Source organism: Vreelandella janggokensis (genome assembly GCF_031451615.1).
In the GTDB taxonomy this organism is placed as follows: Bacteria; Pseudomonadota; Gammaproteobacteria; order Pseudomonadales; family Halomonadaceae; genus Vreelandella; species Vreelandella janggokensis.
Genome location: NZ_JARWAJ010000001.1, coordinates 1,091,898 through 1,149,568, shown reverse-complemented (window position 1 = coordinate 1,149,568; position 57,671 = coordinate 1,091,898). Strand labels below are relative to the sequence as shown.

Sequence of the window (57,671 nt, the reverse complement as noted above, 5' to 3'; positions counted from 1 at the left end):
TTAACGAGCTCAAGATCGACAAGTCCTTTGTGCTCAAGCTCGACTCCCAGGAAGACGACCTGACGATTGTACGTTCGACGATCGAGATGGGTCACAGCCTAGGGCTGAGCATTGTTGCCGAAGGCGTTGAAAATGCGGCTAGCGCCGCCTTGCTGAATGACTTGGGCTGCGATTATCTACAAGGCTACTGGATCGCCAAACCCATGCCGAGTGACCAGGTGATCCCCTGGCTGAAAAGCACCGAAATCTTCACCTTCACGCATTAACCGCGTGCTTACCGAGAGAGCCTTTCCATGTCCAACGTCATCCCTAAGGCAATAGCAAAAGGCAAGCCACTCCTTATTATCCTCTTTGGGCTTTCAATAAGCAGTGCGTCCCTTGCTGGCAGTCGTCTGATAGGTACCGGTGGTGTGGGCGCTATTGAGGGAGCCGCTGGCGGTGGACTCTCGCCCTGGGCCTTGCTTACAAGTACCGCCAGTGAGCAGGAATTCGGGGCAACGGCAACCGTCTCGCGCGCCTGGCTGGATGATTATCGCTTAACGGTCGAGGCCGCCAGCGCCAACATCTACGATCGCGTCGAGATCTCTGTGGCACGCCAAACCATGGACCTCGAAACCTTAGGCGGCGAACTGGAGCAAACCATTATCGGTGCCAAGGTACGGTTATTCGGCGATGTGTTGTACCGCCCCTGGGGGATCTGGAGCGCGGGCGTTCAACATAAAAACCTGGCCGATGACAGTATCCCCAACGCGTTAGGGGCGCAGCACGGCCAGGGGAATGATATTTATCTAAGTGCCAGCAAACTGGTGTTCAACGCCGTGGCTGGGCGCAACCTGTTGCTGAATGCCACCCTGCGTAATACCGACGCTAATCAAGGCGGATTGCTGGGGTTTGGCGGCAATAACGGCGGCCGCGAATGGGTTGCCGAAGGCAGCCTGGGACTCTTTGTAACACCCAAGTGGGTGGTGGGAATGGAATATCGACAAAAGCCTGATCGGCTTAGCGCAGCCCGGGAAGACGACTGGCAAAGCCTCTATAGCGCTTACTTCTTCAACAAGCACGTATCGCTGACCGCGGCCTGGTTAGCGTTGGGCGATATCGCCGGGTTACCGTCTCAGAATGGCGCCTATGCGTCGCTTCAGGCAGCCTTTTGACCCGTCAAGGAGACTCCATCATGCGTTTTCACCACTACGCCACCACGCTGCTGATGGCACTCTGGCTGACTGGCTGTGCGGCCCAGCATACGACCCAACCATCGCTTTACACACGACTTGGCGGCATGCAGGCCATTGATCGCGTGGTCGAGAACATGCTGTATCGGGTGGCAGACGACCCGGAGGTCGTGGTCTTTTTTGCCAACACCAACATCGACCATTTTGCAGAGGCTTTCGCCACCCAGCTATGCGATATCAGCGACGGTCCCTGCCAATACGAAGGGCCGCCCATGGATCGTGCCCACCAGCACATGGGCATCAACGATGCGCATTTCAATCGTGTGGTTGAGTATCTCGCCGACGCAATGGCGGAGGAAGGCGTTCCTCTGGCAGCTCAAAACGAGTTATTGGGGCGATTAGCGCCACTGTATGCCGATGTCATGCGACGGCAATGATTTGCCAATCATCCCGTCCCGCTGTCTTCACCTGATAAAGGGCGTTATCCGCGGCTTCATAGGCCCGGGGGAACCCCACTCTCGACGGCATAAAACAAGTCGCCCCGATACTGAGCGTCACCTGTTTTTTATCCGGATGGGCGGCGTGCGAGAACGCTGACCGTTGCACTTCTTGGTGAAGCTGTTGGCAGTAGCGACCCAGCGCATCAATATCCTCGCAAGGCAATAACGCCGCAAATTCATCGCCGCCCAGCCGATAGAGAGTCGCCTCTTCTGGCAAGGCATCGGCAATTAACAGTACAAGGTTGCGTAACAGAGCGTCACCCGCCGGATGCCCCATGGTATCGTTATACTGTTTGAAAAAATCGATATCCACTAACACCAGGCCTAGCAACTGCTGGGCTTGCTGCATGACGTCCTGGTGGAGTGCACTGCGATTGCCAATGCCCGTTAAAGGGTCACGCATGGCACGCCCCATCCACCGCAGTGTTTCCTGAGTCGCCTTTTCTGTACGCCTTAATTGCCGTTCATGCAGCCACCAGAACAGCAGGCCAAATACAAAGATCAGAAGGCTGGTATAGATAAGCACCTGGTTGTGCCAGCGGGTTCTCTCCGAAAAGGTGTTAATGGCTTCCGCGCGGCGATCCAACTGCCCCATTTCGATACGCGTCAGGCAGGCAATCGGGTCGAGCAGTTCTCGAGCGAGCACCACCGGTAACACGCTATCGCTTTCCAGCGACGTCACCGTCTCGTCCAGCACGCCTAAGCTGGGTGACGTGCAGTCATATTGCTGATGGTAAACATCCACGTCGAACAGGCCGTAGGCCAACTCGATGTCGGTTATCGCCGCTGCCCGTTCTTCGGGCCCAGGCATGTCCAACAGACGGGCCTGAGCATCCTGTAAATAGTGCCGGGAACGCGTAGCCAACTGTTGCCCCGTCAGGTTACCCGATTGGCTGAAGTAAGTCTGAATCTCGGGAAACACCCAGCGGGCTTCATAGATGATCAACACCATCAGCGCCATGAAACTCATCAGGCTGAGCGATAGCCATTTGATGTAGCGGCCCGGCCGCTTGCGATTGGCCCAGTCGCTTTTATCAACGTCACGGGATGAGTCAAGAATTGGCTTCATGGTTTACCCACGCGCTTCGATACTGCGAATCATCCAGATCCAGTCATTGAACTCGCGTAAGCTGTTAACGTCCCGGTCACCGTATTCCCGCTCCACCAGACGTACGGGGCCCCTTGAACGCAGACTCAATGGCTTGCCGTCTTCTATCGTCACCAGATACCAGTTGGGGTCATCCCAACCGCCTAGCGTGACCTCGTAACCGTCCCAGGCAGTAAAGCGCAACTTGGCAGGCACACGCCCAAAGTGGCGGGCAAGAAAGTCAGCAAACGGCATGCCTTGCATTGCCACAGTTTCTCCCTGATAAGGGTCAAACACTTGAAAGTGGCTGTCTGAAGACTGGCGAAGCTGCTCGACATCAACCTGCTTGACCCTATCACCATCAATCAGTCTTAGCGTTTGCGCCATGCTCGTTACCGGCACCAGAAAAGCGGCGATGCCCATCCCTAGCGCCCAGCGAGCTGCGGGGAAACGGCGCAAACAACGCTTGAAAACGGCAGCATCCATAGCGTGAACTTCTCAATAGTTGACGATAGGACCGACTGTACCATTTCCAAATTTACTTTGCCTTTCAACCGCGATGAACTCAGGTTGAATTCAATCGACTGAAAGGCAGAAGTGGGCGGCAGGTCAATCAGGGTCTGTGTCGCGGGGGTGCCGCTTGGCGTTCTCCTGCGTTTCAAGGCCGCTTTTCAGCTCATGGGTCAACGGATCGTAATTGGGTCTTAGCTCGTCCTTGACCGTGCCGCTCCACAGGCGCGCCCCCACAAAATAACCTGCCCGGCCAATCACATGGGCCGCCACTGGCGCGGTCATCATGATGAAGAGAATCACCCCGAAGGCCCGCGCGACTACCGCCACCTCGCCAAAGTGCAGAGCCACCGCCAGCATGATCAGGGTAGCCCCCAGGGTCGCTGCCTTGGTAGTGGCATGCATGCGCGTCAGCAGGTCGGGCATCCGCACCAGCCCCAGGGCGGCCAGGAACATGAAGATGGCGCCGACCAGAATCAGCCCGCTCTTGAGCAGTTCAATCATCGCGTGGCCCTCCTCGCTCAAGGAATCGCGCGAAGCCGATGGCCGCCATAAAGGCCATCAGCGCCATGACGATAGCCACGTCCAGCAAGCTGGCCACATCGGTGGCGATGGCGACGAGACCAATGGTGCCGACAAGAATCGACGAAAAGAGCTCCAGTGCCACCACCCGGTCGGGCAGGCTGGGGCCCTTGAAAAGGCGCACGAAGGCGAGGCACAAGGCCAGGCACATGAGCGCGAGGCTCAGCAGAATGACAGTCGACACGGCTCCCCTCCTCTCAATGGAACAGCTCCAGAGCGCGGCGCTCAAGCTCGGCTAGGCTCCGGCGCAGCTCGTCCTCGTTGTCGAGGAACATGGCGTGGATGTAAAGCACCCGGCGGTCGTCGGAGACGTCCAGACTCAAGGTGCCAGGCGTCAACGAGATGAGATTGGCGACGAAGGCAATCTCGAACTCGTTGCTCGCCTTGAGCGGCATCGCAATCACCCCCGGTTTCATGTACCAGGGCGGCGTAATGATGTCGAAGGCCACCTTGAGGTTGGCCAGCAACAGTTCCTTGAGGAAAAAGCCGATGAACATGATCAGCCGCGGCAGGCGCTGGGCGTGGCCCGCCAGCGCGGGCACCTGGGACTGGATCAACGCCAGCACCAGATAGCCGAACAGCAGACCGGCAAGCAGGTTGCGTCCGCTGAAGTCGCCGGTGAGCACTACCCAGGCAAACCCCAGCAACAGGTTCCAGGCCGCACCGATCATGGCATTACCTCCTCAGCCTCGCCCAGCACTGCTTCGATGTAACGAGACGGATCGAGCAGTTCGGTTGCGGAGGCTTCGGCCAGAGAATAGATCGGCTCGGCGTTGAGGCCGATGAACAAGGTGCACAGTGCCAGCCCCACCACTGGCGCGGTCATCAGCCACATCTCGCGCTGACCCAACGCTGGGTAAGGGTCGGCATCGCCATCCTCCGGAGTAGCCTTCCAGAATACCTCGTTCCAGATCTTGACCATCGAATAGAGCGTCAGCAGGCCGACCAGCAAAGCGATGAAAGTCACGCCCCAGGCTTCGGCCTCAACGCCCGCACGGATCACGATAAACTTGGCGAAGAAGCCGGACAATGGCGGCATGCCCGCCAGTGAAAGAGCCGGAATCAGGAACAACACGGCCAGCCAGGGATGGCTGCGATACAGCCCGCCCAGTTGCTTGAGCTGATAAGTCCCGCGCAAGCGGTGCACGATGCCGCTGACCAGGAAGAGATTCGTCTTCACGATGATATGGTGCATGATGTAGAAGACCCCGCCGATGATCGCCAGTGGCGTGAACAGCGCAAGCCCCAGGATCATGTAGCCGATCTGGCTGACGATGTGGAACGACAGGATGCGCCGGAACTCATATTGGGCCGCCGCGCCCAATACGCCGGAGAGCATGGTCAGCCCTGCCCCCCAGAGCAGGATCTCATGGGTATAGCCGGGGCTCTGGTTGAAGATCAGCGTGAAGACCCGATACAACGCGTAGACACCCACCTTGGTAAGCAGCCCGGCGAACAGCGCCGAGACCGCCACTGGGGGCGTGTGGTAGGAAGCTGGCAGCCAGAAGAACAGCGGAAAGGCCGCTGCCTTGATGCCGAAGGCGACCATGAACATCATCGCCAGCACATCGACCATGCCAGTGTCTTCCAGCGTGGCGAGACGCCGGGCGATGTCGGCCATGTTGAGGGTACCGACCATGCCGTAGAGCAAGCCGACGGCCACCAGGAAGATCACTGAGGACACAAGGTTCAGGGTCACGTACTTGATCGCGCCCTCCATCTGGGCCTTCTCGCTGCCGAGGATCAACAGCGCAAAGGACGCCACCAGCATTACTTCGAACCAGACGTAGAGATTGAAGATATCGCCGGTGAGGAAGGCCCCGGCTACCCCGGCCAGCAGCAGGTGCATCAGCGGGAAGTAGCCAAACTTCTCGTGGCCTCGACCAACAGTGGCCAGGGAGTAAAGCGCCACGGCAAAGCCGATGATACCGGTGAGCACCACCATGATGGCGCCCAGCAGGTCGGCCACCAGGCTGATACCGAAGGGCGCCTGCCAGTCACCCATGTGCATCACCAGGATGCCCTCGCGATTCACCGTGGCCAGCAACCAGATGGCGGTGGCCAGCAGGCCACCGGTGCCAGCCACGGCGACGAAACGTTGCATGCCGCGGGAGCGCCAGAATACCAGCGAGACGGCCCCGGCAAGTAGCGGGATCAGGATGGGCAGCGCAACTTGGGGCATCACGTGTCGGTATCCTTCATCTTGTCGAGGTCATCGGCGCGAACAATCTCCCAGGCACGCCGCACCAGTACCACCGCAAAGGACAACACGCCGAAAGCGATGACAATGGCGGTAAGCACCAGGGCTTGTGGCAGCGGGTCGGCGACCGCCCCCTCTGGCGCCGTCATGCCTGGGGGGACCAGCGGCGGCGCCCCGCGAGTCATTCCTGCGGTAACGAAGATCAACAGGTTGGCCGCATTGGAAAGCAACATGAGTCCGATCACCAGCTTGACGATGGAGCGGCGCAGCATCATGTAGATAGCGGTAGCGAACAGGATGCCGATGGATACAGCCATCAATGGTTCCATGTGGCCTCCTCAGGGTCGGGTTGATCCTCGTGGTCGGTCTTGATCAGGGCGCTGATGGCAGTGAGCACCGAGCCTAGCACCACCAGATAGACGCCAATATCGAATATAAGCGGCGTCGACGCCTTGAAGTCGATGATCGGGATGGTCCACCACTGGGCGGTAAAGAAAGGATCGCCGACCCACCAGGCAGGCAACGTCGAGAGCACTCCCAGCAGCAATCCCATACCAACCAGATCCCGCGGCGAGACCTTGAGGATGGCGTGCATGGCCCGTCGCCCGAAGGCGAAGAGGTAAAGGGCGAAGGCCCCCGCCGCTACCAGCCCGGCGATGAATCCCCCGCCCGGCTCATCATGGCCGCGCAACAAAAGAAACACGGAGAACAGCAACTGCAACGGCATCAGCAGCCGCGCGGCAACCGTAAGGATCAGCGTGCCCGGTTTAATCATCGTATCTCTCCGGCGGAGCCGAGGGCTTGGCGTCATACTCCTCGGCGTGGAAGCGCATCATGGCATAGACACCGATGGCCGCCAGGGCCAACACGAACATCTCCCCCAGGGTATCCAGCGCCCGGAAGTCGACCAGGATGACGTTGACGATATTGTGGCCATGGCCCAGCGGCTGACTGTTCTGGACCATGTAGTCGGAGATCCTGGGCAGCCGCTCGCCACCCAGTACTGAGAGCATCAGCAGCGTGACCATGGTGCCCATCAGGCAGGCGACCACCAGGTCGCGCAGGCGCTCTGTCGTGGTGGAAAGGGTGGCGAAGCGCGGCAGACGAAATAACACCAGGACCAGCAGGATGACCGTCAGGGTCTCCACCAGCAATTGAGTGATGGCCAGGTCCGGCGCACTGAACAGCACAAAAGTCAGGGCGATGGAGAAGCCCATGATACCCACCGCGGCCACCGCGGCCAGGCGGGAGCGCATCACGCAGGCTGCCACCGCCCCGGCCACCATCAGACCCGCCGTCACCACCTCGTGGAAATAGGCGTCCACCGAAAAGGGAAAGCTCGGCGAGTGCCGGAAGAATAGCGCATGGCCTACCAGACCCAACAGTACCAGTAGGGTCATCACCAGATAGTTACGGATGTAGCCGTTCTGCAGCATCCGCGTCTGCCATTCGGCGACCGCCACCAGGCCGCGCATCATGGCCTCATAGCCGGCCTCCGGGCCACGGGTCATGAGCGGTTCCAGCCGTGTCAGCGCGGCGCGCACACGATCCCAGTGGCGGAATACCAGAATACCTAGCGCAAGGCTGGCCAGCGACAGCATCAGCGGCAGGTTGACCCCGTACCAAAGCGTCAGGTGTGCTGCCACCTCAGCGGTACCGATCCCGGACGCGGTGGCCGACACCAGGCTATCCAGCAGACCCGGCACCAGACCAAAGACCAGTGACAACCCAGCCAGCAGCGCCGGCCCGACCAGCATGTCCATGGGCGGGTCGTGGGGCGAACTGGGCGTCGTACGACGCTCCCCGAAGAAGGGGCGCAGCACCACGACGGCCGCCACCGCCAGCGTCAGGAAGGCCGCCGTGAAGGCCAGCAGCAGAACCAACCAGCGCCAGGCCTCCGCCTCAAGCACCGCCTTGAACATCAGCTCCTTGCCCAAAAAACCCAGCAACGGCGGCAGGCCGGCCAGGGACACCCCGGCCACCGCAGCGACGACGGCAGTACGCGGCATCAGCGAGCGCAAGCCGCCCATGGCGGTGACGTCCTTGGTGCCGGTCTCATGATCGAGGATACCGGCGACCATGAACAACGCGCCCTTATAGAGAGAGTGAGCGAGCAGAAAAACCACGAAGGCAGTCAGGGCACCCTCGGTGCCAATACCCAGCAGCATGGTCAGGGTGCCCAGCGCCATCACCGTGGAATAGGCCAACTGCTTCTTGATATTGGTGTGCTGAATGGCCAAGAAAGCCCCAGTGGCCATGGTCAGGGCGCCCACCAGTGACAGGGTAATCACCCAGAGTTCGGTCCCGCCCAGCGAGGGATGCAGGCGAGCCAGCAGATAGACGCCCGCCTTGACCATGGTCGCCGAATGCAGATAAGCGGAGACAGGGGTGGGCGCTGCCATGGCGTTGGGCAACCAGAAATGGAAAGGGAATTGGGCCGATTTGGTGAAGGCGCCCAGCAGCACGCAGACCAAGAGTGGCGCATAGAGGGAATGCTCGCGCAGCGCCTCGCCCTGGCTATTGAGTTCGACGAGTGACCAGCTATCGCCGGCCACCCCCAGCATGGCGAAGCCCGCGAGCAATGCCAAACCACCACCCGCGGTGACGAATAGCCCCTGCAACGCCGACTTTCTAGCCTCCGGGTCGGTGTGGTTGAAACCGATCAACAGGTAAGACGTGATGCTGGTGAGCTCCCAGAAGACAAACAGCGTCACCAGGTTGTCGGCCAGCACCAGGCCCAGCATCGACATCATGAAGGCGGTGATTATCACCAGGAAACGAGCAAGATCGCGATGGCCGCGCAGGTACTCGCCCGCGAAGACCAGCACCAGGGTGCCGATCACCGTGATCAGCATCGCGAACAGCCAAGACAACCCGTCGATGAAAAAGGTCAGGCTAATGTCGAGCCCCGGCACCCAGGCCCACTCCAGCAACAGCGACTCGCCGGCCAGTATCTCCGGGGCCAGCCCCAGCAACCAGACAGCCATCAGCGCAGGATATGCCGCCATGACTCGCGCCGTGTGCCCACCGAACCAGCGATGCAGCAGCGGGGCTACCGCCGCCAGCAAAAATCCCATCAATAAGGCAAGTTGCATCTGGCGGTATCTCCTGTGTTCTCGCCCCCACGTTCAAGGAGCAAACTTTAGACTAGTCAGCGCTGGCTTGCCAATCAACGGTTTAAAGTACCTTTTAAAGTACCTTGCGGTCTTCTACCTTGCTGTAATCGGTATCCGGCGGTAACGGATGTCCTTTGGCCAGTTCCGCCCTTGTTGCCTCGCGGATAGTGAGCACGTTGACCTGGTAACGCAACGTATGGCCTGCCAGAGGGTGGTTGGTATCGATGCTCACGTTATCCCCATCAAGGCCGAGCACCGTAACGATCTGTGGCCCGGCCTCTCCCTCAGTTTGAAAACGGCTGCCTACCTCAAGCGGGGTATTCCCGAAGGAGGCACGGCTGACCGTTTGCACCAACGCCTCGTTATAAACCCCGTAGGCGTCTGCCGGGGCCAGCATTACGCTAAGCTCGGCACCTGCTGGCTGGCTTTCCAGGTCACGCTCAAGCCCCGGCAGGATATTGTCATGCCCATGCAAATACTCGAGCGGCTTATCCCGCGACTGGGAATCATCCAGCAGTTGTTCTCCGCCATCGTTCAACACGTCATACAAACGATAGTGCAAGGTAATCACCTGATGTGCTGAAATCGACATGCAAAACTCCTCTCCGGTAAGCTGTTGGCTGTGTGTCCAAGCGTGGGCATAGCGTATCATCAGGCCGCTGTCACCGTCTTACTCTGGAGTCGCATTTCATGCCCACCCCTACGCCCCAGCGCAGTTGGCGCGCCGCCCTGGCGATTTACCTGCGTGCCCCGGTCATTACCATGCTGTTTTTGGGGTTTTCCGCCGGACTGCCCTTCTTGCTGGTGTTCTCGACGCTTTCCGCCTGGCTGCGCAGCGACGGCGTAGAAGTCGCGGCGATTGGCTTTTTCGCCTGGATCGGCATGCTCTATTCAATCAAGTTTTTCTGGGCCCCGGTGGTCGACCGCCTGGCACTGCCGGTCTTGACCCGCCACTTCGGCCAGCGACGGGGTTGGATGTTGCTCGCCCAGGCAATGATCGCCGCCGGACTCGTCGGTCTCGCGGGGCTTGAGCCGGTGGGCAATCTGGGATGGGTCGCGGCCTTTGCGCTGCTGGTGGCTTTCGGTTCCGCCACCCAGGATATTGCCATCGATGCCTTTCGTATCGAATCCGCCGAGGACGATGTACAGGCGGCCATGGCGTCAACCTATATCATCGGTTATCGAGGCGGGTTGATAGCCGCCGGGGCGCTGGCGCTGTATGTCGCCTCGGCGGTGTCATGGCAGGTGGCGTACCTGACCATGGCGGCGCTGGTGGGTGTCGGCGTGGTGACCGTACTGGTGCGCCCGGAACCCAAGCGGGCCTCGTTGACGGTGCAGTTGATTCACGAACCCAGGGTGCGGGCGTTCATTCGAGCCAGTCGGGGCAAACCTAAGCTATTGCGACGCATCGGCGCCTGGGTGATAGGCGCCATCGTTTGCCCTTTCACCGACTTCTTCACCCGCTATGGGATCAAGGCGCTGTGGCTGTTGGTGTTTATTGGGGTGTTTCGCATCAGCGATCTGGCCATGGCCTCGATGGCCAACCCGCTCTACATCGATTTGGGGTTTTCATTGGAGACCATCGCCAACGTAACCAACGTGTTTGGCATCGTGATGAGCATTGCGGGCGGCATTCTTGGCGGCCTGCTGGTGGCCCGCTACGGCATCGGGCCGCTGCTGATCTTCGGCGCAGGGATTGTGATGGTCACCAACCTGTTATTTGCAGCGCTGGCGCTAATTGGCAACCAACTACCCATGCTGGTGCTCACGATTACTGGCGACAACCTGGCCAACGGACTTGCCAGCGCGGTATTCATCGCCTTTCTTTCCAGCCTGACCTCCCGCGCCTATACCGCCACCCAGTACGCGCTGTTTTCTTCGTTAATGACGCTACCCGGCAAGTTTCTCAGCGGTTTTGGCGGGCTGGTGGTGACTGGCCAGGGCTACGCCAGCTTTTTTGTGCTGGCCACCCTGCTGGGCCTGCCCGCCATTTTGCTGGCCATCTGGATCAATCGCGACAAGGAGCTCGTTCCCGCCCCCGTCGCGGCCACCCGCTAACGCTTAACGGCTCGCCGGGCGGTGGGCATCAAGCCAGTCCAACGCCCCCGGGGTCGTCCGCCACTGATCGCGCATCAGTGTGCGGTATTGCCAGGCCTCGGCTCTCGAGCCAGGATCAACCTGACCATCGGGATGGGGCATGACCGGACGTGGGTTTTCAGCGCAAATCATGTCCAGCGTATAGCGGTTATGGGTAACCACCTCCTTGAGCGAACGTTCTGCGGCTTCGTGATGGCCAAGGCGGTATAGCGCCAGCGTGCGGCCCATTAGCAGCCCCAGCTCCAGCGAACCATCGCCACTGGCTTGTTCGGTGAGCGCCAGCGCCTCTTCATTGCGGTCGTCGCGCAGCAGTTGGTCCAGTACCAGTTCACGGAGCCCCAGGCTGTCTTCCTGATCGATCGCCAAGAGCTCTTCGGCCAGTTCACGTGAATGCTGACGCGCGCCGCGCTCCATGCCCACCACCAGGGCCAGACCAATGCGCAGCAGGATGGCATTATTGGCATCGTCCCAGCGCAGGCTACCTTCGCCCTCGGCACGAGCCTGGGTCAGCCAGCGCGAGAGACGTTTGGCCAGCGGTGCCAACAGACTGGGGGCCATCCACGGCAAGCTGCCAAAACGGCTAGTCAGGGCCAGCGTCAGGTCCTGCACCACTTGAGGCGCATCCAGCCATTCGGGGTGGGCGCACAACGCCGACATCCACTCTACTGCGTTGCCCCATGGCTCGCCGCGGAAACCCAGCGCTACGTCGTCATCAACCATGACCTGAAACTGCTCGTGCCAGGCAGCGAACAGCGTCGCTTCGCGTGCGCTGACGTGGTACTCCAAATGCCCGGTATCAGGATTAGGGGTGATGTCGATCTTCGGCGCAGTGGGGAGCGCGGCGAGCAGCGCCTGCAATGAGATTAGAGGCGTTGCCAAGTCTTCTTCAGCACTGAGCAACTGATCCGCCAGGGTAGCACCGGGGTTGTCCGCCAGCGCCGCCAGGAAATCGAGCTGATCGTCGTCAAGGTCGCCCTGCCGGACCAAGCGGCGATACCAGAAATTGGCGCGCTCCTTGGCTTCACGCTCGTGCCCTTCATGCAGCAGCAGCATGGCTTCGATATACGCCAGCGTCGGCGAATCCGGCAATGCCTGCTGGGCTTTGACAAACGCTGCACGGGCGCTATCCAGGTCATCGTTGTCCAGGTGCGTCAGGCATAGCCGTTCAAGTGCCACCCCGCGCAGGAACAGCGGCCCGCGCTCAAGGACTTCGTCGAGCAGGTCGGCACGCTTGCGGGAAAAACCACGTTCCTGGTAAATATCCAGCAGAATTTCAAACGCGGGTTCAGCCTGTTCAGGCAGCCGCGACCAGTCGCTGCCATCGAACAGCGATTCAAGAATCTGCATGGCGCGGCCGCTTTGGCCACTTTCAGCGGCAATCAACCCGGCTTCAAGCAGTGCCTGGGGCAGCGCACGCTGGCTATCCAGCGCGGCTTTCAGGGTCGCGCCCTTCCACTCGCGCAGCGAGAGCATCCACATCATCTGCTCGGGGATTTCAGTGGGGAATTCGACCCGCGCGCAGCACTGCTTGAACTTGTGACCGGAATCGCACCAGCACGGCTCATTTCGACCGGGCGTGGCAAGGGATTCGCAGGCAAAATCCAGCCGTTCCAATGGCGTTTGCGACCATAGAATGGGGGCAAGCGCCTGAGCCGTCGCCAGATCATCATTGAAATATTCCGCCCCCTCGGCACGCACCCAGGTCATAAAATCGGGGTAGTGTTCATCCTGCCTGATAGCCGAGAGTGCCCCGGAGGCAAATCCCAGCAGCTGATCGACCCATACCGCCAGCATTGCCGTCTCCACTTATAAAAGACCCTATTGAAAAGCGACATAGTCTAGCATGACCATTGGGGGCACGCAGAGAGGATTGGCAAGATCGCCAAGGGCTGCCAGCGGGAAACGCTTCTACCCACCCGGCCAACGTTTATCTGGAGAGCAACCCAATGGACACATTGACACTAACCACCTGCCAAGGGGCCGAAATAACGCCTCATGTCCAGGCACTGGCACGCCTGCGCATTGAGGTATTTCGTGACTACCCCTACCTCTACGATGGTGACCTAAGCTACGAAGCGGATTACCTGGGTCGCTACGCGGATAATCCAGACAGCCTGTTCGTCCTGGTCTTCGACGGCGAATCATTGGTGGGCGCCGCCACCGGACAGCCGCTGGCCGATGAAGTCGACGAGTTCCGTCGCCCGTTCCAGGCCAACGGCATTGATCCCTCGAGCGTGTTTTATTATGGGGAATCGGTGCTGCTTCATGATTACCGTGGACGCGGCATCGGCAAACGCTTCATGGCCGAACGAGAGGCACATGCCAAGCTCAGAGGGTTTGATAGAGTCGCTTTCTGCGCTGTTGAGCGCCCCGCCGGCCATCCACTGGCGCCATCCAATTATCGTCCGCTGCATGACTTCTGGAATGCCCAGGGTTACCAACGCCACCCAGAACTCGCCACCACTTTCGCCTGGAAAGATATCGGCGAAAATGAAGAAAGCCACAAATCAATGGTGTTCTGGATGAAGCGTCTCGATTAAGCCACTCGGGCCCATTCAAGCAGGGGGGCCGTCCGCGAGTGCATATCAAGCCTTGCCTGTAAGCGCACCAGGTTCCAGTAATGGCCATTGAGGGCGCGTGAAAGTAGCAGCGTATCGGCGGGGGGCTGCAGACGGTCCATGGCCCCCCATACCTTGGGCGTCAGTTCGCGCAGGCGGCGATGGACGCGCACATCGCTGAAGTCCTGTTCACCGGGGCTAAACAGCGGCGCCACGCACTCGGCGGACTCGCGATAAAGCGATAAGGGGGCGCCCTGCCCCTGGCGGCCCCCCATTTGCATCAGCGCTTCATCCATTGCCATCGGATCATGGGCAAGGGTCGCGTTGAGGAGTTGCATCATCGCTTTCAAGCGGGTCTCGGGCACTGGAATCACCGCGCCAAAGTCGTATATCACCAACCGGCCTTGATCATCGGCCGCAAAATTACCCGCATGCGGGTCGGCGTGCAGCTCGCCGTAGGTAAACAATTCCTCGGTGATCCAGTCCGCCAACGCCACGGCGATTTTCTGGCGGGTGTCATCGTCAGCGCTTTCCAGATCGCGCAGCGGTGTACCACCCACAAAACGCATCGCCAGCACATGTTGGCCGGAAAGCTCAAAAAGCGGCTCGGGTATCACCAAGCGGCTATCGGCCTGGTAGCGTTCGCGGTAACGGGCCATGGCATCGGCCTCGGCGCGATAATCAAGCTCGTCGCGTAGCCCCGCTGCCAGCTCTTCAAACAGCGCATCCAGGCGCGCCTGGGGCACCTTGAACCAGCGGCCCAATCCCATGATACGCTTTACCTGCTTGAGATCGCTTTCCAGCACGTCGGCAAGCCCGGGGTACTGCACCTTTAGCACCACTGTTTCGCCGGCATGGGTGACCGCCTTGTGCACCTGCCCCATGGAAGCGCTGGCGAAGGGCCGCTCTTCGATGTCCCGAAAGTGCGAATCCAGCTCGCCGTACTGCATCACCAGCGCCTCGCGTATGCGCGGCCAGGGCATCGGCTCCGCCTGGCGTTGAAGGCGCGACAGCTCCTCGGCCAGGTCCGGCGGCAAGAGGTCATCCCACTGGGACATGATCTGCGCCAGCTTCATGGCCGGGCCTTTCAGCTCGGATAGTCCCTCAAATAGCGCCTCGCCCAGAGCCCGCCAGTCTGCCTGGCCACCCAGGCGTGTCTTGAGTAGCGCCCCGCCAGTGCGTGCCCCCAACCCCATCAAACGTCGTGTTCTGCCGCGATCTCGCATTTAAGTCGCCTCGTTGAGCATCTGACAAGCAGCTTACGCAATCCTATCAAATTATACAAAAGCTATACGCATAATTACTGAACATCATTTCCTCGACAACCCCTACTATGCGCTTCCGGGTGTGGTGTCTGTTACCATATTCCTACGTTACACAATTTAAGGCATCTCCCGCATGCGCTTGATTATCGCCGAAAAACCCAGCCTTGCCCGGGCAATTGCCGATGCACTTCCCGGGAGCGGAAAACGACAGGACGGCGCCATTCACTGCGGCGATACCACGGTTACCTGGTGCCTGGGACACCTCCTGGAACAGGCAGCCCCGGAGGCCTACGACCCTGCCGATAAACAATGGCGATTGGATCGGCTACCCATTGTGCCGCAGCAGTGGAAATTGATGCCGCGCTCAAAAGCGCGCGGGCAACTGGCGGTGATACGCAAGCTGATTAAACAGGCAAGCGAGGTCGTTCACGCCGGTGACCCGGATCGCGAAGGTCAATTGCTGGTACAGGAAGTGATCGACTACATGAAGTACCGCGGCCCGGTACAACGGCTGCTGATCAGCGACCTCAACAGGCCCGCCGTCAGCCGCGCCCTTGCCAGTCTGCGACCCAACGCCGAGTACCAGCCACTGTTCCAGGCGGCCCAGGCACGCGCCCGTGCTGACTGGCTCTACGGCATCAATCTGACCCGCGCCTGGACGCTCACCGGCCGCCAGGCAGGCCACGACGGCGTGCTTTCCGTAGGTCGCGTACAAACCCCGGTGCTGGGCTTGATCGTGCGCCGCGACAACGCTATTCGAGACTTTGTGCCCCACCCTTTTTACCCCCTTTGGGTCGACCTCAAGGTTGCTCAGGGCCAGCTGCGCGCCTGGTGGGCACCCAAGGAACACCAGCCATTAGATGACCAGGGGCGCTTGATCGACCGCCGACCCGCCGACGCATTGGCAGCGCAGCTACCCGGCGCCTCGGGTCAATTGACCCAACTCGACCAGCAGGAAAAACGCCAGGCACCGCCGCTGCCGTACTCGCTCTCAGCCCTTCAGGTCGACGCTGCCCGCCGTCACGGGCTTTCTGCACAGGTAGTACTGGATATTTGCCAGCGGCTATACGAGCAGCACAAGCTGATTACCTACCCGCGCTCCGACTGCCGCTACCTGCCCGAAGAGCACCTCCCGCTTGCCCAGCGCAGCCTGAGCGGCGCCTGCCAGAACGATGAAGCCCTTCAACAGTGGCTGAAAGGCGCGGACTTTTCGCTACGTTCCAAAGCCTGGAACGACAAGCAGGTAGGCGCCCACCACGCGATCGCCCCCAGCGGCAAGCCAGCAGATTTCAACCAGCTCTCCGCGACCGAAGGGCATGTCTTTCGATTGATCGTACGCAACGTTATGGCCCAGTTTTACCGTCCGCTGCGCACCTTTGAGGTAAAAGCCGAGTTTACGCTGCTTAATGAAGCCTTCCGCGCTCGCGGCCAAAGCATTCTTGACCCCGGCTGGAAACCGCTGTTTACCACCCGCGATGAAAGCCCGCCGCTGCCGCCGCTCACCCAAGGAGAAACCTGCCAGGCGATGGGTGCAGGCGTTGAGGAGAAGGAAACCCGCCCACCGGAACCCTTCACCGATGCCAGCCTGATCAAGGCAATGATGAACATCGGCCGCTACGTAGACGATCCTGCCGTGCGTCGCACCCTGCGCGACACCGATGGCCTGGGCACCGAAGCCACCCGCGCCGGCATCATCGAAACCCTGGTGCAGCGCGGCTACCTGGTCCGCAAGCAAAAAGCCCTGCGTGCCACCAAGCTCGGCAGCGCGCTCATCGCCGCCTTGCCCAGCGCCGTGAGCACGCCGGAACGCACCGCGCTTTGGGAACAGCGACTGCGCGCTATTTCCGAACAGCAGGATGACGCCAACACCTTTCAGCAGGCATTACTGGACGACTTGCGCGGCCTGCTCAGCCACAGCGACGCCGCCAGGCTACGCAACAGCCTGCAAACGGCACAGGGCGAAGCCGGTGGCCCGGTGAAGCGCGCTAGTAAGCCGAGAAAACGTTATAGCAAGAAGAAAGCCAACAGCAGGGGCAGTCGTAAAACAACAGTGCAGTAAAGCTAACGCCTTATCGACTTGGCAGCTAATGGGGCAATGGTCGTTTGGTGCCCTCAAACATCAGAATCATCTTCATCATCATCATCCCCTAAGTGTGACGTTTTTTTCTTGCTGATCGGGCGCGAAAAGAAAGGCACCACGTAAAGCACCATCCAGGCCAGCAGCGTACATAAAACGGCTGTTTGCTCACGCCCCAGACCAACGGCTACCCCAATGGCGGCCGTCAGCCAAATACCGGCCGCCGTGGTGAGTCCTGACGTGCCTTGTTCGTCTTTGCGGGTAATGATGGTGCCGGCACACAGAAAACCGATGCCTGCAATGACACCCTGAATGACGCGACTCATCTCTGCATCAGAAATACCCGTCTGTTCAGGAATAAAAATGAATAAAGCAGCACCCATGCAGACCAGCATGTGGGTCCGTATACCAGCCGCCTTGCCTCGCTGCTCTCGCTCGAGCCCCAACAGGCCACCGAGAACAGCTGCCAATAGTAGCCGGATCACCACAATGATGAGTTCGCCTAAGTCGTTGAATTCCGAAAACTCGGAGGCGATGATATTTCTAATTGCTTCCACCTTTTCACTCCTGTTGATCCAGTCTGGTAGCCCTTCATATCCACACGTCAGGGCGATGGCGCACAAAGCCCACCCGGCACCGATTTCACCCACTCCCGTATAGCCAGAATCGTCGGATCGTCCCGGCGGCTTTCCGGGTAAACTAGAAAAAACGGCTTGCCTTCAAATGCCGGGCCGAAAGGTTGCACCAGGCGCCCTTCCTCCAATTCATCCTTAATCAACTGGCGACTCATCAGCGCAACGCCCTGTTCACCCACGGCAGCTGAAATAGCATGGGTTTCGTCAGAAAACACCAGACCGGCACTAACGTCCAGTCCAGGCACCTTTGCCTCTTTTTGCCACGCTGCCCAATCAAGCGGCGAAGAAATAGCCCCCTGACTACTGAAGTGAATCAATGGGTGCAACGGTAAATGCGCCACCTCGTGCAGACCAAGGCGTGGACTGCAGGTCGGGATGAAGGTGTTATCAAATAATTTTTCCGCTACTAACCCCGGCCAGCGACCATCGCCATAACGAATGGCAATGTCTGCCGTTACCCCATCCAACGCTACCGGCTCGTGAGAAGCATGAATGCGCAGATCAATGTCTGGATGCGAGTCACGCAGTAGGCAAACCCATGGCAGCAACCAGCGCACCGCGACCGCAGGCGTCGTGGAAAGCGTAATGGTTTGGCGAACGGGCACAGCGCTTAGCCGCTCGACCGCGTGACTGATGCTGTCAAACGCGCCTTCCAACACCTGCAGCAGCTCCCGGCCCTGGGAAGTCAGTTCCAACTGGCGTGGTTTACGCACAAACAAGGCAATGCCGAGCGTTTCTTCAAGCCCACGGACCTGGTGACTAATGGCAGTGGCCGTCACCGAGAGCTCCTGTGCCGCCTGCTTGGCACTTTCATGACGGGCAGCAGCCTCAAAAGCGCGCAGTGCCGAAAGTGAGGGTAAACGTCGATAGCTCATGAATGAATTTTAATCACCTATGCCGACAAGAAAAGATCGTTTGTTCGCCTCTACAAGCAAGGCCTACGCTGATTCTGTTGTTAATCATAGATGAGTTCAGTTCAGATTAGGAGACCAATCATGCCACATATTCTGCAGATAGATGCCAGCGCCCGCCCCGGTATTGCGGGAACCGATAAGCACGGCTCCCATAGCCGCCACCTCACCCAACGGTTTGTCAGTCAATGGCAATCAGGTCGCCCCCATGACACGCTAACTTATCGCGATATTGGTCAAAATCCGCCGTCCTTTATCAGCCACGATTGGATCGCGTCAGCGTTTACGCCTGAAGACCAGCGAGAACCCTGGATGAAGGATGCGTTGGCAGAGAGCGACCTCTTGGTGGATGAATTAATTGCTGCTGATATTGTGGTGATTGGCGCGCCGCTTTATAACTTTGGCATGCCGGCCGCCCTCAAGGCGTGGATCGATCAAGTGATAAGGCTTGGCCGCACAATAGATTTCGATGACACCAATCCCATTGATCCTCCCATCCCGATGCTCACGGATAGATCAAGGCATGCTGTCATTCTTAGCGCCAGAGGCAGTATCGGCTTTGACCCTGGTAGAGAAATGGCGCATATGAACCACCTCGAGCCAAACCTCGCCACCGCGCTTGGCTTTATCGGCATTACCCGACTCCACTACATCGCCATTGAGGGGCAGGAAGCTGGCGGTGAGCTACTGGCAAACTCTGTGGCCGAGGCGATAGGCAAGGTTGAAGCGCTGGTCGATAAACTACAGATGTCGCTAGAGACCACTCCGATATCCGAACCGGCCTAGATCTCAAAGGGAGCTATTTTCAAGTAAACAGTCAACATTAATAGGTGCGGTGATCGCAAACCCAGGATATCCGCACCTTTTGAATCTATTTAATACTAGCGAATAGAAATTCCTCATTTAACACCAGAGTTACCTTCACTTAGTTTTGCATAGGCAGCTTTTTTCTGGCTGATTGAGTGTGAAAAGAAAGGCACCATATAAAGCACCAGCCAAGCCAGAAGTGTGCACAGTACCGCCGTTTGCTCACGCCCAAGGCCAACCGCTATGCCGATGGCCGCTGTGAACCAAATACCGGCTGCTGTGGTAAGCCCTGTAGCAGCCTGATCATTCTTGCCAGTGATGATACTTCCGGCGCAAAGAAAGCCGATCCCGGCGATCACGCCTTGAATAACTCGGCTCATCTCCGAATCAGAAATACCTGCTTGCTGGGGAATCAATATAAATAACGCAGCGCCCATGCAAACTAGCATATGGGTGCGTATTCCAGCCGCCTTGCCGCTCTGTTGACGCTCAAGGCCCAGCAGGCCACCTAGCAAGATAGCCATCAGTAGTCGAACTATCAAAACAATAAGCTCACTTATGTCATTGAAATCCGAGAACTCGGAAATAACGACACTGCGGATCAATTCCATCACTTCATTCCTGTTGGTCACTAAAAAGCTCAGGCCTGCAAAGGGTAAATGGAGGCGCCAGGCCTGCTCATGGCCACCACTTTGTCATCATCGGTTTGACGGTTAGTCCGTGGACGACGATCGAGAGCACGATGACCACTAGCGTGATGTGGATGAATTCCACGGCCAGCGCTTCCGGCAGACCAAAGACGATCGCGAACATCAAATAATAGATCGAGCCGATTCCACGTACGCCGAACCAGCCAACCAGCATCTGCAGCCGCATCGGTGTACCAGAACCAAGCAGACCCAAGAATACGCTGGCGGGGCGAACCACGAGAAAAAGGAATAGCGCCACCCCGACGGCCCTTAAACTCCATGAGTCAAGAAACAACATTCCACCCAGTAGCATGACCAGCACCAGCTCGGAGAGCCGCTCCAGTGACTCCTTGAACAACATGGAACCTTCAGATACTTGAGTGCTATTCGGTGGCGTCGGCTCTTCGGAATTAACCGGAATTTGCCGGTTAAAGCCCGTTTCTTGGTTAGGCCCGTGAATACTCGCCAGCTTAAGCTCCGACTGACGAAGTGAAATAGCCGCCGCGAAAACGGCCAGAAACCCCCAGGCATCGAGTAGCAGACAGACGCCATAGACCACGCCGATCAAGCCCATACCCAGAAAGTCATCCAGCAACGGGCCTTCGTTACTGAGAAAGCGCTGTTTCCATACAAGCTGTGCTAATAAGCGCCCCATTACGAGCCCGACAACCAGGGCAACGATTGTCGACCATAAAACATCCTTTAACACCCAAGCCCCAAGCAGTTCGTAACTAACCGGGGAACTGAGCATTGCCAGCCCCAGCATGACAAACGGAAAAGCACTGCCGTCATTCATGCCCGCTTCACTGGTCAGCGTGAAACGTAAAGGATCTTTATCCCCCATGTGCCGGACTTGAACATCGGTGGCTAAAACGGGATCAGTGGGTGCCAGAATAGCCCCCAGCAGAATCGCCGCCCCCAGTGGCAAGGCCAGCACGTAATAGCCAAACACAGCGGTCAGGACGACACTGATGGTCATGGAGATAATCGCGAGCCGAACGGGGGCATTCCACTCCCGCCATTTGAACGGCATCGGCATTTTCATTCCCGCGATAAACAACGATACGAGAACCGCAATTTCAGCGAGCACTTCCAGCAAATGCGCTTGTTCTAACGGATTAAAATGAAATGCTCCCAAGACCGACGGGCCAAGAGTCACCCCAATAGCCAAATAGACAATGGAAGGTGTCAGTCGCAGGCGATGTAGAACGGGCGAACGCAACCCCATCATGATCAGCAGGGTTCCGATCAATACAAACCAGGTAGCGTTGGTCACAGGGATTCATCCGAGGCGGGTTGAGTAGCAGTGTGGCGCATGAAAGCTGTCCGGTCACGTACACAATACGATGGCACCCACAAAACTGGCGATCACCTCAGCTAAATCGTCATTCCATGTTATGGAACAAAGCTGCCAAAATTGCCGGTCCCTGTAAGCTATGCCGCTAAAAGGCACACCGGGTGACCAGGAACTGTCCATTCCCGACGGGTACTGTGCAGGTAGTGACATCGGCATCTGCCGATACCAACGTCATAAAAGAATCCATTTCATCGGCGTGGGACGTGGCGTTGTCAACGACAAGAAGCCCGCCCCTGCGTAGTAAACGTTTGATGGTAGGCCACCAGGCCACATACGCCGAGCGTTTGGAATCTAGAAAAACAAGGTCGCAGCTTTCGTCATGCATTGCTTCCAGCAGGCCGCCCGCTTCCCCGCGAAGCTGGGTGATGACATCAGAAAGCCCCGAGCGCTCAAAGTTACTGGCCGCTAGCTCAAGCTTGAAGTCAGATTGCTCAATTGTCGTCACGTGCCCGGCAATCTTTTGTGCCGCCTGAGCCAGCCACAAGGTGGAATATCCGTTGGACGTGCCAATCTCAAGCACACGCTGCGCGTTGGTCGCCTGAACCAGCACTGACAGAAACTCCCCGGTATCACGGGTAATATTCAGCATTCGCCTTGGGCGCTCGGCGATTGCCGCGTCGTTTTCCTGCCCAAATTGCTCCAATTCGACTAGCAGCGCTTGTAATGACTCACTTGACCCGGAAGGCGAAATCCCGCTTCCTTGAGATTTTTTAGCCATCCCAGGACTCCTTTGCGTTTGACCGTATAGTGTTGAGGCTCAAGTGCTTGACCATGGAAAGCCATGTATCGCCATGCAGAACTGCACGGTTTCAACTTAACGCACCTGATGAGCTTCGCCAGATGGGTATCAACTAGCGGGCCAAAGGAGCCAATGCCAATACCTCATTGCGCAGTTCGTGCTTTCGCTTCTCCAACGAAGCGCCCCATGACGCGCACTCTTTCTTCTGTTCAGCGTCGTTATCAGCGCTTTCGATGAAGGCATTTAGCCAGGCTTGTCGAGTGCATAGATCCTGAAAGTCACCGAGCAGGCGCTGACGGTGCTTCAATTCTGCCAGAAACGACTTGGGGACCTTGGGATTCAGATCGGCCAGATAACGGATGCGCTTCACGCCCTTGCGAAGTTCGTGCAAAGCAGTGTCAGAGCTATCTGAAGACAGTGCTGCCAGATCCTCATCGTGACGCGCAATGCGCTTATTGAGCACCGCCTTGATACGCTTGGGCGTCAGCTTGGTGAGCGCCTTCTTGACGTCATCGGAAGCGATAAACCTCTGCCAGTTTTGCATTTCCTCAGCGTAGGCTGGCGCGCTTAACTGCTCGCAAAGGGCTTGATGGCCTGCCCGCTGGCAATCCTGAAGACATTGCTGCAAAGCTTGACGAGTCGCGGAAGAAAGCGGCGGTGACGTATTGCCAATATCCTCCAGAAACACGTCAAGGTCGCGGAGGTCGCTGGTGGCCCGGGCACGGTGCTTGAGCCGCTTAAGCATTTTTTTCAGGCCAGGCACTTTGGTAATGGAACGTACGGATTCGCCCACTGCCCGGCTGCGACGCAGGTTAACTCGGTACTGATGCAGAAATTCAGCATCAACACCTGCGATCACCCCCGGCTCCAGGGCCCTGACCATCCGGTACTGGTGCTCGAGCATGGCAAGGAGTCGGCTGGACGTGTTGCCTTTATGATCAGATGGTTTGGGGGCAAGGCGCTTGAAAAGTGAATAGCTGGCCTCTTCCGGGGTCAGTCGTCTCACCAGCTCCGCACAGTCAGGTTCCATGGATGACCAGGGTGTATCGGGCAACGTGAAATGCAGCACGCTGCCGGTAGGCAGCGACGTCGGCGTTGCCTTATTGAGCCAGCAGGCGAGATCCACAAGGGCCGGATTATGGCCAATAACAAGCATTTTTTCGGGTTCATCAGGCAGTGCTTTGAGCCATGCCAGTAGTTCTTCACCGTCGAAGGTGTAGAGAGCGTCGTCAAATTGAGGCTGATTGATGAGTGCTCGTTCTGGCAACTGCGCGGCGATGTCGTCGAGGGTTTCCCGCGTACGAGCCGCCGTGCTGACGTGAACCTGCCCCTCCAACGCTTTCCAGCGCTGCAGCACAGGGGCCATTGCCGTCGCCTGACGCTTTCCCCGTTTGCGCAACGGCCGTTGGTAGTCGGTCATATTGTCACTGGGTTGCTTGGCCTTGGCGTGGCGCATCACGAAAAGATGCCGCATGTATTCGCTCCTCATTGCGACATGATTAACCAAGTTTAGTACACCCACACATGCTAGCGAACCCGTTTACGTGGCCGCACCACCCACCAACTCGCCAGCACCAAGCCGCCAAATATGCTGTAAACCACACCAAACACCCAGTCCGGCGCGCTGTAGTAAAGAAGGCTGTGCAGCCAATACTGAATAAATGAACCGGCATAAGTGGCCGCCCCCGCCTCGGTTCTGAGCGCCATTTCCCAGGTCGTCAGCGGACAGACCATCCCCAACCAGGCTTGCCCCACGACGTAACCGATGGCGCATAAATGCACGATACGAAAACCGCGGTGACGCACCCACTGCCACGCCAGGAAGTACCCTGCGTAAATAGCCAACAGGCCTAATACCACGAAGGCTACAAATAGTACGTGGAGTATCAGGATGGCGTCTGCGAGCAACAGTAATAGCCACTGTTTAGTTATCACGATTCATTCCGTAGATGCTTCAAGCCCGCAACGGCAGCGCTGCGCCAATTACCATGAACAGACCTCTGCAAACGCGATTAAACCCTCGCCTAGCACGTTCTAGCCAGTGTCGAATGCGGCTAGCAACGCTTGCCAAACATGCAAAGAGCAATAACGATGACAAACCCTATCGCGCCACCCGAAATCGTAAACAGCGTCTTGCGGCTTCCGTGAAGCCCACTGGGACCAGGCGAGAGCGACAAGCCCACACAACTGGCGAAATAGATAAACCACATATCCAGCTGCATTGGCCAACTCGTGAATCCCCACCATTAAGCGCCTGAAAGATGCAAGCACAAGCTGCCTACGATACACGGCAATCCTGGCATACCTCGCCGATGGAATGCACTGTTTACAGCGCTTATGCGGCGCTCGCTGTATTCCTCCGCATCTCGGGAAGGCGTACACTCTCCAGATACAGCTTCTCGCCTGGGCGTTTTCTGGGTTGCCTAAGGGGTTCAGGCGCGGGATAACGAAGACAGCATATGCGCGGCCGTTAGCTCGACTGGGTTCGACGTCGGACCTGCCGCCTGGATTTTTACAAGTCGGCCTCAGAACCTTGAGCCTAACCACAGAGGATGGAATTATGGCTCAATCAAAGCTGTTCACCCTGGACAAGCTGCGCTTTGCTTTTAGTCGGATTAGCGAGCGTCTCTGGGTCAAGCCACTGCTCCTTTGCGTGCTTTCTATAGGCGGTACCTTCATCGCCATGCTCGCTGACACGATGGGGCTGTCGAGTGTGCTACCGGATATCACCCTGGCGTCTGTCGAATCGCTACTGACCATCATGGCGTCCAGCATGCTGGTGATTGCAACATTTGCAGTGGGCTCCATGGTGGCCGCTTATGCATCCGCCAGCACCGGGGCAACTCCCCGCTCCATACCGCTGGTGATTGCGGATGACGTTACCCAGAACGCATTGTCGGCATTTATAGGCGCCTTTATCTTCAGTATCGTTTCGCTGATAACCATCCAGAATGACATGTTTGACGCGGCAGGCCGGTTTGCGATCTTTGCACTGACGCTTTTGGTGTTTGCCATTGTCATCATCACATTCGTTCGTTGGGTGGACAGAATCGCACGGCTAGGCAAGGTGGTGAATACCATCGAGAAAGCGGAAAAGGCCGCAGGCGACGCACTGAACCGCCGTCGGCATGCGCCTTCACTCGGCGCGTTGACAGCCTCCCCGCATCAAGCGGCTGACAAGGGCATTCCTACCTGTTCTTCGAAAATTGGCTATGTCCAGCATATCGACCTGGAGACATTACAAGCCTGTGCTGAAGCGCACAATTGCCACGTAACAGTAGCGGTACTGCCGGGTACCTTTGTTCATACACACCTTCCATTGCTTCATATTGTTAAAGACGCCGAAGAATGCAAGGCGTTCGAGACAGAGGCTTTCTCCAGTGCCTTCACAATTGGCTCAAGCCGTACCTTTGAGGATGATCCTCGCTTCGGGCTGCTGGCGTTGTCCGAAATCGCCGACAAAGCGCTGTCGCCGGGCATCAATGACCCGGGAACCGCGATAAACGTGATTGGCACACTGGTGCGACTATTTACCCTTTGGCAATCCCCCGTAGAGATAGACCGGTTGCAAGCGATTACCTATAACCGTATCTCAGTGCCAGAACTGCTGATCGACGACCTGTTCGACGATGCTTTTACGGCAATTGCCCGGGACGGCGCGGGTATGGTGGAGGTGTCGATCCGATTGCAGAAAGCCCTGCTCGCTCTGGCCGGAACAGGTGACAGTGCGATGGTGGCGGCCGCCAGAAAACATTCAAGGATGGCACTGGCCCGTTCAGAAAGCGCAATGTCGCTTCAAGACGATATCGATGCTGTGCGCAAAACTGCTGAGTTTTCGGCATTGCCACCCATAACAGAACCAAGCTCACTATAACGGGTCTTCCACTCGGTCAGACTCTCAACACGGCGTTGACCAGCCAGCCGTTATAGGCCACTACCTCCAGCAGTAGCATGCTCGCCTCGATGCGATTGATCCGCCCCTTGCCGCGAACCTCTTAGCCCATGATAAACAGCCCCACTACCTTGGCCATCATCACCGGCCAGTCCCAACGCATAACGCCGAGTTAAAACTGACCCATCCTTGGCAGTTAGCTGACAATTCAGGACTGCTTCGAGCGTCATTGAGCTCAACACTGACCCAAGGGGCTCGACCTCAAGCGAACAAGCAGGCATGGTGAGTATTATCATCCATCATCCGTGAACCAACAGGAGATCAAGCTAATGCCGCGCTGTCTTGCTCAAAATCTATGCATCATGGGTCTATTATCGATCTTGGTGTTGTCTCCCAACGCCTTCAGCCAACAACAACCGAGTACGTCTACCGGTGATGATGTCACCACCGAGTCTTTCCAGGACTGGGAGGTGCGTTGCCGGCGTAATGCCGAGGGCCCGTCGCCTTGTGCGATGTCGCAATTGGTTACTCAACCTGGCAGCGACCAGCCCTTGATGCAGGTCATTCTCAACTACCCACCCCAGATCGATGATCCGGTAATGAGCTTCTTCGTTCCGCTGGGGGTGCGTCTGGCCGCAGGCTTGCAATTAAGTGTGGATAACGGTGAGCCAATCCAGTTCCCTTACCAAGTCTGCCAGGCGCAAGGGTGCCGTGCTGACGCCCCCATTGAGCCGTCGATGTTGCAGCAACTCCGCAGTGGCAATACGGCAACCCTCAGCATGATTGGTCCACGCGGCGACCGCATGGACCTGGATATTTCTCTGATCGGCTTTACCGACGCCAATAACCGCCTCAACCCCTGATCGTTGGGGCCTTGCCCGACAATGCCGGTCCATAAGGACCGGCACGTCGATACGATTGCCCCCTTGCCGCGACCCCCAAAGCCCATGATGAACAGGCCCGTTACCAACAGCTCGCCAGTCTCCGGGAGTTCAAGGAGCGCCTGGCGACCTATTCCGACATTAAGCAGGAGTGGTACCGCAACCCACAAGCGCTGACGCCCGCCCAGCGCACTCTGACACACGCTGAGCCTCGGCCAGTGCCTGACCGAAACCTGGCTAGAATGGATTGAGAAAGTGATGGAGGAGCAACAGGAGTAGCGAGTGGTGAGCCTAGGCTTTTCATGTAAGCCGAGAGACCGGCAAGCTTCATCAACTCAAGGTTTTGAGCTTCTGGAAGGCCCTGAACGATTCAGTTTTTCGCCGCCCTCAAACTCCGGAGAAGTATCCTCCAATCGCGCCCGAAGGCGAGGCAGTTGCGAGGGGTAATGCTGCTGTATAAATGTCACCAACCCTTCACGAATAGAGCATCGCAGGTCCCAATTTTGATTGGAGTTCGGTGCACTCATAAGGAAGCGGACCTGTATCGCCTGTTCATTGGCGTCGGTCACCTGAACCGTCGCTACCTTGCCATCCCACTGCTTCATCGTATCCAGCAAGCGCGAGAACTCCTGGCGCAGCGGCTCGATGGGCATGGTGTAATCAACCCAGATAAAGACTGCGCCCTGCAAATCCGCTGTATTCCGCGACCAGTTCTGGAAAGAGTTCTCGATAAACCACTGCAACGGAACGATAAGCCGACGCTGGTCCCACACCCGCAGGACGACATAGGTTGCAGTCACTTCCTCGACCCAACACCACTCGCCCTCCACAATCAGCACATCATCAATACGAAACGGCTGGGTGAGCGCAATCTGAATGCCCGATAACAGGTTGCTGAGTACCGGCCGTGCAGCAAAACCCAGGACAATACCGCCAACACCTGCAGACGCCAGCAGGCTGGCCCCCACTTTCTGTACCGGCTCGAAGGTCATCAGCGCGGCACCAAAGCCCACAATGACAACGAGGACATTCAGGCAACGGACCAGGAAGCGTGTCTGTGTCTCTACTTTGCGGGCCCGTTTCCACTGTCCTTCCAATACCGGGTTCAGAAACACGATAACGTCGCCAATGACAGAAGTAAGGCGAACGGCAGCCCACGTCAGTGACAGAATCAGTAGCAAAGTGACCATCTGCTTCAACGGACTCAAGAGCAGCAGGCCATCCGGAGCGCCATCAAGCATAGCCCTGAGTACCAGCAGGCTGATAACCAAGCCCAGCGCCTTGTCAACCGCATCCAGAAACAGTCGGGGGACGGTTCGCCGTTTCGAAAAGTGCCGGATCACCGCTAGTGTCAGCCGGTAGAGGACGTAACTGGCTATCACGGCAAGCAACGTCAAAATGCCCGGCAACATCCAGGCCTGTAAACCTGCTTCCAAAGTTTTCAGCATTGCCTTCCTTCATTGGTCGACTGTTGGCCCAGCCGTGTATGGCAGCGTTCTAGCCTGGACATTAACGGGGCGCCATTACGCGACTCGATCAGACAGTCATCACAGCGTTGACCAGCCAGCCGTTGTAGGCCACTAACCCCAGCAGTAGCAGACTCGCCTCGATTCGATTGATCCGCCCCTTGCCGCGAATCCCAAAGCCCATGATGAACAGGCCTACTACCATGGCCATCATCACCGGCCAGTCGCGGAGCATGACCTCCGCTGAAAGTGCCTCCATCGGTGCGATAACACCAGCGATACCGACCACTGCCAATAGATTGAACATGCAGGAACCCACGACATTGCCAATGGCAATATCGTGCTCCCCCTTGCGAACCGCGGCGATCGACGATGCCAACTCCGGCAGCGAGGTACCAAGCGCCACGATCGTTAGTCCGATGATGAGATCACTGACGCCCAGGGCACTCGCCACGGAGACAGCCCCCCACACCAGCATCCGCGAGCTCACCAACAGCAGCGCCAGACCAACCAGGAGCCACAGGATGGCTCGGCCAAGTGTCATGGCATGCGAGGAGAGTTCCTGTTCAGTCTCGACGGCTAATGGATCACCCTTGCCACGCAGGGCTGCCCAGGTCGTCCAGGCCATCAGGCCGAAGAACCCCATCAGTAGCAACACCGACTCCAATCGGCCAAGTTGATCATTCCAGAAGAATGCCCCTGCCACGGCTCCAAACAGCAATAGCAACGGCAACTCACGACGGATGATTGTCGAATGCACCGCAATCGGCACGATCAGCGCCGTTACTCCGATGATCAGGCCAACGTTGTAGATATTGGATCCCAGCGCATTGCCGAGGGCCAGTTCAGGATTCCCGTCCAGGGCCGCCATGATGGACACGACGATCTCGGGTGCCGACGTGCCGAACCCGACGATGACCATGCCGATCACCAAAGAAGGCAACCCGATGTGCCCGGCTACCGCCGAGGCACCATCGATGAAGCGGTCAGCGCTCCACAGGAGCAGGACAAACCCCAGGATGATGGCCAGAATCGGTAAGATCACTACGTCTCCTCAATCGTTGTAAAGGGCACTGTTTGTAACCAGCCCGTCAGATGTCGGTATCTTTATCGTCGTCATGGTCGGAATGTCGTATCAGATAGCTGAAGAGACAGGATGGCAGATTATCTGGATCCTCACGATGTGGAACAGTCTGCAGGCGAGGCATTCTCGTAGGTTGCCAACGCTTCATCCATGGACGTTTCGAGCACCTTGATACGAGATTCGTGAGCGGGATGAGTCGAAAGAAACTCTGGAGGCTGACCTCCACCGGTAGCGGCCATATTGCGCCACAGCGCCACGCTCTCTTGCGGGTCAAACCCCGAACGGGCCATGATCGCCAGCCCCATCAGGTCGGCTTCTTCCTCATGGGTCCGGCTGAACGGCAGACTGATGCCGATCTGGGCGCCGATGCCCAAAGCCTGCATCAACTGCTGATGCCCCAGCTCACCCTCACCCAGTAATCCCACGACCAAAAGCCCGGCCTTGATGCCGAGTTGCTGGGTCAATCGCTCATTACCATGGTCAGCCAGCACATGGCCTACCTCGTGTCCGATCACCGCCGCGAGTTGCGCGGGTGTCTCGGCCACTCGAAGTAAACCGGTATGCACACCGATGCGCCCCCCAGGGAGAGCAAAGGCGTTGGGAGAAGAGTCCTCAAAGACGACAACGTCCCAGCGCTCAGGGAAAGCGAGCCCTGGGTAGCTTGCCTCAGCGCCCGCCACGACTTTGTCAGCCACACACTGTACCAGTTCATTCACCTGCGTATCGCGTGATACTGGCTGGCGATTGAGTAACTGGTCGAGGGTGTCCTCCCCCATCTGTGCCATCAGGTTTTCGGGCACCAATGCCAGTTGGGAACGCCCTGTTGGCGTCTCATCGCAACCAGCCAGAAGTGCCAGCTGCAATATGAACAGCAGGTGTAACGGGAATCGCAGACGCATCAACGGCCTCGCCAAGGATCAGGTAACCTGCAGGAGAGTATAGGGCGCCTCGCAGGCATGTCGTTCATCACGCTCATCCACGCTGCCTAGACCGAGATGCCGATCGTTGTCGTAAGCAACAAACAGTCGATCATGATCCAGTACGGCAAGCCCCTCAGCCTTGTGCTCGAACTCCAAGGGCAGTCCCTCAGGCGTGGTCACTAGTGCCGGGCTGCTGCCCGCTCGAAAATCGCCCAGGCTAACCTCCCACAGGTAACCACCTATGCGTTCTTCCCCGGCTTCCTTCACCTCGAAGCTGTTAAGCAGGTAAAGGCGTGCATGGTAGGGATCATACTCCAGGCTCGATAAACCGCAGTCATAACGAACCGCCGGGTGATGGCCGGGATCAAAGGCGTAGTGCTCGCGCATTTTATCGATAAACACCAGGTTACCAGTGTCGCTAATCTCGTAATGAGCGCCCACGATACGGCTTACGTAACGGAAGTCATCATGCGCCCGCCCCTGTTCGCGAATGCCGAACAACAACAGGCCATCGCCGCGCTCTCCAGGTACCGCAGCAAGCCCCTCAACCTTGTAATAAGGGAAGCCAACGGCCTCATCGAGCTTGGTGCGCAGTTCCAGGGAGCCTTCGACGCCATCCCGTGGGTCGGGGTCTACTGCCTGAACTTTTTCAGGTTCGCCCAGCGGCCAAATCAACAAATGGTTATAGTCGTTCAGGACATGGCTTTCACTGTCGATTCGATCAAAGCCTGTGGTTGCCAGTACGTGACGGCCATCCGCCGTGAGGGATAAATCCTCGTACTTGACAGCCTGCTTGACCAGCGGCGCTGTGTAGTATTCCAGTTGGCTGTCATCCGGACCTTGTGCGGTCATCGGCATGGCAAAGACCGCCGAGCGTTCCTCGCCGGGGACCGGCTTGTCACTGGCCAGAATCAGCCTTTTGCCGTCATAGAGCACCGCGGAGACCTCGGCATTGACCAGTTTTCCTTGCTCATCGCGCAACCCAGCGGGAAAGCAGTGGATAGTTCCTTGCTGTAGAATGGTCGCGTGCGTCATGGTGTATGATCCTTACAACTGCCAAAAGTGGAGCGAAGCCTAGACCTTAGCGTCGGCGTCGCGTGTCCCAGAAGCTCTGGCAACGTTTCGTCGCTGCCGCGTTTGCCTTACGTCGCACATTACCAACTACGTATGGCCTGTTATGCTGGAAATCAAGCGACTTACCGATACGTACTGGCAATAACGACTGACCCGAGGAGCGTTAAATGAGCACTAAAGAAGAAAGGGATGTAGAAAAAGGCTACTCGAAAGCAGACTTTGTGGCCAAGCTGCGGCGGTTGGCGGATTCCATCGAGAACGGCGAACGTTTCGATATTCAGATTGCAGGCGAGCGTATTTACGTTCCCGTCCGAGCGGCGTTCACCATCGAGCACGAACGCTCAGATGATGAAGAAGAAATAGAGTTTCAGATCAAATGGCATCATGAATAGCGACCGGTAGTCACCTGACATGACGGCGAGGATTTGCTTGGCGTCGGCTGAAGCGGCGCTGGTTATTGCCGACTGAGTCACAGCAAGCCGCTAGCGCGTTCGCGATTTGCGCCGGGAGTATTGTCGCAGCGCAAATAGCAGCAGGATGCCAAGCCCCAGGCCGACCAGCGACAACATGACATCGCGGGAGTCACTGGCCGTCACAAGCGCACCAAGCTGGCTGCCCAACAAGGTGACGGCTGCGAGCCCTGGCACAATGCCCAGGGTTGAACCGACCATGTAATCGCGAAACTTGATGTGAAAGGCCCCCGCCATCATATTGGTAAGGGTAAAAGGTGCCAATGGGAGCAGGTTAATCAGCGTCATTGCTCGGATGCCGCGACGGGACAGGTAGTGCGAAAGCCCATTCATGTGTTTGCCGCCATGGTTCATCAACGCCTCGCGCCCCAGGCGATGCCCGACAGCATACGACACGACCGACGACGCCAGCGTCCCCATCGTTGCATAAACAAACCCCCATACCGGACCGAATATCAAACCGGTGACGGCCACTAGGATACTCAGCGGAAACATCACCAAAAGGGCGATCACATAGACGACCGTCACCAGCACAAACACCCAAGAAGAATCTCGCCACTGAGGTGATGCGGCTACCCACGCACGGAGGCTATTAACTGTCACAATGTCATTGACCGTCAGCCATTGCCATAACCCGCCGAGTGCAAGCAGCAATGCTAGAACACTTAGCGCTATTGTGACGGGACGCACCATCCGCTTTTTCTCCTCAAATCCAATTGCCAACAGGGTAAAATATTGGGTTGTCGACGCGCGGGCACGTTTGTGTCAGCTTATCGCCCCTGTTACCCACCCAGCCAGGAGACACAACGAGTGCCCCGCCAGCGACTCATTTCGTGGTTTTTCTATCTCAACCTTGCCCTTATTGCTGCACTGCTGGGTTACAAAGCTTACCTGAATTTTTTTGAGCAGGACTTTGCCAGCGCTCACGCTGCCCAGGTCAACGCCATTGAGTCGATGCTTACCGAACGTGATACCTACCGTTTTGCTGTGCTGGGCAACATTAACAACTCGGTGGGCATTTTTGAGCGCAAAATTATCCCTCGCCTGAATCGCGAGGGCTATGACTTTATCATCTCCGCTGGCAATGCTGTCGCCAGCGGTGGCGAGGACAAATACCGCGCACTGTTTGGCACCCTCAGTTATTTGGAAATGCCATACCTGCTAACCTTCGGCCCCCATGAGGAAAGTCGGCTCGGCGGCTTTCGCTTTTACGACCACTTCGGTCCCTATCACTTTAGTTTTGCCGCAGGGAAAAGCCGGTTCACCTTTCTTGACAGCACCGGCACCACCGACTTTGGCTGGCAAATACGATGGCTTGATGAAGTACTTGCCGCAAAGCGCGAACCCAATCAGTTTCTTTTCAGTGCCCACCCACTCTACCCGGTGGACCATGCAGGGCTGTTCGGCCTGGACGATGACCATGACTATCACCTTGAGAACCCCGCGCGCCAAGGGTTGACCCGCCAGATTGAGCAGGCCGACGTGGATGCAGTGTTCTCTTCCCAGGTGCCGCTGTTTGACCGTCAGCAACATGGTGGCACCACTTATATCACCACCGGCGGTGCCGGCGGATTAGTGCTCAATGATGACGAGAGCTACCATCACTTTGTCTCCGTCAGCGTTGACGGCGATGACATCCAGATTAGCGAACGGCGCCTGGATATTGGCCAGCACCCGATCTGGCGCACGCTGGAAAGTTTATGGTTTTTTATCTACTCACTGTTTTACGTTGGCTACCTGAACTTCATCTTGATCGTTTCCACGTTCATTGCCATCGCGCTATGGTTATACAAGCGGATCTTCACCGAGCAGGATTACTACCCTGACTTTGATATTGACCCGGACGCCGGTGGTGATATGCCACTTCAAGTGGCCATGTTTACCAATAACTACCTGCCATTTATCGGTGGCGTACCGATATCGGTTGAGCGCTTAAAACGCGGTTTAACAGAGCTTCGTAATAGCGTCTTGGTCGTTGCCCCGGGCTACCCCCATCAGCCTCCCGATGAGGAAGCCGATATACTGCGCCTGGCCTCGCTGTTGCCAATGGGCCGCCACAAAGAGTTTCGCCTGGCTAACATTTTCTCTTGGCGTTTGGTTAAGCGTGTGCGCGCCTTTGCTCCACAGGTGATTCACGTTCACCACCCGTTCTGGATCGGCCGCGCCGGTCAGCTGTTGGGTCGGTTATTGAGAGTGCCCGTGGTTTACACCTACCACACCCGCTTGGAGCACTACGCTCACTATGTGCCACTACCAGGGCCGTTGTTTCGCAACTTGATTTCCCACGCCCTGGTCAAGCGCTTTGCCAACGGCTGCGATGCGGTGATTGTTCCTACCAGCTCCGCCGAGGAGTACATGCGTATTATCGGCGTCAAGCAACCGATCTTTGTCCAGCCGACGGGGATCGAATACGCGCGTTTTGCCACCGCTGACAGCGCCGCGATCGACACGCTACGCCAACGCTACCGGCTTGAAGGCAAACGCGTGCTGGTATCAATTTCACGCCTGAGCAAAGAGAAGAACATCGACTTTATGCTCGATGGTTTAGCGCTTTTACGCGACAGCAGTGAGCACGACTTTCACCTGCTACTGCTTGGGGAGGGTCATGACCACGAGCGATTGCAGGCACGAATTGAAGCGTTAGGCCTTAGCAAGCACATTACGTTGGTTGGGGCCGTCCCTCCCGACGAAGTAGCATGCTACTGCCACCTGGCCGAGCTTTTCGTCTTCGCTTCCCGCTCGGAAACGCAAGGCATGGTGGTACTCGAAGCCATGGCCGCGGGACTGCCGGTAGTGGTGATCCGCTCCAGCGGCATCGAGGATATCGTTCAGCACGGGGTTAACGGCTACAAGACGGCCCCCGACCCTCAGGCTTGGTGCGAACGTATCGACACCCTGCTCAGCGACGATAAATTAAAAACACGCATGAGCGAACAAGCCTCGCGCTGTGCCGCCGAACACTGTATCGAGAAGTTTGCCACAGCCGTGCTCCGTGTTTACCGCTACGTGATCGAGGCGCGACGTAAGCGCCATGCTGATTAATCGTGCAAGTCCCGACACTAGTGTACGGAACTTTATAAAATGGCCGCTGTAACAAAAATGCCGTCATGTTCCATGCACTTGAAAGAAAGGAGCCAGTCGTGGCGCTCAAACCCCAATCCCCCTACTGGCTGATAGGCTTAGCGCTATTGCTGATGTTGGCAACGCCAGCCTTTGCCGACGAACCACAGCTTCCGGACTTTACGGAGTTGGTCGACGCAGCCGCGCCTGCCGTGGTCAACATCTCGACCACTCGCGATGTCGATAGGACGATGACCTCATCCCGGCAATTCGGCGGGCAAGAGGTCCCGGAGATCTTTCGCCACTTCTTTGGCGACCGTTTTCCGACGCCGCCAGGCGGCTCACCCGACCATGGAGACGAGCCGCGTCGATCGCTGGGGTCGGGCTTCATCTTCGATGAAGACGGCTACATCATGACCAACGCCCATGTCGTCAAGGATGCCGACAGGATTCTGGTACGCCTCAACGACCGCCGCCAGCTTGAGGCAGAGTTGGTCGGAGCCGATGAGAAGACCGACGTGGCGGTTCTCAAGGTCGAGGCAGACAACCTGCCCACCCTGAACCTAGGTGAGTCTACCGACCTCAAGGTCGGTCAGTGGGTCGCCGCTATCGGCTCGCCCTTTGGCTTCGACCACTCTGTGACCTCCGGCATCATCAGCGCCATCAACCGCACCTTGCCTCAGGACGTCTATGTTCCCTTCATCCAGACCGACGTGGCGATCAACCCCGGCAATTCAGGCGGACCTCTGTTCAACCTGGATGGCGAAGTCGTGGGTATCAATTCCCAGATCATCACCCGAAGTGGTGGTTACATGGGCCTTTCCTTCGCCATTCCCATCGATGTGGCAATGGATGTTGCCAAACAATTGCGTGAAGACGGCTATGTGAGTCGCGGTTGGCTCGGCGTCAGCATCCAGCCAGTGTCCAAGGACCTGGCAGAATCCTTCGGTATGGAACAGGCTAAGGGCGCCTTGATCGCCGAACTCGAACCCAGCGGCCCAGCGGCTGACAGTGGCCTTCAGGCAGGCGACGTCATACTGGAGGTCAACGGCCAGGAGGTGGACCACTCCACTACACTGCCGCGCTTGGTCGGTGAGACAGCACCCGGTGACGTCGTCGAACTCTCCGTATTGCGCGATGGCCAGAATGAGACCATCACCGTAGAGGTTGGCGAGTGGCCGAATGCCGGTCCTCATCAATCAGACGGCAATCCGCTTCGACTGGGTATCGCAGTCCAGCCGTTGAACGATATGGAGAAACGTCGGCTCGGCATCGATCATGGGGTACGCATTGCCAGGGTCGACCCGACCGGCCGCGCCGCAGCCGCTGGCATTCGCCCCGGAGACGTTCTGGTCAGCATCGGCCAGCAGCCGATTGAGAGCCCAGGCCAGCTGAAGACAATGCTGACAAATCTGCCTGACGATCAAACACTGCCTGTTCTGCTCAACCGCGAAGGCCGCGCCTACTTTGTGGCCATACGATTTGGCAACGATGACTGATCACGGCTGAGAGAAAATTCATCCAGGTTCGTTCTGCCTGGCGCACAACCAAGACGCCCCCGGAATTCCGGGGGCGTGGGTGTTGCTAGGTTCTCCATTTACCGAGGGTATCAGCAGCTCTCATTGAGGACCGCTTCCGGGAAGTGGCGACGCAGCATCCGGTTCTGGAAGTCGTCCACGAAGCGGCTGTTGATGATGATGATAAACCGCTCGAAGGGTGCCTCGCTGTCGAGCTGTTCGATCCCGTCGACACTGTGGAATACCTGGTCATCGTTCAGATGCAGGATATCCCCCGGATTCAGGGTGATATCGGCCAAGGGTTGCGTGCCAGCCTTGTCGGCGTAGAGGTGGTTTTCGGCACCCGCCACGTTTTCCCGATTGATGACCAGAATGCTAAGGGCCTTGCAGCCATCGGCATGAATTCCCTGTCCCTGGAGGGGGTCGATGCTGCCTTCGCCGCGAACCCCGGTGATCTGCATCAGAATGGGTTCGTGCGCACCGATACTCCACAGCCTTGCCCAGGCGCGAACAAAGGCCTTCACATCGGGGCGTCCCATGAATTCCCGAGTCAGCGGATCATAGTACCGCAGGCGATCCGCCATGCTTTCCGCGTCGTTGAAGGCTCCCCCCTGGGCCATGGGGCATTGGCCCATATCTTCGACATCGCCCTGATCATTCAGGGCGAGCCATGACATCCGCTTCCATCGCTGGTTAACGTAGGGATCGCGCGGCAGGTCAGCGGTAAACCCCTGCCAGGCGGTCAGATCGATTCGCTCCCGAATATCAGTTTTCGCCCAATCCTGATGCCTCAGCGCCTCGGTCACTCCCGGATTCCAATAATCGGCGAGTGAATCGGCAGGCATGGAGGTGGGGTCGAAACCGTGCTTCAGAGTATCGAGTTTCATGTGAGTTTCTCCTGTTAACTGGGCGGAATTGCCCGGTGTTGCCGGTGTAAACACTGCGGTCAACAGGAAGAAAATGAAAAGATTTGCAACGATATGTCAAAAAAACGTACTAAAAAAGAGTGATTATTTTTGAAAACAGGATCAGACCGTTGATGACGTATGTGTAGGTTATCTCCTACAAGGTGTAGGATGACTACAACAAAGTGCCTATTTTGGCCATCATGATGGCTCTTAACAGTGTTTGTTCTTTAAGTGGACCCCATGGCTGCCAGCGATTCCCGACATTACCGAGATCTGGAACGCCTGAAGAAAAAACGCAGGGGGTTTTCCGGTGCGCTCGTGTTGAAGGCGTCAAAGACACCTTCAACTGCTGGCATCGATTCGCACGATGCCAACAGAGAAGAAGTTGAGTTAGTACGTCGCCAGTATCTGGAGAGTGAGCAGCGATTCCGCGCGCTGCTGGAGAGTCTGCCTAAGGTGGCGGTCCAGGGTTATGATCGCGATCGGCGAGTGATTTACTGGAATGAGAGTAGCACTCGTCTTTATGGCTATACCGCTGAGGAAGCCCAGGGACAGTTACTGGAAGATCTGATCATTCCTGCCTTCATGCGTGACGAGGTGATCCAGGCGCATTGTGCCTGGATCAAAGAAGGGGTCGAAATACCCGCCGATGAACTTGAGCTCAAGCACAAAACCGGCGAACTGGTATCGGTCTTTTCGCAGCATCTGATGCTCAATGAGCATACCGACTCCCCCCTGATGTTCTGCGTGGATGTCGATCTTTCCGACCAAAAGCGCGCCCACCGTGATCTGGAATTCGCCACCCGTTTCGACAGGCTCACCCATCTCCCTAATCGCCAGACCTTCGAGGTCGATCTGGACAGTCAGTTGGATTCCTGTCGACGCCAGGGCAATGGCCTGGCAACCATCTATCTGGACATCGATCACTTCGTCGAGATCAATGATGCCCTTGGCTATGATCAGGGCGATCGCCTGCTCATTGAGCTGACTCGGCGACTGAGAGAGTGCCAGCAAGTCACTGACCTGGTGTCCCGTGTCTCTAGCGATGAATTCGTGCTGGCCTTTCCCGGCGTCCACTTGGCCCCCGATGTCAGACGGATCGTTCGTCATGTCCAGAATGTCTTCCGCGAACCTTTCGTCCTGGATGGTCGGGAGTCTCAGGTCACGGCCTGCCTGGGTGTGGCGCTATTTCCCGAGAATGGTGAATCGTCACGCGAATTGATCCGCAATGCCGATGTTGCCAAGAATCGTGCCAAACTGGATGGTCGGGGTGTTGTGCGTTTCTTCCAACAGAAGCTCCATGATGAGCTGGTTCGCCAGCACTATCTCTCGGCGCAACTCGAGGAAGCCCTGGATAACGGTGAATTCTCCCTCCACTACCAGCCCCAGGTCTCGGCGGCCAGTGGGCGAATAGAGAATCTCGAGGCCTTGCTACGCTGGGAGCCTGCCGAGGGCCCGCCGATCTCGCCTGCCGAGTTTATCCCGCTGGCCGAGCGTTCCGGTGTGATCCATCGTCTGGGCGACTGGGTTATCGAAGAGGCTTGCCGCCAGCAGGTGGAATGGCGTGCCAAGGGCTTTCATGAGCACCGCGTCGACATCAATGTCTCGGGGCGTCAACTGGTGCGTCCCGATGCCCTCAAGAGCTTCGAGGACGCGCTGCAGCGTCACGGCTTGGGTCCGCGGGATATCGGCATCGAATTGACCGAGAATGTCCTGATCGAAGCCGACGAGACCGTCCTCGAGGACCTGTGGCGCCTCTATCATCGGGGTATTCACATTGCTATCGACGACTTCGGGACCGGTTATTCGTCCCTGAGCTATCTCAAGCACTTCCCAGTCACCGCCCTGAAGATTGATCGCTCCTTCATCCACGATGCTCCCACACAGCCGAAGGATAGAGCCATCATGGAGGGTGCCATCTTCATCGGTCATCGGTTGGGATTGGAAGTGGTGGCCGAGGGCGTCGAGAACGCCGAACAGTTGTCACTGCTTCGCGAAATGCATTGCGACCTCATCCAGGGGTTCTTCTTCTACCGGCCGATGCCTGCCAAGGACATCGACCGCCTGCTGGGCGGTTTCGAGCCTGGTCCCGAAGGGCTGTCGAGCTGAGTCTTGTCGTGATTTGGCTTGCAATGCAAAGGGTTGCCGGATCTTGTGGGCGTACCCGATGCCACCTGATCGCTTGGATTCAACTCATGCTCATTCAGACATTCATCTCGAAAGCACCCATTGAACCGTCGATGTTGCAGCAACTGCGCAGTGGCAGTAGCGCAACGCTCAGCATGATCGCCGGCCCACGCGGTGACCGCATGAATCTGGATATTTCGCTGATCAGCTTTACCGACGCCAATACCCGCATCGCGGCCTGATCTTGGCGTCCTTTCCCGCAAAAAGCCGGCCCATCGGGGCCGGCATTTCTATCCAGGAACTGCCAGCAGGCTAAAGGTTACCCCGTCGCCGATGTCAACCTTGTCAACCGGTTGGTGCCTTACTCGATAATCGTGATGACTGAATGCGTGCGTCGATGCCACGAATCAAGGCATCTTTCGATAGCCTGGATTTGAGCAGAACGGCTTCGACCTTGTCGTGATGCTGCTGTGCCATATCGGCTCCGGACAAGATGACCACCTTCGCATCAGGCTGACGAGCACGAACATCTTCCACCAGTTCCCAGCCCGACCCGTCCGGCAGCCCTATGTCCAGAAGCACGACGTCAAAAGTCGCCTGTTGCAGGCGTTTGCGAGCTTCTTGGAGGGTGCGCGCGGCTTCAAAGGTATAGTGATCGCCGGCCATGGCACAGATCACTTCATGTAAATCGGCGTCGTCTTCGACATGCAATATCCGTGGATACTGTATCGACGTGTCTGATAACTGCCGTCGAACCATGTCGATTAGCCGCGATTGATCGATCGGCTTGGCCAGCCAGTCGATGCCGGTTGCTTGCCCGCTGAGTGCCAGCCGATTCTCCTCCACCTGAGCGGACACCACGACAACCGGCAGGTTCGCAGTAGCGGGGTGTTCACGCAGCGTATAAATGATATCCAACCCACTCATGTCGGGCAGCATCAGATCGAGACTCATCAGGTCGTAATGTGTTTCCTGGAGCCTTTTTTGCGCCTCTTGACCGGTCAGGGCGATATCGACGCGATAGCCAGCATCGCTCAGCATATGACCGAGAAGTTTGGCGATATCACTGTCGTCTTCAACGACAAGGATTCGGGGAGCGTCGTTATCCAGACCATCGTCGGGTAGCGTTGGCAGAGACGTTGCCGCCGCCGTTGGAACCAATGGCAATTCAAAGAAGAAACGCGAGCCCTTACCTTCGCTGGACTCGAAATCAACGCGCCCTCCCATGTGCTCTACCAGTTCCCGCGTGATGGCCAATCCCAATCCCGTCCCCTCCTGGGCGCGCGTGTCAGACGAATCGGCCTGGGCGAAACGCTGAAAAATTTTCTCGCGAAACGCAGCGGGTATGCCGGGGCCATTATCGATAACGCTGACGATTACCTTACTGTCGGATGCTTCAACCGAGAGGGTGACGATATCGCCGTCCGGCGAAAACTTGATCGCATTGGAGAGCAGGTTGGCAAGCACTTGCAGCATCCGGTGGGCATCCACATTGACGAGCACATCGGGCGTATCCCCGGCCAGTGAGAGCGTCACGCCTCGGTGACTGCCATAGCTGCGGTTTGCCTCCATGGCTTGTTCAATCAGCGGCATCAGCGCGTGCACCTGCATATCAAAATGCAGCTTGCCCGCAGCGATCTTCTCAATATCCAGCAAGTCGTTGATCAAGTGCGCCAAACGCTTGCTGTTACGGTGCGCGGTCGTCAGCAGTTTCTGGGCCTTGTCAGGAAGCTCGCCGGCGCCGCCCCCCATCATCAACCCCAATGCACCCGAAATAGAGGTCAAGGGCGTGCGCAGTTCGTGGCTGACGGTTGAGATAAACTCGTTTTTCATCTGGTCAGCTCGTTTACGCTCGGTGATGTCTTCAGCAATACCCAGATAACCGCTGATGTCACCGTCATCACCACGCATGGGCGTCACCACCAGGGATACCGGCACATGGCGGCCATCCTTGTGCACGTACGTCCACTCCCGTACCTCGGAGCCATACAGCTCGGCTTTTTCCACAAACACCCGGAAGCCCTCGACGGGTTTGCCGAACGCAGTCGTTAACTGCGCTGACCGTACGTTTACCTCCGTCTGGAGGTGAAAGATGGCCGGGGTCTGCTTGCCTACGATTTCTGACTTGCTGTAGCCCAGCATATGCTCGGCGCCTTTATTGAAGGCGGTAACGACGCCGACGGTATCGGTGGCGATGATGGCCACTTCAGAAGCCGCTTCAAGGATATTGGATAAAAAACGTTCGGCGTTGCGTATCGCGTCGTCAGCCACTTTTCGCTCGTTCGCCAAACGGTTCATGGAATGCGCGAGGGCGCGAACTTCAGGGCCGCCTTGCTCCAGAAATTCACTATCAAAACGCGCATCGTCGGCCATGTGATCAATGCGATGCGTGATGCGCTCTATTGGGCGCGTCAGGCTTCGGGCGATCCACGCCCCCGCCAGCCCCACCAGTGTCATGGCAATCAGGGCGATCAACAGAAACTGCCGAAAGGAGGCTTTTGCGGGGGCGATGGCGTCGCTGTAGGGTAACGCTCGCAGCACAATCCATCCCAGCGACTCCAGCCGCTGGGTCGTCACCAGGTAAGGACGTTGCTGGTAGGCAACAACGGTACCGGCAGGGCTGAGCGACAGGGCGGCGTCGACCAGCGCGTCCTCGCCGTCATCGGGGAGCGGCTCGGGCGTGTCGAACCGCTCCCGCATGGACACAAAGAGACGATGCTGCGGATCCACAATCAAGGTGATGATGTTGGACTGCTCTTCGTTCCATTTTTCGGCGTCGATGAGCGGCGTATTGGACAGATCCACCAATCCGCCGGTGTATCCGATGATGCGTTGATCGGGCGACAGGATGGGCTGCAGGTAGGAAATCAACGGCAAGCCGGTGGTACGCCCCAAGATCGGCTCCGATATGATCGCTTCCCGGGTTTGTCTGGCACGCTGAAAGTGGGGACGATCCGCATAGTTAGTGCCTACTCGGCCTGGCACGTAGCGATTTTCCGCGATAGCCGTGCCCTCTGCATCAAAGATCAGCAACCCGTCGGGGAACAGCTGGCTGGCCACGGAAGGTTGCTGAAGCAGCGCTTTCAGCACCTGGCGGTCGCGAAGCCGGCCTTCATCCGTCAGCAAGCGTGTGGCAAAGGCTTCCAGCGCAAGCATCCGCTGCTGCTGTGATAACTCAAGCTCAGATGCCAGCCCATCGATTTCAGCCGCTTCTCGCTCCGCGATGATGGCCTCATAGTTGTTCACTAACAGCGGATAAACGGTCACCAGAATGCCGCCCACCAAAATACCGCTCATGATGACGACGAGTAGCACGATGCGGACGCTCAGCGGGGCTTTCACAATGTGTGTTCCCTGGGCAAGACAATAAAAAAGTCAGCGCCGCCACCCACCGCATCGCGGTAGCCAACCTCGCCCCCCATCTGCTGGCAGATTTCCTGGCTGATTGCCAGACCAAGGCCAGTGCCCGGCAGCTTACGAGTGTCGCTACTGTCTGCCTGGGCAAACCGCTGAAAGAGACGATCGCGGAACGCCGGTGCGACGCCGGGGCCATGATCGCGCACTGAGATCTCGACAGTGTGCTCGGTGGCTGTCACGACTAGCGCAACCGTTTGTCCTGGCGGCGAGAACTTGATCGCGTTGGATAACAGGTTGGTGAGGGCCTGTATCAGGCGTGGGCCATCCACCTGGCAGCATACGGACGGCCAGGCATCGGCACCTTGTATCGCTACCTGGTGCTGATCGCTATAGCCCTGCAGGCTGTCAACCACATCCTTTAGCAACGGGGCCAGGGGTTGCACCGTCAAGTTCATGGGCATTTTGCCGGCCACCAGCTTTTCCATGTCCAGCAAATCATTGATCAACGCGGCCAACCGCTGGGCATTGCGTTCTGCGGTGTTGATGAGTGACTGAGCTTGATCGGGCAGATCTCCGGCGGCACCGCCCTTCACAAGGCCAAGCGACCCCTTGATCGAGGTCAGGGGCGTACGCAGTTCGTGGCTGACCGTCGAGATGAACTGGTCTTTCATCTTGTCCAGCTTACGACGTTCGGTGATGTCCTCAACCAGTGACCAGATCACTTGGCGACCATCCTGCTCCTGGCTGAGCATGCCCTGTAAACGCACCGGATAACGGCTGCCATCTTTACGAATATACTCTTTCTCGAAGGGGCCGTAGCGTCCTGTCGCCTTCAAGGTGGCAAGCGCCTGATCCTCTGCGGGTTCGTACTCCTTTGGCGTAACATCCCAATAGCTCAGTGACACAAACTCATCCCGGGTATACCCGGTTGGCGCAATTAAAGCGTCGTTCAAATCGATGAAACGCCCGGTTGCAAAATCATTCAGCGCGATGCCGATGGGGGAAAAATCGAACAGCCCACGCAGGCGAGCTTCGTTGTTTTCCAGGGCTTGACGCGCCTGCTCCCACTCGTGAATGTCATGCAGATAGCCGTGCCAAAGGGTACTTCCGTCCACGAGACGTTCCGGTTTGGCATGCCCCATGATCCAGCGATACCCAACTCCCTCGAATTGCACACGATACATTGCCGTCCAGTATTCCAACGTATCTGACGAGTGCTCGATGGAGGCCTGAATGGCGCTCAGGTCGTCAGGATGAATCCGCGCAAAAGCGGGGGTGGCATCTTCGGCCGCCTGTGCCGGAGTGAGGCCGTAGAAATCCTCAATCTGGGGCGAGCTGAAGGGAAAGATAATGCGACCGTCAGCGAAACGTCGGAACTGGTAGGTCACGCCAGGCAGTTGCGCCGTTAACTTGCTGAGACGTTCGTTATGAAGGTTATTGGCCAGCAGGTCGGACAGCCAGCGCGCCAACAAGCGAATAAACAGCTTCTCGCTATCATCGTAATCACACGCTCGGGGGTTGCTGGCCGAAAAGTTCAGCGTACCGAAAGGTTGGCCTTCTATGTCGATGGCGATGCCGATATAGGCACCCAACGGGTTTTCCCGATAGCAGGGATGGCGCTTGAACTCACTTTGCTCGACATTCGCGACAAACAGCTCACGCTCCTCGTCCGCGCGACCCGAAAAGATGAACTGGCACCATGTCTGCCCCAGCATGAACTGCTGGCCTGGCGACAATGACGCGCCCGGTGCTGCCTCCATCCAGCGCACCGTATAGATATTACCCTCGATCTGACTAAGGATGGCCAGATCCACTTGCAGGTATTGCCTGGCTGTCGCCAGAGCGTGGTTGATCTTGCCATCCAGCGTTTCCTGAGAGGAAAATACGATATCGTTGAGCAGCACCAGGGCGTCGTGATGCTTTTTGAGCTGGCTGAGCGTGTTCTGTTCGCGCGTGATATCGACGATGAAGCCTTCCAGAACTACCGGATGTGCAACGTCGCCTGGAACGCTTTGACCCCGTTCTTCCACCCAGCGCCAGCTGCCATCGCGATGCCGGATACGATACTCGAGATGCCAGCCGACGTTGTTGGTAATGGCAGCCTGTACCGCTTTTTCCAGCGCTGGGGCATCGTCCGGGTGGATCAGGTCTGCGTAACAGACGTTCTGGTTACCGATCAAATCGGCTGCCTGGTAGCCGCTGACCCGATCCACCTGCCCGCTGATGTACAACATAGTCCATTGCTCATCGTGTAGACAGCGGTAGGTAACGCCCGGCATGTTATTGATCAGCGAGGCCATGTGGTCGCGGCTGGCCATCAATTCAGACTCCAGCGCCGAATAGGACGTCTGGCTGATTTCATCGGCCTGTATCAGCGCCTCGACGGTGGCCGCCAGGTCGACAAGCATGCCCACCTGATCCGCCGACAGGGTTCTTGGCCGGGTATCAATCAGGCATAGCGTCCCGATCCGGTAGCCGTCGGCAGTGTGCAACGGCGCACCGGCATAGAAGCGAATATTCGGCTCGTCAAGAACAAGCGGATTATCGGCGAAGCGTGCATCGTCCAGGGCATTTTCAATAATCAATGGCGACTGGCTCAGAATGGCATGCGCGCAGAATGAGAACTCGCGCGGTGTTTCGTCGACACCCAGCCCCTGGCAAGACTTGAACCACTGCCGATCCCCATCCACCAGTGACACCAGCGCAATAGGCACGGAAAATACGTGACGGGCGAGGCGCGTAATACGATCAAAGCGCGCTTCTGATACACCATCGAGCAGGCCGGTTTTGTTCAGCGCAGACTGGCGATCGCTTTCGTTGTCGGGGATCGGTGGTACCTTCATGGTCAACCTCAGCTGTCAGATCACTCGCGCTGCGTTTCTGATGCCAAACAAGTACGGTTACGGCCGCTGTTTTTGGCCTGGTAAAGCGCTTGATCAGCCCGGTTAAGCAAGGATTCGGCGGTATCGTCAGGAAAATCCTGGTTGTCGACCACGCCTGCCGACAGGGTACAGGCAAACGGCTCTCCCCCTCCCGTAAACTGAATGGCGGAAAAATCTTCACGCAGGCTATTGACCATGTTCACGGCGTGGTCAGCGGTGCAATCAATCAGCACCAGCGTAAACTCTTCTCCCCCGTATCGGCCTAGTTTATCGGTGCTTCTGAAACGCTGGCGAAGCAAGGTTCCCACAGCAGCGATGACCAAATCACCGACCGCATGCCCATACGTGTCGTTGACGGCCTTGAAATGGTCGATGTCGAGCATCACCACACAAAACGCCTGAGGTTTGCGTTGCGCCAGTTGCCACTGATCCTGCAGGGCTCCCTTGATACTGGCGTGCTTGAGAAGCCCGGTTAACGCATCTCGGGTCTTGGTTTGCTCAAGTCTGCGTAGCCGCACGACACGAGATCGGCAGAGATTGACGAGAAGATCCGTGTCGATGGGCTTTTCGAGAAAGGCATCGCCTCCCTTCAATAGCGCCTGCCCACGCAGCTCTGCATCGGGTTCGGCTGAAAGATAGACGATCGGCAGCTGTGACCAGCGCTCCATCTGGCCCAGCAGTGCGGCTATTTCCGCCCCGGTAATGCCGGGCAGCCAGAGATCCATGAGGATCAGTTCAGGGTTGATATCATTGAGGGCATCGAAAAACGCTTCAGGATGATCAAACACGTTGACCTGCATGCCCGCCGCTTCGAGCACGCATGCAAGATGCTGCGACAGCTCGACGTCATCCTCGACAATGATCACGCGCTCGGGCTGGCTATCCTTCGTTTTGATCAGCTGCGCGATGTGGGAAGCCAGCTTGATCATGTCCAGGGGCTTGGCAAAATAATTCTGCCCGCCGCTTCGCAGCGCCTGAAGTCGCGCCGTGAAGCTTTCTTCGCTGCCCGTAAAAAGCACGGGGCAGCTATAGCGACTGAGTTGCGACAGCCAAAAGTCCACCGGGTTTGTCTTGATCGCTGCATGTCGCGTGCCGCGATGGTCGATCAATAATAGATCCGGTGAGGCATCATCCACCTCGGCAAGGTCTTGCGCATCGCTGAAGTGCCGCACCTGGAAGCCAAAGCTGTGAAGCTGTTGCGCCATGTATTCCGCCAACATGGGGTCTCGTTCCACGAGCCAGATAGCGGGCTCACCGTCAACGTCATCCTGGCGAGAAGTCTCCAGGCCCACCACGGCTTTTTGGCGCTTGTCCGCCTCAAGCGTGTCTTGTAATTGCGCCACCCATTCGCGGGTCGGCAGCGGCTGGGTGGACTCTTGCTTCAGCAGCCCGCTAATCTGTCGCTCGTATTCCCGAGCCTGGCGCCCCAGCCGCTCAAAGCCAAAGGTACCGGCGGAGCCTGCCAGAGAATGCAGGACAGCATGTATCTGGTGAAGGGCATCGAGGCACGAAGGATCTTTGATCGTCTGCTCGACCAGCGCTTGAAGTCGCTCGAAATCGGCGTCGAGACGTTTCGAGTACGCTTCCGAAAGCATCTTTAAACGCTGGGCAAACGCCTGAGTGGATGTCGGATCAGCCATGGAAAGCTGTCCATATTGCGCGCACATCGTCAGCAAGCGTCATGGGATCAAAGGGTTTTGCAATGACGTCTGTTGCACCGATTTCCTTATACCGCGCCACTTCGTCGGGATGGACTTTAGCGGTCATGAAAGCAACGGCCACCGATTCGCCAACGAGCCCTTGGCGCTTCAGTTCGAGCAAGGTTCTAGGGCCGTCCATACCGGGCATCATCACGTCGAGAAGAATCATTTGTGGCGCAAACGCCTCCGCTTCACTTAGTGCCAGCTCCCCAGACTCGCATACCTTGACCGTCAAGCCACCCACGTCGCCTAACGACATGGAGGCAATTTCTCGAATATCTGGATCGTCTTCGACGTACATCACTCTTTCAAGCCTATCCAAAAGCCACCTCCTGGCTGTTTATACCTACATAACGCAACTGTATAAGCGATCTATCCGGACTGCTACCCCTTTTCACCAGCTGGTCATGTTTGGCTCACCGTCGCCTCCCCACAACAAAAACGGTAAGCTTGGCGCCATACCCGCTGATCAAGAAACCTTCAATGATGACCTCCCACTGGATACTTGGCCCTGGTGCTATTGGGCGCCTGCTGGCGCATTCGTTCTCTTCGCTGGCGACGGTCACACTAATTGGCCGCCGCTCGCTGCCTGAGCGGCAAACGCTGTCCACTCCGGAGGGCGAGATACAGGCAAGACTACTGAAAACACGACCCGTGGCCGATCTGCCCTTTGCAGCCAACGAACTTCCCGCCTTTGTGCATATCACCACCAAAGCCATGGCCGCTGAAGCGGCACTGGAAAGCATTGCTGACTACCTACCCCCCACTACCCCGCTGGTGCTTTGGCAAAACGGTTATTGGGCCCAGCCACGTATTACGCAAGCCTGGCCTGGCCCTGTGCTATGTGCCACCACCACAGAAGGCGCTTATCTCACCGAGGGTGATGAGGTGGTACACGCAGGGCGCGGGCATACGTTTATTGGCGATTTGCACCACCAGCATCGTTCACTGACCGAAGCGCTGGTCCAAACACTGTCAACAACAGGCTTAACGGCGACGGCAGTGAACGATATTCGCGCCCGACTCTGGCAGAAGCTGGCGGTCAACGCGGCGGTCAATCCGCTGGTGGCGCTGCATGGGGTGCGCAACGGCGAATTACGTGGTGCCCAGTATTCGGGCCGCGTGGAATCTGTGATAACTGAAGTGGCGATGATATTGCAGGCAGAGAGCATTCAGTCGCCAAACGCGGGCCAAGGCGACGCCGCGTGGCGGGCGCTGGTCTGGCAGGTCGTGGACAATACCGCGGGCAACAAGGCCTCGATGCTTCAGGATGTTGAAGCCCAGCGCCCCACCGAGCGCGGGGCGATCTTGGGGCCGTTAATCGAAAGTGCAAAGCACCATGGACTGCCATGTGAGGAGCTGCAAGCGCTTGATGCCGAGCTAGCGGCGTTGGAGGCCAGTTACCTGAGCCCTCACTAAGTACAAAATCCTAGGCCAGCACCGGATACAGCGAGCCCACCAGCAACACCGCCATGGTGATATTGAACGCCCGGTTGCGCTTGGGGCTGGTCAGCCACTGGCGCACCACCAGACCCAGCCAGGCCCAGATCGAAATCGCGGGGAAGCTGACCATGGCAAATACACAGGCCACCATCACCACGGAAAGCAGGGTTCTGTCCGGCGCGTAGAGGGTGATCGCCGAAAGGCACATTGCCCAGGCTTTGGGGTTCACCCACTGAAAGGCAGCCGCCTGCAGGAACGTCATGGGCGTGCCCTTTTCATCGGATGCCTTGAGCGGCGCGGCGTTGGCGATCTTCCAGGCCAGCCAAAGCAGGTAGGCAATCGATACCGCCTGCAGCACCTTGCTCAGCAGCGGATAGGCGTCGAAAAGCGACATGAGTCCGCCCCCGACTACCAGCACCATCACGCTGACGCCCACCATAATACCGAGCATATGCGGCAGGGTTTTCCTGAAGCCAAAGTTCGCGCCTGAAGCCATCAGCATCAAATTGTTGGGCCCTGGGGTCACAGTGGTGACAAACGCAAAGGCCGTTAAGGCAGCCAATACCGATATGCTCATTCTCGCTGTCTCTTTTGGGTGAGTGTGCGTAGAATTTTACGTGCTCGAATGCGCAATTTGGTGCCTAATATCCATTTACACGATCGCTTTTCGCAAGAAAATATGAAAATAGATACCGTTGACAGAAAAATATTGCACGAACTCAAGCGTGATGGAAACCTCAGCAACGTTGAACTTGCCAAGCGCGTTAATCTTTCTGCCTCGGCATGCCTGCGCCGGGTCCAGGAGCTCGAGAAAAACGAGGTCATCCTCGGGTATCGGGTAGTCACGGCGCCAGAGGCGATGGGGCGAGGCTTTGTGGCGTATGTCACGGTGGGGTTGGCAATACATACCAAGGCGGCTCAGGAGGGTTTTGAGCGGGCGATGGCCGTGGCGAATGAAGTGGCGGAATGCCATAACATCGCCGGTCCGTTTGAGTACCTGCTGCGCGTCGAAACCCGGGACCTCGCCAGCTACAAGCGCTTTCACACCGAGGTGCTGGGCACCCAGCCTCATGTCAGCGCCATTTCTACCCTGATTGTGATGGGCTCGCCCAAGGACGAGCGCGGCTAGGGTCTGCCGACGAGCCCATCACGGTTGCTTACACGTTAGGCGTTACCGTCTTGGTCTTGATAGAACCGCATCAGGCTCGAGAAGTCGAGCTTGCCGTTACCCCCCGCTTTATGAAAGGTGAACAGTGAGCGGGCGGCGGAGCCCATGGGCACCGGCGAGGCGCTTAGCTGGCTGACGTCCATCGCCAGGCCCAGATCCTTGATCATCAAGTCCACCTGGAAACCGCCCTGATAGTCTTTCGACGCGGGTGCATTTTCCATTACGCCCGGGTAGGGGTTATAGCCATTGAGCGCCCAGTTGCCGCCGGAACTTTGCTTCATGATTTCCGACAGCACCGCGGGGTCCAGGCCGTTTTTGACACCCATGTTGATCGCCTCACAGGTGCCTGCCATCAGAATCGACAGCAGCATGTTGTTGCACACCTTGGCAATCTGCCCGGCACCGTGATCCCCGGCGTGGAAGATATTTTTACCCATGGCGTCCAACACCGGCTTGGCCTGCTCGAATTGAGCCTCACTGCCGCCCACGATAAACGTCAGCGTTCCCGCCTGGGCGCCGCCCACACCGCCGGACACCGGCGCATCGACAAAGCCAATCCCCTTCTCCTGACCCAACGCCGCCACGTCTCGGGCGGTATCGGCATCGATCGTGGAGCAGTCGATCACCAGCGCGCTGGGCTTGATGAGATCAAACAGCGGCGCATCGCCTTCCGCGTAAAGGCCCATGACATGCTTGCCCGCGGGCAGCATCGAGATCACAAAGTCAGCCTCAGCGACGGCCTCCTGGGCGGAGCTTGCCACTTCGCAGCCCTGGGATTTGGCGGTTTCCAGCGCGCTTGCCGAAAGATCGAAAGCGCGCACCTGAAAACCTGCCTTGACCAGGTTGGCGGCCATGGGGCCGCCCATATTGCCTAAACCGATAAATGCGACGGTGCTCATGGAATTTGTCCTTGTTGTAGGTTGTCAGTCGTAAACCAAACGTTGTAAAACGTCAGCGAAGATCGTGGAGCGGATTCGTTGCCCACGGGGGCGTTAGCAGCTCATCGATGAACGACGCTTCAACCGAGGCCACATCGGGGTAGGTCCAGTCAGGCTCACCATCTTTATCCACCAGCAGGGCACGCACGCCTTCCGGGAACTCACGGTGACGGCAACACTGCACCGAAAGCGCCAGCTCCGACTGAAACACCTCGGCAAGCGACATGTACTTGGCCCGCTTGAGCTGTTCATCGATCAGCGTGATGGACACGGGGCTGCCGTGGGCCAGCGTTTTTTGGGCTTTGCTAAACCACTTGTCGTCGCTTTTGACAGCGCTAATGGCAGCAACAATTTGCTCGACAGTGTCGTGATCCATCAGCTCGCGGATCAGCGGGGAGAATTTATAAACCGGGGCTTCCAACTCTTCGAACACCGGCTGCGACGCTTGCTCCAGCTCGCGCAGAATACGGTTGACGACACCATGGGTATCCGTTTTCTCCCCTTCGCCCCATGGGGCTTGGGTCAGTTTTTTGGCCAGTGTGTCGCGCTCGTGGCTGGCGATGGCTCGGTCGGCTAGGCCCAGGTGGACGGCGTCCGGCGCGTTGATCTGGCTGCCCGTCATGGCCAGAAAGCGCCCCGTGCCGTTGGGCAGGCGGTTCAGGAACCAGCTTGCGCCCACATCCGGGTATAGGCCGATGGTGACTTCCGGCATCGCCAGGCGCGAGGTTTCTGTCACCACCCGATGGCTGCTGCCGCTTAGCAGCCCCATACCGCCGCCCATGACAATGCCATTGCCCCAGCAAATCACCGGCTTTGGGTAGGTATGCAGCGCGTAGTCCAGACGATACTCATGATGGAAAAAGCGCTCCGGAAAATCGGGATCGCCCTCACCTTTAATCGCCTTGTAGAGGCTGACCACATCACCACCGGCGCAGAAGGCTTTTTCCCCTGCGCTGTCGAGTAGCACGGCGACCACACGCTCGTCGTCCTGCCAGTCGGCCAGGCGCGGTAGTATTTCCTCGATCATTTCCAGGGTCAGGGCATTTAGCGAACGCTCGGCATTGAGGGTAATTTCCGCAACGACGTGGCCGTCCTGGGTGGGGTGTTCGGTAAACAGTACGCTACTCATCTCACTTTCCTTATTCGGGCCGGTGACCACAACATTTACCAGAATCGTGCTATCAGTGTCTGGTCATTCAATACGGCTAAGCTCGGCATGGCTAAAGCTCGGCGGCACCCTCTGCCAGTACCCGGCGAGAAATGATCAGGCGCATGATTTCATTGGTGCCTTCCAGAATACGATGGACACGGGTATCACGCACAAAGCGCTCCATCGGGTACTCCTTGATATAGCCGTTGCCGCCGTATAGCTGAAGCGCTTCGTCACATACCTTGAAGCCTACATCGGTGGCGAAGCGTTTGGCCATGGCGCAGTAGGTAAGCGCATCCGCGTCGCCCGCGTCCAGCTTGGTGGCGGCCAGGCGCACCAACTGCCGCGCGGCGACCAGCTCGGTCACCATGTCGGCCAGGCGGAACTGGAGCGCCTGGAAGTCCGCCAGACGCTTGCCGAACTGTTTGCGTTCCAGCATATAGGCCCTGGCTTCGTTGATGGCCTGCTGAGCGGTACCAATCGAGCAGGTGGCAATATTGATTCGCCCGCCATCCAGGCCTTTCATGGCGATCTTGAAGCCGTCACCTTCGTTGCCAAGCATCTGATGGGCAGGCACCCGCACGTCTTCGAACGTGATCGTGCGGGTCGGCTGGCTGTTCCAGCCCATTTTGGCTTCCTTACGGCCGTAGCTGATGCCGTCTGACTTGGCATCCACCGCGAAAGCGGAAACGCCCGCTGCGCCCTCTCCGCCCGTGCGCGCCATCACTACCAGCACGTCGGTACTGCCCGCGCCGGAGATGAACATTTTGCTGCCGTTGAGCAGGAAGTCGTCGCCGTCGCGCTTGGCAGTGGTTTTGAGTGAGGCAGCGTCGGAGCCCGCGTTGGGTTCGGTCAGGCAGTAAGACCCCAACAGCTCGCCGGTGGCCAGCTTTTCGCCCCACTGTTCAATCACCTCAGGCGTGCCGAAATCGGCCAGCATCCAGGTGACCATGTTATGGATCGTGAGATACGCCGTGGTAGAGGTGCAGCCCATGGAAAGCTGCTCGAAAATGATGCTGGCATCCAGCCGTGAAAGCCCCAGCCCACCGACGCTTTCCGGTGCATAGAGCGAGCAGAATCCCAACTCGCCCGCCTTACGAATCACCTCAACGGGGAATATAGCCTCTTGGTCCCATTCCGCCGCATGGGGAGCCAGCTCATTTTGGGCGAAGGCACGCGCCATATCGGCAAACGCAACCTGGTCTTCACTCAGCTCGAAATTCATGGCGACTCTCCGCTGAAAGCCGACCCCTGACATCAAGGTCTCAAGGGGGCGCTTTCGTTATTGTGATTGTGTGCTTCAAGCGTGGATGACGAAAAGCCAAACACGCTAATTGACGTTTACGTTAACTTATATTTTAACCCTGCCATAAGCAACCATCCTCCCCCTCGACCTTTGGTGTAGATGGCTGCCTGACAAAAAAGGGTGCCGAATGGCACCCAACAACGGACAGACGCGAACCCGCTTTGTCGATAAAACAGCGGTATTTACTTGAAGTTTTTGCGGTACATTTTGCCAAGCTCCCCCACGATGCCGCTGCGAAAACTCAGCACACAGACCACGAAAATCAGCCCCAGAATAACGCTGACCCAATTACCCAAAGGCGATTGCGCAAGAATATGCTGAAGACTGATCACCAGGCTTGCCCCCATGACCGGGCCGAGCAATGTGCCAACCCCGCCGAGCAGGGTCATCAGAATCACCTCGCCAGACATATGCCAGTGGGCATCGGTCAGCGATGCGAGCTGGAACACCACGGTCTTGGTGGAGCCCGCAAGCCCCGCGATCGCGGCGGACAGCACAAAGGCGAGTAGTTTGTAGGCATTAACGTTATAGCCCAGCGAAACCGCCCGGGGTTCGTTTTCGCGAATCGCTTTTAATACCTGCCCGAATGGCGAATGCACTGCGCGCTGAATCAACGCAAAACCAAACAGGAAGATCGCAAACACGAAATAGTACATGGCGATATTATTGCTCAGGTCGATAAAGCCCAGCAGCTCGCCGCGCGGCACGCCGTGAAGGCCATCTTCCCCGCCGGTAAAGGGCGCCTGGATGTAGACGAAGAACATCAGTTGCGCCAGCGCCAAGGTCACCATGGCAAAGTAGATGCCCTGGCGGCGGATCGACAGCACGCCGAACAGTATTCCTAACAGCGTCGCTGAAAACGTGCCTGCGATAATTCCCACCTCTGGCGTGAGTCCAGGGTAGCTGGCCAACAGATAACCGGTGACGTAACCGCCACTCGCCAGAAAGGCCGCATGCCCAAACGAAAGCAGCCCCGCGTAGCCAAGTAGCAGATTGAATGCACAGGCAAACAGTGCAAAACAGAGAATTTTCATCAAGAAGACAGGATAGGCCAGAAACGGGGCGACCAACCCTATCGCGATCAGCGCGAGATAGAACATGGTGCGGCGCTGCTTGGCCCGGCGCTGCCGCTCGACGACCATCGACGGCGCGGCTATGGCTTCGTGTTGAGATTGCGTCATGGTTTACGCCTCCTTACCGAACAGCCCTGAGGGGCGTAATAACAGAACCAGAATCATCACCAGAAAGATCACCGTATTGGCTGCCTCGGGGTAATAAACTTTTGTTAGCCCTTCGATGATCCCCATCGACAACCCGGTGATAATCGCTCCCAGAATCGACCCCATTCCGCCGATCACCACCACGGCAAACACCACGATCAGCAGGCTGGAGCCCATGGTCGGCGATACCGGATACAGTGGCGCCGCCAGCACACCGGCAAAGGCAGCCAGACCAACGCCAAAGCCATAGGTCAAGGTAATCAGCAAGGGCACGTTAACGCCAAACGCCTGCATCAGCTGGGAGTTTTCTGTCCCCGCGCGAAGATAGGCCCCCAGCCGGGTCCGCTCGATCATGAACCAGGTGAACAGGCACATCGCCAGGGCCGCCACCAGCACCCAACCCCGATACACGGGCAGGAACATGAAGCCCAGGTTCATACCGCCCTGTAGCGCTTCAGGGGCGGTATAGCGCGCGCCAGAAACGCCGAAAATATTGACCAGCGTGCCCTCGAATATCAGCGCCAGACCAAAGGTCAGCAATAGGCCGTACAAATGGTCCAGGTGAGCAATACGACGAAGCAAAAAGCGCTCCATCAACATACCGAAAGCACCCACAACAAGCGGCACCAACACAAGCGCCAGCCAATAATTGATACCTAAATAGCGAAAGCTTAGAAGCGCGGCAAAAGCGCCCAGCATGTATTGCGCTCCGTGGGCAAAGTTGACGATCTTCAACAGACCGAAGATGACCGCCAGACCCAGGCTGAGCAGTGCGTAAAAAGCACCGTTCACAAGGCCCAGTGTCAACTGCCCCAAGAACACGGCCAATGGCACGCCGAATATCATCGTCATGGTACGACTCTCCCCGCCATCAAGCGGGTAGCAGCCAACGACTGCTACCCGAAGATGGATGCTTGTTTATTACGTCTGGGCTGATTAGTTCTGCACCAGTTCGCACTGGCTCTCAGACAGCGGACGGTAAGCTTCTTCGGCGGGAATGGTGCTGAGGATTTCGTAAAGATCCCATTCACCGGTGGATTCCTCAGGGGTTTTCACCTGGGCAAGGTACATATCATGAATCATGCGACCGTCTTCCCGGATACGGCCGTTGCGAGCGAAGAAATCATCGATCGGCATCTCCGCCATTTGCGCGCGAACGGTTTCAGGGTCGTCGGTGCCAGCGGCTTCAACGGCTTTCAGATAATGCATAGTGCTTGAGTAGATACCTGCCTGCACCATGGTCGGCATACGCTCTTCTTCTGCGTAGTAACGCTCAGCCCACTCACGTGATTGATCGTCCATATCCCAATACCAGCCAGTTGTCAGCAGCAGGTTCTGGGTGGCTTCCAGGCCAAGCGCGTGCACATCGTTAAGGAAAATCAGCAGGCCTGCCAACTGCTGCCCAGATTGCGTCAGGCCAAACTGGCTCGCCGTGGTGATGGCATTGACCGTATCAGAGCCCGCATTGGCCAGCCCCACAATCTTGGCACCTGAACCCTGGGCCTGAAGGATATAAGATGAGAAGTCGTTGGTCGGAAACGGGTGCCGAACACCACCCACAATTTCACCGCCATTCGCCTCCACCACGCTGGTCACATCGGCTTCCAACGCATGACCGAAGGCATAATCCGCCGTCAACATGAACCAGCTGTCACCGCCCTGATCCACCACCGCTTTAGCGGTACCGTTGGCGAGCGGGTAAGTGTCGTATACCCAATGAATGTGATTAGGCGTGCAGTGCTCGTTGGTGATACTCGACGCCGCAGAGCCAGACACAATCGCCAGGCCATCATTTTCTTCGATCACATTGCTGACGGCGATCGACACCGACGACGCCACCAGGCCGCCAACCATGTCGACGTTGTCCTCGTCGATCCAGCCGCGCACGGTATTGGCGCCGACGTCAGCACTGTTGCGATCATCAGCACTGGAAATAACGATGGGCGCGCCGTTGACGCTGCCGCCAAAGTCCTCAACCGCCATTTCCATGGCGGTTAAGCCACCAGGGCCAGCAAGATCACGATAGGTACCCGACATATCGGCCAAATAGCCAATACGAACTTCGTCGTCACTCATTTGCGCCTGGGCATTCGAGGCCATCAGACTGGTAGCTGCCGCCGCGGCAACACAGCAGGCTAGCGTTTTCTTGTTAAATGTCATGCTATTCTCCTGACTCTAGAGAGCCTTTGTTGTTGTGGTACAGGCGAAGTATCAAGCGTGCTTGGTCAATCACGGGTTGTGAGATAAAGCTAGAAAGCCGTGTCGGGTTATACCCCCAGCATTGAATTGAGGTGCTCACGGCGCGATGGCAGTTCGGCGGCGCTGATTTCCTCGACGATCTGCCCGTGCTCCATCACGAAGTGGCGATCCGCCAGCGGTGCGGCAAATCGAAAGTTCTGTTCCACCAGCACAATGGTCATGCCTCGCGCCTTGAGCTGTTCCAGTACCTCGCCGAGCTTTTGCACAATCACCGGCGCGAGGCCTTCGGTGATTTCATCCAGCAACAGCATGCGCGCACCCGTGCGCAAAATACGCGCCATTGCCAGCATCTGCTGTTCACCGCCGGAAAGCCGGGTACCCTGGCTTCTACGCCGCTCGTAGAGGTTAGGAAACATGGTGTAAATTTCATCGAGACTCATGCCGTCTGAACGAACAGTAGGCGGCAATAAAAGGTTCTCATGGACATCAAGGCTGGCAAAAATGCCACGCTCTTCCGGGCAGTAACCGATCCCTAAGCGCGGAATATGGTGCGGCTTCATGTGCAGCGTTTCATTGCCGTTGATGACGATCGATCCGGAACGCCGCC

The 57,671-nt window shown here is 57.6% G+C and carries 53 protein-coding genes (2 of these 53 cut by a window edge); 16 read left to right on the top strand and 37 right to left on the bottom strand.

Translation table 11 applies throughout. The annotated features are described in order from the left end of the window. The 3 genes in view from QC816_RS05230 to QC816_RS05220 are tightly spaced (at most 27 nt apart) and all read left to right on the top strand, a layout consistent with a single transcriptional unit that may run on beyond the window. On the top strand, nt 1-266 hold the end of the coding sequence (locus QC816_RS05230; protein WP_309781299.1) for a bifunctional diguanylate cyclase/phosphodiesterase. 2,062 nt of this gene lie to the left of the window's left edge; only the last 266 of its 2,328 coding nucleotides appear in the window; its start codon lies beyond the left edge, outside the window; it ends in the stop codon at nt 264-266. A 27-nt stretch (nt 267-293) separates the two neighbouring features. Then, nucleotides 294-1,154, top strand: a complete 861-nt coding sequence (locus tag QC816_RS05225; protein WP_309781298.1) for a DUF3034 family protein — start codon at nt 294-296, stop codon at nt 1,152-1,154. Nucleotides 1,155-1,174: 20 nt separating this feature from the next. After that, nucleotides 1,175-1,609: a group I truncated hemoglobin gene (locus QC816_RS05220; RefSeq protein ID WP_264823186.1), complete on the top strand. Its 435-nt coding sequence runs from the start codon at nt 1,175-1,177 to the stop codon at nt 1,607-1,609. On the opposite strand, the gene QC816_RS05215 is transcribed toward QC816_RS05220, so the two are convergent. From QC816_RS05215 to QC816_RS05170, 10 genes are all read right to left on the bottom strand, one after another. Continuing rightward, nucleotides 1,593-2,741, bottom strand: coding sequence for a GGDEF domain-containing protein (locus QC816_RS05215; protein ID WP_233337215.1), 1,149 nt, complete (start codon nt 2,739-2,741; stop codon nt 1,593-1,595). The two genes, QC816_RS05220 and QC816_RS05215, sit on opposite strands and share 17 nt — an antisense overlap. Before the next feature lie 3 nt (nt 2,742-2,744). Then, entirely contained in the window at nt 2,745-3,245 is a 501-nt protein-coding gene (locus QC816_RS05210; RefSeq protein ID WP_309781296.1) for a hypothetical protein, read from the bottom strand. Nucleotides 3,246-3,368: 123 nt separating this feature from the next. Next, nucleotides 3,369-3,773 carry a monovalent cation/H(+) antiporter subunit G gene (gene mnhG, locus QC816_RS05205; protein ID WP_199283378.1) on the bottom strand — a complete coding sequence of 135 codons (405 nt, stop codon included), beginning with the start codon at nt 3,771-3,773 and terminating at the stop codon, nt 3,369-3,371. Beyond that, entirely contained in the window at nt 3,766-4,035 is a 270-nt protein-coding gene (locus QC816_RS05200; protein WP_264823188.1) for an MrpF/PhaF family protein, read from the bottom strand. The genes mnhG and QC816_RS05200 overlap by 8 nt, the downstream gene beginning before the upstream one ends. Before the next feature lie 13 nt (nt 4,036-4,048). Beyond that, nucleotides 4,049-4,522, bottom strand: coding sequence for a Na+/H+ antiporter subunit E (locus tag QC816_RS05195; RefSeq protein WP_199283380.1), 474 nt, complete (start codon nt 4,520-4,522; stop codon nt 4,049-4,051). Beyond that, on the bottom strand, nt 4,519-6,036 hold the full coding sequence (locus QC816_RS05190) for a Na+/H+ antiporter subunit D (RefSeq protein ID WP_199283381.1): 1,518 nt from the start codon (nt 6,034-6,036) through the stop codon (nt 4,519-4,521). The genes QC816_RS05195 and QC816_RS05190 overlap by 4 nt, the downstream gene beginning before the upstream one ends. Then, a complete protein-coding gene (locus tag QC816_RS05185) occupies nt 6,033-6,380 on the bottom strand; it encodes a Na+/H+ antiporter subunit C (RefSeq protein WP_199283382.1) in 348 nt (115 codons plus the stop codon). The genes QC816_RS05190 and QC816_RS05185 overlap by 4 nt, the downstream gene beginning before the upstream one ends. Beyond that, the gene (locus QC816_RS05180) at nt 6,368-6,826 is read right to left on the bottom strand and encodes a Na+/H+ antiporter subunit B (protein WP_199283383.1); all 459 of its coding nucleotides are present in this window, start codon (nt 6,824-6,826) and stop codon (nt 6,368-6,370) included. The genes QC816_RS05185 and QC816_RS05180 overlap by 13 nt, the downstream gene beginning before the upstream one ends. Continuing rightward, nucleotides 6,819-9,146 carry a putative monovalent cation/H+ antiporter subunit A gene (locus tag QC816_RS05175; RefSeq protein ID WP_309781294.1) on the bottom strand — a complete coding sequence of 776 codons (2,328 nt, stop codon included), beginning with the start codon at nt 9,144-9,146 and terminating at the stop codon, nt 6,819-6,821. Before QC816_RS05175 ends, QC816_RS05180 begins: the two co-directional genes overlap by 8 nt. Before the next feature lie 94 nt (nt 9,147-9,240). Continuing rightward, nucleotides 9,241-9,759 (bottom strand): FKBP-type peptidyl-prolyl cis-trans isomerase, encoded by a 519-nt coding sequence (locus QC816_RS05170; RefSeq protein WP_309781293.1) that lies wholly within the window; start codon nt 9,757-9,759, stop codon nt 9,241-9,243. Nucleotides 9,760-9,857: 98 nt separating this feature from the next. On the opposite strand from QC816_RS05170, the gene QC816_RS05165 reads away from it, so the two are divergent. Further along, on the top strand, nt 9,858-11,225 hold the full coding sequence (locus QC816_RS05165; RefSeq protein ID WP_199283386.1) for an AmpG family muropeptide MFS transporter: 1,368 nt from the start codon (nt 9,858-9,860) through the stop codon (nt 11,223-11,225). Nucleotides 11,226-11,228: 3 nt separating this feature from the next. Here QC816_RS05165 and QC816_RS05160 read toward each other — a convergent pair whose 3' ends face one another. Further along, complete coding sequence (locus tag QC816_RS05160) at nt 11,229-13,058, bottom strand: SEC-C metal-binding domain-containing protein (RefSeq protein ID WP_309781292.1); 1,830 nt, start codon at nt 13,056-13,058, stop codon at nt 11,229-11,231. Between the two features lie 152 nt (nt 13,059-13,210). Between QC816_RS05160 and QC816_RS05155 the strand changes: the two genes are divergently transcribed. Then, the gene (locus QC816_RS05155) at nt 13,211-13,804 is read left to right on the top strand and encodes a GNAT family N-acetyltransferase (protein WP_264823193.1); all 594 of its coding nucleotides are present in this window, start codon (nt 13,211-13,213) and stop codon (nt 13,802-13,804) included. On the opposite strand, the gene QC816_RS05150 is transcribed toward QC816_RS05155, so the two are convergent. Further along, complete coding sequence (locus QC816_RS05150) at nt 13,801-15,048, bottom strand: ABC1 kinase family protein (RefSeq protein ID WP_309781291.1); 1,248 nt, start codon at nt 15,046-15,048, stop codon at nt 13,801-13,803. The genes QC816_RS05155 and QC816_RS05150 overlap by 4 nt on opposite strands. A gap of 172 nt (nt 15,049-15,220) precedes the next feature. On the opposite strand from QC816_RS05150, the gene QC816_RS05145 reads away from it, so the two are divergent. Further along, nucleotides 15,221-17,146, top strand: a complete 1,926-nt coding sequence (locus QC816_RS05145; RefSeq protein WP_309781289.1) for a DNA topoisomerase III — start codon at nt 15,221-15,223, stop codon at nt 17,144-17,146. A 53-nt stretch (nt 17,147-17,199) separates the two neighbouring features. On the opposite strand, the gene QC816_RS05140 is transcribed toward QC816_RS05145, so the two are convergent. Continuing rightward, entirely contained in the window at nt 17,200-17,721 is a 522-nt protein-coding gene (locus tag QC816_RS05140) for an MgtC/SapB family protein (protein WP_309781288.1), read from the bottom strand. Between the two features lie 47 nt (nt 17,722-17,768). Then, a complete protein-coding gene (locus QC816_RS05135; RefSeq protein WP_309781286.1) occupies nt 17,769-18,674 on the bottom strand; it encodes a LysR substrate-binding domain-containing protein in 906 nt (301 codons plus the stop codon). A gap of 120 nt (nt 18,675-18,794) precedes the next feature. Here QC816_RS05135 and QC816_RS05130 point away from each other — a divergent pair, with 120 nt between their 5' ends. Then, complete coding sequence (locus QC816_RS05130) at nt 18,795-19,496, top strand: FMN-dependent NADH-azoreductase (protein WP_264823200.1); 702 nt, start codon at nt 18,795-18,797, stop codon at nt 19,494-19,496. Nucleotides 19,497-19,609: 113 nt separating this feature from the next. On the opposite strand, the gene QC816_RS05125 is transcribed toward QC816_RS05130, so the two are convergent. The 5 genes from QC816_RS05125 to QC816_RS05105 form a co-directional block, all read right to left on the bottom strand. Next, complete coding sequence (locus tag QC816_RS05125) at nt 19,610-20,128, bottom strand: MgtC/SapB family protein (protein ID WP_309781285.1); 519 nt, start codon at nt 20,126-20,128, stop codon at nt 19,610-19,612. Nucleotides 20,129-20,195: 67 nt separating this feature from the next. Beyond that, nucleotides 20,196-21,482, bottom strand: coding sequence for a cation:proton antiporter (locus QC816_RS05120; protein WP_199283393.1), 1,287 nt, complete (start codon nt 21,480-21,482; stop codon nt 20,196-20,198). A gap of 166 nt (nt 21,483-21,648) precedes the next feature. Next, nucleotides 21,649-22,281, bottom strand: coding sequence for an O-methyltransferase (locus QC816_RS05115; protein ID WP_309781284.1), 633 nt, complete (start codon nt 22,279-22,281; stop codon nt 21,649-21,651). A gap of 133 nt (nt 22,282-22,414) precedes the next feature. Continuing rightward, nucleotides 22,415-23,776, bottom strand: a complete 1,362-nt coding sequence (locus QC816_RS05110; protein WP_309781283.1) for a CHAD domain-containing protein — start codon at nt 23,774-23,776, stop codon at nt 22,415-22,417. A 53-nt stretch (nt 23,777-23,829) separates the two neighbouring features. Next, nucleotides 23,830-24,237 carry a DUF2784 domain-containing protein gene (locus tag QC816_RS05105; protein WP_422823724.1) on the bottom strand — a complete coding sequence of 136 codons (408 nt, stop codon included), beginning with the start codon at nt 24,235-24,237 and terminating at the stop codon, nt 23,830-23,832. Between the two features lie 625 nt (nt 24,238-24,862). Here QC816_RS05105 and QC816_RS05100 point away from each other — a divergent pair. Both QC816_RS05100 and QC816_RS05095 read left to right on the top strand, forming a co-directional pair. Beyond that, complete coding sequence (locus tag QC816_RS05100; RefSeq protein ID WP_268901414.1) at nt 24,863-26,176, top strand: DUF2254 domain-containing protein; 1,314 nt, start codon at nt 24,863-24,865, stop codon at nt 26,174-26,176. Nucleotides 26,177-26,523: 347 nt separating this feature from the next. Further along, nucleotides 26,524-27,057 (top strand): invasion associated locus B family protein, encoded by a 534-nt coding sequence (locus tag QC816_RS05095; RefSeq protein WP_085918737.1) that lies wholly within the window; start codon nt 26,524-26,526, stop codon nt 27,055-27,057. A gap of 353 nt (nt 27,058-27,410) precedes the next feature. Here the strand turns inward: QC816_RS05095 and QC816_RS05090 are convergent, their stop codons facing one another. The 4 genes from QC816_RS05090 to QC816_RS05075 form a co-directional block, all read right to left on the bottom strand. Then, complete coding sequence (locus tag QC816_RS05090) at nt 27,411-28,523, bottom strand: mechanosensitive ion channel family protein (RefSeq protein WP_309781282.1); 1,113 nt, start codon at nt 28,521-28,523, stop codon at nt 27,411-27,413. A gap of 88 nt (nt 28,524-28,611) precedes the next feature. Next, nucleotides 28,612-29,586, bottom strand: coding sequence for a calcium/sodium antiporter (locus QC816_RS05085; RefSeq protein WP_199283401.1), 975 nt, complete (start codon nt 29,584-29,586; stop codon nt 28,612-28,614). A gap of 131 nt (nt 29,587-29,717) precedes the next feature. After that, nucleotides 29,718-30,524: a M48 family metallopeptidase gene (locus QC816_RS05080; RefSeq protein ID WP_309781281.1), complete on the bottom strand. Its 807-nt coding sequence runs from the start codon at nt 30,522-30,524 to the stop codon at nt 29,718-29,720. A gap of 18 nt (nt 30,525-30,542) precedes the next feature. Beyond that, nucleotides 30,543-31,580, bottom strand: coding sequence for a hypothetical protein (locus QC816_RS05075; RefSeq protein WP_199283402.1), 1,038 nt, complete (start codon nt 31,578-31,580; stop codon nt 30,543-30,545). A 206-nt stretch (nt 31,581-31,786) separates the two neighbouring features. Here QC816_RS05075 and QC816_RS05070 point away from each other — a divergent pair, with 206 nt between their 5' ends. Continuing rightward, a complete protein-coding gene (locus QC816_RS05070) occupies nt 31,787-32,011 on the top strand; it encodes an amphi-Trp domain-containing protein (RefSeq protein ID WP_085918741.1) in 225 nt (74 codons plus the stop codon). 90 nt (nt 32,012-32,101) lie between these two features. Here QC816_RS05070 and QC816_RS05065 read toward each other — a convergent pair whose 3' ends face one another. Then, complete coding sequence (locus tag QC816_RS05065) at nt 32,102-32,782, bottom strand: TVP38/TMEM64 family protein (protein ID WP_085918742.1); 681 nt, start codon at nt 32,780-32,782, stop codon at nt 32,102-32,104. A 117-nt stretch (nt 32,783-32,899) separates the two neighbouring features. Here QC816_RS05065 and QC816_RS05060 point away from each other — a divergent pair, with 117 nt between their 5' ends. Both QC816_RS05060 and QC816_RS05055 read left to right on the top strand, forming a co-directional pair. Next, the gene (locus tag QC816_RS05060; protein WP_309781276.1) at nt 32,900-35,131 is read left to right on the top strand and encodes a glycosyltransferase; all 2,232 of its coding nucleotides are present in this window, start codon (nt 32,900-32,902) and stop codon (nt 35,129-35,131) included. A gap of 152 nt (nt 35,132-35,283) precedes the next feature. Then, entirely contained in the window at nt 35,284-36,648 is a 1,365-nt protein-coding gene (locus tag QC816_RS05055; RefSeq protein ID WP_309781427.1) for a DegQ family serine endoprotease, read from the top strand. Between the two features lie 110 nt (nt 36,649-36,758). Here QC816_RS05055 and QC816_RS05050 read toward each other — a convergent pair whose 3' ends face one another. After that, on the bottom strand, nt 36,759-37,553 hold the full coding sequence (locus QC816_RS05050; protein ID WP_264823212.1) for a 2OG-Fe dioxygenase family protein: 795 nt from the start codon (nt 37,551-37,553) through the stop codon (nt 36,759-36,761). A gap of 261 nt (nt 37,554-37,814) precedes the next feature. On the opposite strand from QC816_RS05050, the gene QC816_RS05045 reads away from it, so the two are divergent. Next, nucleotides 37,815-39,683, top strand: a complete 1,869-nt coding sequence (locus QC816_RS05045) for a putative bifunctional diguanylate cyclase/phosphodiesterase (protein WP_309781273.1) — start codon at nt 37,815-37,817, stop codon at nt 39,681-39,683. Nucleotides 39,684-39,769: 86 nt separating this feature from the next. Then, nucleotides 39,770-39,943 carry an invasion associated locus B family protein gene (locus QC816_RS05040; protein WP_268901422.1) on the top strand — a complete coding sequence of 58 codons (174 nt, stop codon included), beginning with the start codon at nt 39,770-39,772 and terminating at the stop codon, nt 39,941-39,943. A gap of 103 nt (nt 39,944-40,046) precedes the next feature. On the opposite strand, the gene QC816_RS05035 is transcribed toward QC816_RS05040, so the two are convergent. The 4 genes from QC816_RS05035 to QC816_RS05020 are packed head-to-tail and all read right to left on the bottom strand — an operon-like array spanning nt 40,047 to nt 47,962. Next, on the bottom strand, nt 40,047-43,043 hold the full coding sequence (locus tag QC816_RS05035; RefSeq protein WP_309781272.1) for a response regulator: 2,997 nt from the start codon (nt 43,041-43,043) through the stop codon (nt 40,047-40,049). Then, nucleotides 43,040-45,901 (bottom strand): PAS domain-containing protein, encoded by a 2,862-nt coding sequence (locus QC816_RS05030; protein WP_309781270.1) that lies wholly within the window; start codon nt 45,899-45,901, stop codon nt 43,040-43,042. Before QC816_RS05030 ends, QC816_RS05035 begins: the two co-directional genes overlap by 4 nt. Nucleotides 45,902-45,921: 20 nt before the next feature. Next, entirely contained in the window at nt 45,922-47,580 is a 1,659-nt protein-coding gene (locus QC816_RS05025; RefSeq protein ID WP_309781268.1) for a diguanylate cyclase, read from the bottom strand. Then, a complete protein-coding gene (locus QC816_RS05020; protein WP_309781266.1) occupies nt 47,573-47,962 on the bottom strand; it encodes a response regulator in 390 nt (129 codons plus the stop codon). The genes QC816_RS05025 and QC816_RS05020 overlap by 8 nt, the downstream gene beginning before the upstream one ends. Nucleotides 47,963-48,126: 164 nt before the next feature. Between QC816_RS05020 and QC816_RS05015 the strand changes: the two genes are divergently transcribed. Continuing rightward, nucleotides 48,127-49,059: a ketopantoate reductase family protein gene (locus tag QC816_RS05015; protein ID WP_309781426.1), complete on the top strand. Its 933-nt coding sequence runs from the start codon at nt 48,127-48,129 to the stop codon at nt 49,057-49,059. Between the two features lie 10 nt (nt 49,060-49,069). Here QC816_RS05015 and QC816_RS05010 read toward each other — a convergent pair whose 3' ends face one another. Continuing rightward, nucleotides 49,070-49,660, bottom strand: coding sequence for a LysE family translocator (locus QC816_RS05010; RefSeq protein ID WP_085918757.1), 591 nt, complete (start codon nt 49,658-49,660; stop codon nt 49,070-49,072). Between the two features lie 48 nt (nt 49,661-49,708). On the opposite strand from QC816_RS05010, the gene QC816_RS05005 reads away from it, so the two are divergent. After that, entirely contained in the window at nt 49,709-50,212 is a 504-nt protein-coding gene (locus QC816_RS05005; RefSeq protein ID WP_309781263.1) for an Lrp/AsnC family transcriptional regulator, read from the top strand. A gap of 35 nt (nt 50,213-50,247) precedes the next feature. On the opposite strand, the gene mmsB is transcribed toward QC816_RS05005, so the two are convergent. The 7 genes from mmsB to QC816_RS04970 form a co-directional block, all read right to left on the bottom strand. Further along, nucleotides 50,248-51,150: a 3-hydroxyisobutyrate dehydrogenase gene (gene mmsB, locus QC816_RS05000; protein WP_268901426.1), complete on the bottom strand. Its 903-nt coding sequence runs from the start codon at nt 51,148-51,150 to the stop codon at nt 50,248-50,250. Between the two features lie 52 nt (nt 51,151-51,202). Further along, nucleotides 51,203-52,318, bottom strand: a complete 1,116-nt coding sequence (locus tag QC816_RS04995) for an enoyl-CoA hydratase/isomerase family protein (RefSeq protein WP_309781260.1) — start codon at nt 52,316-52,318, stop codon at nt 51,203-51,205. A 91-nt stretch (nt 52,319-52,409) separates the two neighbouring features. Next, nucleotides 52,410-53,564, bottom strand: a complete 1,155-nt coding sequence (locus QC816_RS04990; protein ID WP_085918760.1) for an acyl-CoA dehydrogenase family protein — start codon at nt 53,562-53,564, stop codon at nt 52,410-52,412. A 263-nt stretch (nt 53,565-53,827) separates the two neighbouring features. Then, nucleotides 53,828-54,826, bottom strand: a complete 999-nt coding sequence (locus tag QC816_RS04985) for a branched-chain amino acid ABC transporter permease (protein ID WP_309781258.1) — start codon at nt 54,824-54,826, stop codon at nt 53,828-53,830. 3 nt (nt 54,827-54,829) lie between these two features. After that, nucleotides 54,830-55,717, bottom strand: a complete 888-nt coding sequence (locus QC816_RS04980) for a branched-chain amino acid ABC transporter permease (protein ID WP_309781256.1) — start codon at nt 55,715-55,717, stop codon at nt 54,830-54,832. 84 nt (nt 55,718-55,801) lie between these two features. Further along, entirely contained in the window at nt 55,802-57,025 is a 1,224-nt protein-coding gene (locus QC816_RS04975) for an ABC transporter substrate-binding protein (RefSeq protein ID WP_066320109.1), read from the bottom strand. Nucleotides 57,026-57,132: 107 nt separating this feature from the next. Further along, nucleotides 57,133-57,671, bottom strand: partial view of an ABC transporter ATP-binding protein gene (locus tag QC816_RS04970; protein WP_217808014.1) — the 3' portion only. It continues 220 nt past the right edge of the window; 539 of the gene's 759 nt are visible here — the last part of the coding sequence; the start codon falls outside the window, past its right edge; it ends in the stop codon at nt 57,133-57,135.

What these genes read in the sequence shown, in the direction of transcription:
- QC816_RS05195 (WP_199283380.1), bottom strand. Translation starts at nt 4,522, where the DNA reads ATGATCGGTGCGGCCTGGAACCTGTTGCTGGGGTTTGCCTGGGTAGTG.
- QC816_RS05045 (WP_309781273.1), top strand. Translation starts at nt 37,815, where the DNA reads ATGGCTGCCAGCGATTCCCGACATTACCGAGATCTGGAACGCCTGAAG.
- QC816_RS05015 (WP_309781426.1), top strand. Translation starts at nt 48,127, where the DNA reads ATGACCTCCCACTGGATACTTGGCCCTGGTGCTATTGGGCGCCTGCTG.
- QC816_RS04985 (WP_309781258.1), bottom strand. Translation starts at nt 54,826, where the DNA reads ATGACGCAATCTCAACACGAAGCCATAGCCGCGCCGTCGATGGTCGTC.
- QC816_RS05175 (WP_309781294.1), bottom strand. Translation starts at nt 9,146, where the DNA reads ATGCAACTTGCCTTATTGATGGGATTTTTGCTGGCGGCGGTAGCCCCG.
- QC816_RS05075 (WP_199283402.1), bottom strand. Translation starts at nt 31,580, where the DNA reads ATGACGCACGCGACCATTCTACAGCAAGGAACTATCCACTGCTTTCCC.
- mnhG (WP_199283378.1), bottom strand. Translation starts at nt 3,773, where the DNA reads ATGATTGAACTGCTCAAGAGCGGGCTGATTCTGGTCGGCGCCATCTTC.
- mmsB (WP_268901426.1), bottom strand. Translation starts at nt 51,150, where the DNA reads ATGAGCACCGTCGCATTTATCGGTTTAGGCAATATGGGCGGCCCCATG.
- QC816_RS05025 (WP_309781268.1), bottom strand. Translation starts at nt 47,580, where the DNA reads ATGGCTGATCCGACATCCACTCAGGCGTTTGCCCAGCGTTTAAAGATG.
- QC816_RS05135 (WP_309781286.1), bottom strand. Translation starts at nt 18,674, where the DNA reads ATGAGCTATCGACGTTTACCCTCACTTTCGGCACTGCGCGCTTTTGAG.
- QC816_RS05055 (WP_309781427.1), top strand. Translation starts at nt 35,284, where the DNA reads ATGTTGGCAACGCCAGCCTTTGCCGACGAACCACAGCTTCCGGACTTT.
- QC816_RS05170 (WP_309781293.1), bottom strand. Translation starts at nt 9,759, where the DNA reads ATGTCGATTTCAGCACATCAGGTGATTACCTTGCACTATCGTTTGTAT.
- QC816_RS05225 (WP_309781298.1), top strand. Translation starts at nt 294, where the DNA reads ATGTCCAACGTCATCCCTAAGGCAATAGCAAAAGGCAAGCCACTCCTT.
- QC816_RS05030 (WP_309781270.1), bottom strand. Translation starts at nt 45,901, where the DNA reads ATGAAGGTACCACCGATCCCCGACAACGAAAGCGATCGCCAGTCTGCG.
- QC816_RS05110 (WP_309781283.1), bottom strand. Translation starts at nt 23,776, where the DNA reads ATGCGGCATCTTTTCGTGATGCGCCACGCCAAGGCCAAGCAACCCAGT.
- QC816_RS05090 (WP_309781282.1), bottom strand. Translation starts at nt 28,523, where the DNA reads ATGCTGAAAACTTTGGAAGCAGGTTTACAGGCCTGGATGTTGCCGGGC.
- QC816_RS05080 (WP_309781281.1), bottom strand. Translation starts at nt 30,524, where the DNA reads ATGCGTCTGCGATTCCCGTTACACCTGCTGTTCATATTGCAGCTGGCA.
- QC816_RS05160 (WP_309781292.1), bottom strand. Translation starts at nt 13,058, where the DNA reads ATGCTGGCGGTATGGGTCGATCAGCTGCTGGGATTTGCCTCCGGGGCA.
- QC816_RS05010 (WP_085918757.1), bottom strand. Translation starts at nt 49,660, where the DNA reads ATGAGCATATCGGTATTGGCTGCCTTAACGGCCTTTGCGTTTGTCACC.
- QC816_RS04980 (WP_309781256.1), bottom strand. Translation starts at nt 55,717, where the DNA reads ATGACGATGATATTCGGCGTGCCATTGGCCGTGTTCTTGGGGCAGTTG.
- QC816_RS05070 (WP_085918741.1), top strand. Translation starts at nt 31,787, where the DNA reads ATGAGCACTAAAGAAGAAAGGGATGTAGAAAAAGGCTACTCGAAAGCA.
- QC816_RS05095 (WP_085918737.1), top strand. Translation starts at nt 26,524, where the DNA reads ATGCCGCGCTGTCTTGCTCAAAATCTATGCATCATGGGTCTATTATCG.
- QC816_RS05125 (WP_309781285.1), bottom strand. Translation starts at nt 20,128, where the DNA reads ATGGAATTGATCCGCAGTGTCGTTATTTCCGAGTTCTCGGATTTCAAT.
- QC816_RS05130 (WP_264823200.1), top strand. Translation starts at nt 18,795, where the DNA reads ATGCCACATATTCTGCAGATAGATGCCAGCGCCCGCCCCGGTATTGCG.
- QC816_RS05210 (WP_309781296.1), bottom strand. Translation starts at nt 3,245, where the DNA reads ATGGATGCTGCCGTTTTCAAGCGTTGTTTGCGCCGTTTCCCCGCAGCT.
- QC816_RS05115 (WP_309781284.1), bottom strand. Translation starts at nt 22,281, where the DNA reads ATGGCTAAAAAATCTCAAGGAAGCGGGATTTCGCCTTCCGGGTCAAGT.
- QC816_RS05185 (WP_199283382.1), bottom strand. Translation starts at nt 6,380, where the DNA reads ATGGAACCATTGATGGCTGTATCCATCGGCATCCTGTTCGCTACCGCT.
- QC816_RS04995 (WP_309781260.1), bottom strand. Translation starts at nt 52,318, where the DNA reads ATGAGTAGCGTACTGTTTACCGAACACCCCACCCAGGACGGCCACGTC.
- QC816_RS05155 (WP_264823193.1), top strand. Translation starts at nt 13,211, where the DNA reads ATGGACACATTGACACTAACCACCTGCCAAGGGGCCGAAATAACGCCT.
- QC816_RS05050 (WP_264823212.1), bottom strand. Translation starts at nt 37,553, where the DNA reads ATGAAACTCGATACTCTGAAGCACGGTTTCGACCCCACCTCCATGCCT.
- QC816_RS05100 (WP_268901414.1), top strand. Translation starts at nt 24,863, where the DNA reads ATGGCTCAATCAAAGCTGTTCACCCTGGACAAGCTGCGCTTTGCTTTT.
- QC816_RS05145 (WP_309781289.1), top strand. Translation starts at nt 15,221, where the DNA reads ATGCGCTTGATTATCGCCGAAAAACCCAGCCTTGCCCGGGCAATTGCC.
- QC816_RS05165 (WP_199283386.1), top strand. Translation starts at nt 9,858, where the DNA reads ATGCCCACCCCTACGCCCCAGCGCAGTTGGCGCGCCGCCCTGGCGATT.
- QC816_RS05005 (WP_309781263.1), top strand. Translation starts at nt 49,709, where the DNA reads ATGCGCAATTTGGTGCCTAATATCCATTTACACGATCGCTTTTCGCAA.
- QC816_RS05215 (WP_233337215.1), bottom strand. Translation starts at nt 2,741, where the DNA reads ATGAAGCCAATTCTTGACTCATCCCGTGACGTTGATAAAAGCGACTGG.
- QC816_RS05040 (WP_268901422.1), top strand. Translation starts at nt 39,770, where the DNA reads ATGCTCATTCAGACATTCATCTCGAAAGCACCCATTGAACCGTCGATG.
- QC816_RS04990 (WP_085918760.1), bottom strand. Translation starts at nt 53,564, where the DNA reads ATGAATTTCGAGCTGAGTGAAGACCAGGTTGCGTTTGCCGATATGGCG.
- QC816_RS05150 (WP_309781291.1), bottom strand. Translation starts at nt 15,048, where the DNA reads ATGCGAGATCGCGGCAGAACACGACGTTTGATGGGGTTGGGGGCACGC.
- QC816_RS04975 (WP_066320109.1), bottom strand. Translation starts at nt 57,025, where the DNA reads ATGACATTTAACAAGAAAACGCTAGCCTGCTGTGTTGCCGCGGCGGCA.
- QC816_RS05065 (WP_085918742.1), bottom strand. Translation starts at nt 32,782, where the DNA reads ATGGTGCGTCCCGTCACAATAGCGCTAAGTGTTCTAGCATTGCTGCTT.
- QC816_RS05220 (WP_264823186.1), top strand. Translation starts at nt 1,175, where the DNA reads ATGCGTTTTCACCACTACGCCACCACGCTGCTGATGGCACTCTGGCTG.
- QC816_RS05180 (WP_199283383.1), bottom strand. Translation starts at nt 6,826, where the DNA reads ATGATTAAACCGGGCACGCTGATCCTTACGGTTGCCGCGCGGCTGCTG.